The organism is Veillonella sp. VA141 (assembly GCF_003992175.1).
GTDB lineage: Bacteria > Bacillota > Negativicutes > Veillonellales > Veillonellaceae > F0422.
In genome coordinates this window covers 57,672-115,342 of record NZ_RQVM01000007.1, presented here as the reverse complement: position 1 = coordinate 115,342, position 57,671 = coordinate 57,672, and the positions used below count along the sequence as shown (strand labels likewise).

Sequence of the window (57,671 nt, the reverse complement as noted above, 5' to 3'; positions counted from 1 at the left end):
TTCGCGATGAATATCATCATATTTTAAAAGATGAACCAGAATGGTTAGCACGAGCTGAAAGATTGAGCTCAAAAATTTATGAGTTCACACAATTCATCGTTGACGTGTTAGGAGTAACTGATGTGGGTGCTCGCTTTAATGATAAAGTGACATACCATAAATCTTGCCACGTAACACGTTTGATGGGAATCAAAGAACAACCTATGAAACTGTTAGCAGGCATTCAAGGTTTAGAATACTTACCATTGCATCGTGCAGAACGTTGCTGTGGATTTGGTGGTACTTTCACAGTAAAAAATCCTGAAATTTCCGCTGTTATGACACGAGAAAAAGCATTAAATATTGCTGATTCTGGTGCTAACATTGTAGCAGGTTCCGACATGGCTTGCTTGATGAATATTGAAGGTATGTTAGATCGACTTTACAAAGAAGGCGAAATTGATCGCCATATCCGCGTAATGCATATTGCGGAATTATTGAATAGTCGATAGGAGGAGTCACCATGAGTAATATTATGTACGATAAACGCCCGTTTAAGACACGCGTTAATGATGTGTTTGCTAATGACTTCAAAGTAAAAGCCATTCAAACAGTACAGGATGTGTTCTATGAAAAACGTAAAGCTGTAGTAGATCAAGTAGCTGAATGGGAAGAGTTCCGTAATGAATCTGCTGATTTGCGTGACCATGTATTGGCTAATTTGGATTACTATTTAAACCAATTTGCGGAAAATGCTGAAAAAGCTGGTGCTCATGTGCACTTTGCAGCTGATGATAAAGAAGCAACAGCAATTTGTATGGAAGTACTTCGTGCAAAAGAAGCAAAAATGGTTGTTAAATCTAAAACTATGGTTTCTGAAGAAATCGGATTAAACCATGAATTAATTGAAGCAGGAATCGAAGTAAACGAAACTGACTTGGCAGAATTTATTTTGCAAACAGCAGACTTCGACCCTCCATCTCATATCGTAGTACCTGCATTGCATTTTGAACGTAACCGTATTCGTGATACATTTGCGAAAAAATTAGGTTATGAAGGTACTGAAAATCCAGAAGAAATGACTCGTTTCGTACGTCGCTATATTCGCGATCGTTTCTTGCGTGCTGACGTAGGTTTCACTGGTTGTAACTTCGGTGTAGCTGAAACAGGTACTATTACTATCGTATCTAACGAAGGTAATGGTCGTATGGCAAGCTCCATGCCTAAAACGCAAATTGCATTGATGGGTATGGAACGTTTGGTGCCTAACTTCGCATCTTTGGATGTGATGATGGAAATGTTGATTCGTTCCTCTGTAGGTGCTAAAATTTCCAACTACTTCTCCATGATCACAGGTCCTGCTCGTGAAGGGGAAGCAGACGGTCCAGAAGAATTACACATCATCATCATTGATAACCGTCGTTCTGGTATTTTAGGTGGCGATTTTGAAGAAATGTTACGTTGTATCCGTTGTGGTGCATGTATGAACATTTGCCCTGTATATCGTCATATTACAGGTCATGGTTATGGCTCTATCTATCCAGGTCCAATGGGTGCTGTATTAACTCCACTATTGGTTGGTTATGAAGAAGCTGGCGATCTTCCTTACGCGTCCACATTGTGCGGCGAATGTTGGGAACACTGCCCAGTTAAGATTCCATTGCATGAATTATTATTGAAACATCGTCAAGTGATTGCTGATAAATTACAAATGCGTCCAGCCCTTGAACGCAGTATCTTCCACACAGTGGCAGGTGTATTTGCGAACTCCTTCTTGTTCGATATGGGTACCAAAATGGGTGCTATCGGCATGAAATTAATGAGTAACAATGGACATATGGCAGATTGGACAAAAGTATTACCAGTAGTTGGTGGCTGGGTGAAAGCAAAAGACATGGGCTTACTCAAAATGAGTAAATTCCGTGATGAATATGCAAAACACGTAGCACAAAAGGGAAAGGAGAAATAAAATGGATCAAGCAAAAAAACAAGCCTTTTTAGGTCGCCTATCTCGTGCGTTAGGCCGTGACTCTATTCCTACATCTGTAACACCTTTTGATTTTTCAAAAGGTCCTCAAGAAACTATGTATTCTGAACTTAGCCATGAGCAAGTAGTACAGATGTTTAAAACAGAAGCAGAACGTTTAGGCACTAAACTTATCGAAGTAGAAGAGTCTCAACTAGCTCAAGCATTAGTGGATGAAATTGTTGTTCGTGGTGGCGGCAGTGTTGTGTATCCTAAATCTGCAGAAGTAGAAACATATGGATTAGAAGCTGCTTTCAAACAATTAGGAGAAGACCAAGCAACATTCTATCAATGGGATGCTACGAAAGGTCGTGAAGCGAACATCAATGTGGCGAAGGATTCTAATATTGGTATTACATTCCCAATCTTGGGGATTGCAGAAACAGCAACAGTAATCCAACCAAGTACAGAAGAATCTGGTCGTTCCCTAGGGTTATTGCCATTGACTCATATCTCTGTGTTACGTACTGAAAATATTCATCCACGTATGACACAAACGATGGCAGAATTAGCAAAGATCTATCGTAATGATCCAGCTAAGTTCCCTACCAATGTAGTTCATATCTCTGGTCCATCTAACACAGCAGATATCGAATTAGTTCGTGTAGTAGGTGTTCATGGTCCAATCAATGTAACATTCATCTTAGTTAAATAAGAGATATAGTTCATAAACAATTAGGATATAGGGTAGTTGATAGGTATATCAACTATCCTATATTTTTATTTTATAGGTTATTATTAAGTCTTGCTGGCAGCAAGTGTTTCTATACTAAATATGAAGTGTCCGTGTCATAATAGATAGTATATTTGACAAAAGACCTTTTTTTCGTATACTTAAAGATAATATATTTACAAGTTTAGTTTTATAGCTATCATAGAATGTAATTGTATGTGGATTAGCTATTATATACTGTACGTTAGTTATAGCAACATAGTTATAGGAAAGGAATAATGTATGTTATTAGCAGAAGAAAAAGTTGCCACAGCCACAGCGGCAGGCGCTGAAAAGGTAGCAGAGCATGTAGAGGAAAGTATTTCCTTTGTTAATCATGTGCAATCCTTATTACTGGAATATTTACCTAGTATTATTTTGGCCATCATCGTGTTGATTATAGGCCGCTATTTAGCTTTATTTGTAAGACGGTTGTCAGTGCAATTGATGAGTCGCACCGGTTATGATCAAACGGTGCGCAGCTTTGCGTCTCAAATTATTTACTACACTATTTTGTCCATAGTCGTGCTGTCAGCTTTGTCTTTAGTGGGATTTCCGACGAATAACTTCTTGGCAGCTTTTGGTGCCTTCGGTATCGCCATTGGCTTGGCATTACAAAATAATATGTCCAACTTAGCATCGGGATTGATTATCTTGGCGTTTAAACCGTTTAAAGCTGGGGATTTAATCTCTGTAAACGGTGTGGAAGGGTCTGTGAAAGCCATCCATCTCATTAACACTGCCATTGCAACGAAAGAAAATCGTATTGTATTTATCCCGAACTCGGCTATTACGTCCAATAACTTGATGAACAGCAACTATGAACTAACACGCTATATTACGTTTGTCTTTGGTATTAACTATAATGCGGATCATCATCGGGCCATTGAGATTATCAAAGAAATTCTTGCGAGCACAGGCAAGGTTCATAATATGGATACCTTAGAAATCGGTATCAAAGAATTTGGCGATAGTTCTGTGAACATTGTTGCCTATCCTTTAATTAACGCCAGTGATTTCAGAGAAGTCTATTATGGTGTTATGTCCGATGTGAAAGATCGTTTTGATGCAGAAGGCATCGATATTCCGTATCCTCAACGTGTGGTACATATGGCTAACTAATAGCCTAAGAGAATCCTATTCCGTACCCGCAAGATATAGGTGGGTACGGAATATCCAAGGGCAATGCGATTCCATGCCTATCATGTATAGTGCATATGGTAAATAATACACTAAGACGATGGCATACTTGTTTACGTCGATTCGTACTCAATGAAGAGGAGGCAATCCTATGAATGAAAATATATATGAGTCTATGAAAGCTGCTGTAGCAGAATTGGCTACGACAGCAAAACTGCAAGAAGGTAAACTACTGGTAGTAGGATGTTCCACTAGCGAAGTGAGAGGTGGTCATATTGGTAAGGATTCCTCTCTCTCTGTGGCATCAGATTTGTTTACAGCGTTGTCTGAAGTACAAGATGAATATGGCTTTGACATAGCAATTCAATGTTGTGAACATCTCAATCGGGCCTTGGTAATGGAACATCATGCCGCAGAGGCTAGAGGCTATGAAGAAGTAAATGCTGTGCCTACGCAACATGCAGGAGGCTCCATGGCAACTACAGCCTATGCAACTTGGTCGGATCCTGTGGTGGTAGAGCATGTAAAGGCTGATGCAGGCATCGACATTGGAGATACTTTTATTGGTATGCATCTAAAACATGTGGCAGTGCCTGTGCGATTAAGCGTAAAAGAAATTGGAGCAGCTCATGTAACAGCAGCTCGTGTGCGGCCTAAATTTGTAGGGGGAGATCGAGCGCAGTATAATGAAGCGTTAAAGTAAGAACTGTGAGGTAATTATGGAATTTTATACCTATGCTTATGTGGTGCAACGAGGAGAGTTTACATCTCTGTTGCAATACATTATGACATCTATTTTATTAGTAGCATTGCTAGTAGTAGGTGTAAAAGTTATGTATAATCGTTTTGATACTAAGTTCCGTGACTTGGGCATTATCATTGTATTGGGGCTTGTATTTTTATTAGGATTGCAAGTTAATGATTATACTCGTGATGCTAATAGTGCAGAAGAATCGATCTATATGGTACAATTCTTAAATAATTTAAGTGAACGTGCCGATGTACCTAAGGATAAGATTCGCGTTAATACATTGCGCGTGCAAGATCGTATGATAGTCAATATCGAGGAAGCCTATTTTGAGGTGACTTTTACTATGAATAAAGATGGCTATTCTTTGCGACCTGTGGAGATGATCAACAGTAATCCTAAGGTGGTAGATGTGAAGAAGGATGGGCAATAATATGTTAACAGGATATACATTAGTATTTATTAAGCTAGCCCTTGGTATTTTAGCTCTCATTTTACAAATGAACTTGATGGGTAAGGGAAACTTGGCGCCGAACTCGGCTTTAGATCAGGTACAAAACTATGTACTAGGTGGTATTATTGGTGCTGTTATCTACAGTGAAAGCATCGGCATCTTACAATTCTTCCTGGTATTGATTGCTTGGACGATTGTAGTTATGGGCTTACGTTTTCTTAGCGCTCATGTGCGATGGATTAAGACACTTATTGATGGACGACCTAGCATTGTCATTGATCGGGGGAAGATTCGTGTCGGTGAATGTTTGAAACGTGGTCTTCGAGGTAGTGATTTACAACTGAAACTTCGTAGCGCAGGAGTGACCCTCGTCAGTGATGTACGCCGTGCGGTACTAGAACAGAATGGTCAATTGACGCTAGTTATGAATGGTGACGATATCATTCGCTACCCTGTTATTGTAGATGGCGTAGTAGATCCAGATATTCTAGACCTAGCCGATAAAGACATGGCTTGGTTGGAAGAAGAAGTGCGAGATCAAGGATATTCCATTAGGGATATCTATGTAGGAGAATACTCCAAAGGAGATTTAATCCTGCACCCCTATGAAGGGCATCGAGTATAATCCCATTGTATGTTAGAATAGAATGGTGTATACTTGGAGCAGAAAGATATAAGAAGTTAGAGCATTCTTTCATAAACTCAAAAAAGGACGGTGGCAGCCGTCCTTTTTTCTTTCTATTTTCTATTCTTATAATACTTCAGAATTGCATATGTCAAAAAAATAACAATCAATCCTTGTAGAATAGGGACAAGAAAACTAGTACATATAAAGGGATACTTAAGAGATAATTATTAAATTAACTCTGTTATAATAATAGCATCTAATGTGTAGCACAATTTATGATGGATTAGGTATATACCCTTGAATAGGGATAGAAAAACATGTATAATAATAGGGTAATAGCATTGGAATATGACAGTTCTATGGGGCTTGTGCAAGGAGAGCCTGTGAACCATGTCAGGCCTTGATTGGAGCAGCATTAAGCGGTTACTCTCTTGTGCCACGAGGAAACCTATAGGGCTGTCAGATTCGAGTGCTATGGTAAAGCAGCTAGCTTAGCTGCTTTTTTTCATATCTTAAGGGAAAGGAGGGACTATGAGTTATTTAGCGTTATATAGACGATGGAGACCAAAACAGTTTACAGATGTTGTAGGTCAACATCATGTGTCGGATACATTACAACGAGCTATTCGTGAAGATAAAGTGGCCCATGCCTATTTATTTGCTGGTCCTAGAGGTACGGGCAAAACGAGTATGGCAAAAATATTTGCGCGCGCTATTAACTGTGAACAGGGACCTACAGATACACCTTGTGGTCAGTGTGAATCGTGCCAGCAAATGTTACAAGGACAAGCCTTGGATGTGATCGAAATTGATGCGGCTTCCAATCGAGGTATTGATGAAGTGCGTGCCTTGCGGGAACAGGTGAACTTCTTACCTGTAGTAGGTCATAAAAAAGTATTTATCATTGATGAAGCCCATATGCTTACCAATGAAGCATGGAATGCCTTGTTGAAAACGATCGAGGAACCGCCAAGCCATGTGATGTTCATTTTTGCCACAACAGAATCGGAGAAATTACCGGTTACTATTTTATCTCGTTGTCAGCGGTATACATTCCGCCGTATTACAGCAAAAGATATTACAGCCCATTTATTGCATGTGGCGAAGGAAAGCAATATCTCTCTTGACCCTGCGGCGGCACAAGTGATTGCAGTCCATGCAGATGGTGGGTTACGGGATGCCTTGAGTATTCTGGATCAATGTTCCGGTATGACCTCAGATATGATTACAGCTCCTTTAGTAGAATCTATGATTGGCTTAGTGAGCAAATCTTGGGTGCTAACTATGGTAGATATATTGAAATCCGGTAATGGAGCGGCTTTACTGCAAGCTGTAGATGAAGCGCTACAAATGGGGCGTGATGCTCGTCAAATTGTAACGGCCTTAGTAGAACATCTGCGAGCTATGATTGTGGCGAAAGTATTACCTGAGGCGGAAGAGCTATTAGCTTATGATACGCATAAAGAGCGATTATTGGCGCAGGCCAATGCGTTATCTATGGAGGAGATAGGACGCTATATCAATGTATTACAAACGGTGCAAAATAACGCAAAACAAGTAGATAACCCACGAGTGATTGTAGAAATGGGATTGCTTTCACTCTTGCAATTAGGTGGCGGTACCTACCAAACCTTGGAAGGTCGCATGACGACGATGGAACAATTTGTGAATCGTCAAGAAGATACATTGCTCCAAAAGTTGAATGAGTGGGCGGAACAACGACCTGTAGTTGCCAGCTCTGTGGTAGAACCTGCACTACCTGTGTCGGATATGGATGTATATGATGGAGTCTTGGAGGATATTCCTCATCCAGTAGAGGATGAGGTGTTGTTGCCACCTGTCTCACCAGTGAGAGCTAGAACTGTAAAAGCAACATCCCCGTTACCACCTCCTCGTGTAGCTAAAGTGGCCGATTCTATTGGTAAAAGCTCCTTGCCACCACCATTACCGAAGAAAGCATCTCCATCGGTAAAGCCTAAAACGGCGACATTTGACACGGCGCAAGAGCGAACCGTAGGGCAGGGGATGGTGAGTCCTCATGAATATAGCACGATTTTAGCAAACGTGATAAAATGGTTGAGAGGCAAGAACTATGGATTGCTAAATACGATCTATCAGCAAGGAACCTTGGTGTACTTAGATCAAGAGCAAGCTATCTTGGTGTTTCCTACGCCTATTGCAGGACCTATTCTGGTGCAACCGCAACATGTAGAATGTGGGAAGAAAGCGTTTCAACAAGTGATAGGACGGCCGATTGTGGTGAAAGCCATCGATAAGAAGGACCCTAAACTGCAGGTATACTTAGAGGCAGCAAAATCCTTTGGAGGGACTTTACAGCAAAGCGGACAGTCGCAGGTACAACCAACGGTACCGACTCCTGTGGTGAAAGGTACTAAAGAAACTGAAGGGATAGGACAACCAATTGTTGCGGCGCAAGGAACGATACCGGTGACAGCTGATGAGGAGATGCCAACTGTATCTGTAGAAACATCGAGGCCTGACAGTGGGAAACCCACTTATGTAGGGACAAACACCACTTCAAAGGTAGGTGCTGGTAGTGATCCGACCAATGTAGAGGGTATTATTGATGACTTTCTCACAGTCTATGAGAATCCAGAGGAAGTATTAAACCCCTACTATCAGGAAATGGGGAAAGGCATGCTTTCAGAAGAAGACATAGACGAGATACGGACATTGCCGAAATGGTCTTCAGCCGAGGCCAGTGATGAAGAAAAACAAGAAACTCTACTCTATGATGCTTTACAACACATGGAGGCTAGCGGGTATGATATTTATGTGAAAGAAGTAGACGATTTGTCTAAGTAATGAAGGAGGTTCACTATGTTTGGTGGCGGTAATATGCAAGGTATGTTGAAAAAAGTTCAAAAAATGCAAAAAGATATGGAAAAAGCACAAGAAGAAATTAAAAACACCGTGGTAGAAGCATCTATCGGTGGTGGTGCTGTATCTGTAACAATGAATGGAGAACAAGAAGTATTGTCCATTAAAATTGCTCCTGCTGCAGTAGATCCAGAAGATGTGGAAGCATTAGAAGATTTAATTTTAGCAGCTGTGAATGAAGCGAACCGTAAAGCAAAAGAAGTGGCAGAGAAAAAATTAGGGGCTGTCACAGGAAACTTGAAACTTCCTGGAATGCCAGGTATGTTCTAATATGACAAATCCTTTAGAACGATTAGTAGAAGAGTTGCGTCGCCTACCAGGTGTGGGGGCTAAATCGGCTAGACGATTAGCATACCATCTCATTGAGGCAGATGCAGAAGATGTACAACGCTTGGTAGAAACCATCCTTGCAGCGAAAGAAGCGACTCATAGATGTTCCCAATGCTTTAATTTATCAGCTCAAGATCCTTGTGAGTTTTGTGCTAGCTCTAAACGGGACAGATCGATGATTTGTGTGGTGGAAACATCCCGTGATGTCATCGCCATCGAACGCAGTGGTGACTATAAAGGGCTATACCATGTGTTGGAAGGGGCTTTGTCCCCTATTGATGGGGTAGGCGTAGAAGACATCCGCTTGAAAGAGCTCATGTTGCGCCTTCAAGATAATACAGTGCAAGAGGTTATCATCGCCACAGATCCTGATGTAGAAGGGGAAGCAACGGCTCTATATATTGCTCGATTATTGCAACCTACGGGGATTAAGGTCACTCGTATTGCCCGTGGTATTCCTGTAGGCGGGGATATTGAATACGCTGATGAGGTGACCTTGAGCGGTGCTGTATTACATCGTCAAGAAATGAGGTAATGATGGATTACGTATTACAAGCTGTAGTAGCTATTGTTGTAGCTTGGATGATTATTAAGGTAGCATGGTTTACCATCAAACGGGTAGCAACCAATGTCTTTTTAGGTATGATTACCTATGCAGTGATTACAGAAGTATTCCATATTCCCTTGGATATGAATATTATGTTGTGGGCACTAACAGCCGTGTTAGGGCCTATACCAGTGCTAGGATTAGCGTACTTTCATTGGTGAAATAAGGAGCAACTATGCAATCAAATACTGTGGTACTTAATGACATTCAACAACAAGTTGTACAGGAATTAGATAGAAATATTGTATTGCTAGCTTCTGCAGGAACGGGAAAAACAAATACATTGTCCTATCGGGTGGCACATATCTTGGAAACGGGACGTGCCACTGGGGATCAAATTTTGTGTTTAACATTTACGAATAAAGCGTGTCGTGAAATGAAAGAACGCATGATTGCGATTGTAGGACAAGAGGCACAAGCTGTGAAAGTATCTACGTTTCACAGCTTTTGTTATACCATTTTGCAAGAAGAAGCAAAATTACAAGAAGATTTGTTTAAAGAATTTCTCATCTTTGACGAAGAAGATGTAGAGGAATTGTTGAGTGAATGTTTGCCGAATCTTGTGAAAGCCTATAGTGAAGAGCAAGGTCTTATGGCACTCAAAATACATGCCAAAACGATTCGCGAGGTTATCAGCGAAGTGAAAGAGCATCGATCGAAGTATCAATATTATTCTGCTAATATACAAGAGGATTACGCACGGACAATCAAGCGTATGCAACGGGAACAGTCCGTTTGGTATAGCATCATGTCAGAAGATACTGCCGAATTTTTAGAAGAAAAAGGGCTACAAGTATTGATGGAATACGAATGGCGATTACGTTCGTTGAATGGGCTAGATTTTGCAGATTTAATTACGAGGGTACACCAAATCTTTCAGCGCCCTGAGGTAGCTAATCGTTGGCGTCAGCGCTATTCCTATATTGCAGTAGATGAAATGCAAGACACTAGCGAGTTAGAATATGAAGTGATGAACACCATGTGGAAGGGTAACCATATTTTGCTCTGTGGGGATTACTTTCAAACTATTTATGAATGGCGTGGTTCTAATCCGATTACATTAATCGATCGGTATCGCAGAGAGTATAATCCTATAGAATTAGTGTTTGATACAAACTATCGGTCTAATCAGATGCTGTTTAAGGGAGCCTTTTCCATGCTGAAAGATATGTTCCCTCAGCGGGTGCGAGAGTTGTATCAAAAAGAACCGAAAGCGATGGCCACACAGCAAGGTGAGCCTATTTCGATATATGCTGCTGCAGATGCTCAGGATGAGGCTAGGTATATATTTCAATCTATTCAACAGCTGAGAAGTGGCGAAGAAATGCCCCCTGTAGGAATTTTGGTGCGCACCAATAAACAAGCCGTACGATTAAGTGAACAATTTAAACGATGTAATCGACAATTGCCAGAAAAGATGCAACTAAAATTTATTTTGGCAGATGAATTAAAATTTTTCCGACGTTTAGAAATTAAGGATGTATTGGCATTTTTTAAATGCTTAGTGAACCCTTGGGATTTGATGAGTACAAAACGGATCATTCGAACCTTTGTCAAAGGAGTTGGTGATAGGCGCATAGAGGAATTAGAAAGCACAGCAGTGAGAAAAACTGGGTTGCGGATCACCGATTTTATGAGTACAAATATCTTTACACGAGAGCCTTATGAACAATTAGAAAAAGGGCTAGTGACTAAAGATATCATTGTATTTGATGTGGAAACGACAGGTGTAAATATACTGGAAGATCGCATTGTGCAGATGGCAGCTATCCGCATCGATGAAGAAGGCAATACCATTGATACCTTCGAACGATTTATCAATCCCGGCGTGCCTGTAGGGGATTCAGAATTAGTCCATGGCTTTAGTGATGCGCACTTACAAAAGGTTGGTGGTGATGCACGAACTGTACTGGAAGCATTCAGACAGTTTGCTGATGGGTTCATGATTGTCGGTCATAATGTGCAGTACGATATGAGCATATTAGAGCAAGAGTGTAGCCGACATGGTGTAGCTATGCCAAGGGTACAAGCCATCTATGATACCTTAGACATATATCGTCGGTTCTATCCGAATTTGCCGAACCACAAGCTAGAATTTTTAAGTGGATACTTTCCCATTGATCATCAGTCTACTCATAATGCCATGGATGATATTATAGCGACGGGTAAATTATTGGTGTATGCTATGAAAGAAAATATCCTGCCTACGAAAGTACAGCGTATGGCATTTATAAATAAATATAGAGATACATTTGCCAATATTGCTGCCTCTATGGATACTTTACGAAGTAAGTGGACTACGAGTAAATCTACAGAAATTCTTGCCTATATTATGAATGATATGGGCCTAGTGGAACACTATCAGAAGAAAGTAAAAGAAGATCCCACTGGGGAACGTAGATTAACTAGTATTCGCGAACTATACCGCATCATGAAAGAGTTAGAAGCGGAACATCCATACTATGTAGGCCGTGATGGTGTGAAAGAGATATTAGAAATGTCTGCTCTTCACTCGGGAGAGGGCATGTTCCGACGAAAAGGAGACAGTCGTATCCCCATCATTACGGTCCATCAAGCCAAAGGCAGTGAATTTGAGAATGTCTTTATTGCTAGTGCACATGATGGGGGACTTCCGTTCTACTTTGCGGTTAAAGATGGTAAATTAGAAGAAGAAAAACGTATTTTTTATGTAGCATTAACTCGTGCTAAGAAACACTTGACCATTACCTATGCAAAGGTGAATGCAAATGGGTATTGGCAACAACCAAGTCGATTCTTATCGTCCATTCCAGAAGAATTTATAAAGCGGTTGGGCTCATCATAAAGATATGGGAATTTGTAGGGAATAACTACCCCAATGTTTTCAATCTATGCTATAATAAAGTGTAAATAGTGTACGTTAGGCGCCTATTTACGAAGGTAATACTAATAATGGAAGAACTTTCAGAGCGATGACTTAATGTAGTCATTACGATAGAAAGTTCTATGATGTAATGGAGGCAATTCATATGGGAACCAATGTAGCAACAAGTATGGTAATTGGCACACAATGGGGCGATGAAGGTAAAGGTAAAATCGTTGATTATTTATCTGAACGCGCTGATGTGGTAGTACGTAGCCAAGGTGGTAATAATGCAGGTCATACAGTAGTCGTAGATGGTAAATCTTTCGCATTGCGTTTATTGCCTAGCGGTATTCTTTACGATGATAAAATGAATATCATTGGTACTGGTGTCGTTGTGGACCCTAAGGTATTGTTGGAAGAAATTGCAAACCTTGAAAAAGAAGGTAAAAGTGCAAAATCCTTATATATTTCTGACCGTGCTCACGTGATTTTACCGTATCATAATCGTTTAGATGAAGCGGAAGAATCTGTGAAAGGCGATGCTAAAATCGGTACTACAAAAAATGGTATCGGTCCATGCTATGCAGATAAAGTAAATCGTATTGGCATTCGCATTTGCGATTTAATGGATCCAGTTGTATTTGAGAAGAAACTTAAATTCAACGTAGAATTGAAAAATAAAATGTTAACAGCCGTATATGGTTTTGAGCCAGTTAACTTTGAAGAAATTTTAAAAGATTACTTAGGCTATGCAGAACAATTACGTCCATTTGTAAAAGATACAAACTTTGCCGTGATTGATGCTATCAAAGGTGGTAAAAAAGTATTGTTTGAAGGGGCCCAAGCAACGATGCTTGACCTTGATCATGGTACATATCCATTCGTAACTAGCTCTCATCCAGTGGCAGGCGGTGCGTCTGTGGGCGCTGGTGTAGGTCCTAACTACTTAAAAAATATCTTTGGCGTAGTAAAAGCATACTCTACTCGTGTGGGTGAAGGACCATTCCCATCTGAACTATTAGATGAAACTGGTGAATACCTTCGTCAAACAGGTCATGAGTTTGGTACGGTTACAGGCCGTTCCCGTCGTTGTGGTTGGTTAGATTTATCGGTTGTAACCTATGGCGCCGCATTGAACAGCTTGGATTATTTAGCCATCACTCGTCTTGATATTCTAGATGGATTAGATGAAGTGAAAATTTGCGTAGGTTACACACGCAATGGTGAGCCTGTACAAGGATTCCCTGCTAGCTTAGATGTATTAGCAGAATGTGAACCAGTATACGAAACATTCCCCGGTTGGAAAACAGATATTTCCGGTATCCGCAAGTATGAAGAATTGCCAGAAGCAGCACGTCGTTATGTAGAACGCATTGCAGAAGTAACTGGTGTACAAGTAGGTATTGTATCTGTAGGTCCTGGTCGTGATCAAACTATCGATCTAGTGAATGTATTTGCATAATATATGTGTTATAAAAAGACCCTGTATAGGGTCTTTTTTACGTTGTAGTGGAAATAAAGATTAGTTATGCAAAAAATGCAAGAATAGAAAAAATGATGGTTATCTTGATAAAAAATAATCATTGTAATATAAAGAAATTAAGAATAAAAAATTAATTAACAATTGTATTTGCGGATATTAGGTTAATAAATATTCGCAAAGTCTAAACTTTATTGAGATGTATTGTCAATAATTTGTATTATGATATAAATGGAAAGATGTTATATTTTGATATATAATGCTACTTTTGTATATCTAAATAAATGTGACTATAAATGCATTTTTTAAGATGGAATGTAAATAACATTCTATAGGATATAGTATATTAGCGGTTTAATAGGTTAAAATATAACAAATTGCTATAATAGAAATAGTTAATTAAGGTTGAATTAAATTGTCATTCGTTGTAAGATTAGTACGAAACGGCTACTGTATATTTTTATATCCATAGCTACCATGTCGACAATGGTTTTCAATAATTATATCTATTCATAGTATGCAATAGGAGGCTTTATTATGAATCACTTACACATTGCGTTCTCTCATGATGCATTACAAGATTTTGAGGATTCTATTACTCGTTTTGCAGTGACCTTAGATGAAACTGATTTTTCTGATGTAGCTGCGATTGTGATTACTGATACAGATCATGAAGAAGTACTAAGCAATCCATTGATTGAAGCTCTTCGTATTCCTGTATTCTTAGTGAAAAAAGATGCGAACTCCACCGTTAAACCTGAATTTGTAGGTAAGATTACTCGTGTAATCGATGCTAATGAAGTGAATTACGAATTATATGTAAAACAAATTGAAGCGGCAGCTAAAAAATATGAAGAAGATATGTTGCCTCCATTCTTCCGTGCGTTGGCAGATTATGTAGAAGACGGTAACTCTCAATTTGACTGTCCAGGTCATCAAGGAGGACAATTCTTTGCACGTCATCCAGCGGGTCGTGCATTCTATAATTTCTATGGTGAAAACGTATTCCGTAGTGACCTTTGCAATGCGGATGTTAAATTAGGGGATTTATTGATTCATGAAGGCCCAGCTTGTGATGCACAGCAACATGCAGCGCAAGTATATAATGCAGACAAAACATATTTTGTGTTAAATGGTACATCCTCTGCTAATAAAATGGTATTAAATGCACTATTAGCCCCTGGAGATATTGTTTTATATGATCGCAATAACCATAAATCTATCTCTCATGGTGCACTAGTACAAGCTGGTGCCACTCCTGTATACTTAGAAACGGCTCGCAACCCATTTGGTTCTATTGGCGGTATTTTGGAACATTGTTTCAATGAAGAATATATCCGTAAATTAGTAGCAGAACAAGATCCTGAAAAAGCAAAAGCAGAACGCCCTATTCGTTTAGCTGTAATTCAATTAGGTACATATGACGGAACTATCTATAATGCTCGTCAAGTAGTCGATAAAATTGGACATTTATGTGATTATATCTTGTTTGACTCTGCGTGGGTTGGTTATGAACAATTTATTCCAATGATGAAAGATTGCAGTCCATTATTATTAGAGCTAGGACCTAATGATCCTGGTATTTTGGTTACACAATCTGTTCATAAGCAACAAGCTGGATTCTCTCAAACATCTCAAGTACACAAAAAAGATTCTCACATCAAGGGGCAAGAGCGCTATGTAAATCATAAACGCTTGAACAACGCATTTATGATGCATGCTTCTACATCTCCATTCTATCCATTATTTGCAGCTCTTGACATTAATGCGAAAATGCATGAAGGAGAGGCTGGTAAATTATTGTGGAAAGATTGTGTAGAAACAGTCATCGATGCTCGTAAAGCAGTCCTTAAAAACTGTAAATACCTTCGTCCATTAGTACCACCAGTTGTAAACGGTAAAAAATGGGAAGATGGAAATACTGCTGAAATGGCACAAGATGTTAAATACTTTGCCTTCGAACCAGGTGCTAAATGGCACTCTTTTGAAGGATATGGTGAAGGACAATACTTCATTGATCCATGTAAATTCCAATTGACTACACCAGGTATTAATGTAGAAACTGGAGAATATGAAGACTTCGGTATCCATGCTAATATTTTAGCTAACTATCTTCGTGAACATGGTATCATCCCAGAAAAATGTGACTTGAACACAATTTTATTCTTGATGACTCCGGCAGAATCTAAAACGAAAATGGATGACTTGGTAGCGCAATTAGTTCGTTTCGAACAATTGATTGAACAAGATGCACCAATGCAAGATGTATTACCATCCATTTACTATAATAATATTGATAAATATAAAGGTTATACAATTCGTCGTCTATGTCAAGAAATGCATGATTTCTACAAAGATCGTAATGTAAGTGAACTTCAAAAGAAATTATTCTTACACGAATATTTACCTGAGTATGTGAAAACTCCTCAAGAAGCAAACTTTGACTTTGTACGTGGTCAAGGTGAACTTGTTCCGTTGGCAGAAGCTGTTGGTCGGATGGCATTAGAAGGTGCTCTTCCATATCCTCCAGGAGTGCTTTGTGTACAACCAGGTGAAAGATGGTCTGAAACTGCTAGAGACTACTTCTTAGCATTAGAAGAAGGTATCAATAAATTGCCAGGCTTCGCTCCTGAAATCCAAGGTGTATATATTACAACTCAAGAAGATGGAACTAAAAAAGCCTTTGGTTATGTATTGAAAAAAGAATTTGATAAATAATTATTTATAATGAGGTGAAGCTAGGAGCTTGCTCCTAGCTGGCCTTTCTAAGTGAGGTGCCTATGAGCAGCACAAGCGAAAATAAAATGAGTGTATTACAGCTTACTATTTTAACAGCTGTAAACATGATGGGATCTGGTATTATCATGCTTCCAACTAAGTTGGCACAAGTAGGATCCTTATCAATTGTATCGTGGTTAATTACAGCACTAGGTTCTATGGCTCTTGCATACGCCTTTGCGAAAGCAGGTATGTATAGCAGAAAAGGCGGCGGTATGGGTGGTTACTCTGAATATTCCTTCGGGAAAGCAGGTAATTTCATGGCAAACTATACGTATGGCGTATCACTTTTAATTGCTAACGTAGCGATTGCAATTTCTGCAGTAGGATATGGTGCAACATTTTTAGATGCGAACTTATCGCCCTTTACAACAGCGATGTGGACAATTGCTACATTGTGGTTAGCGACTGTTCTTAACTTTGGTGGTGCTAGTATCACTGGTCGTGTATCTAGCTTTACTGTATGGGGGGTTATCGGACCTGTATTTGTTATATCCACTGTAGGTTGGTACTTCTTCTCAGGCCATTTATATATGGAAAACTGGAATGTAAATAACTTACCGTTCAACGAAGCAGCAACTAACTCAATTGCTATGACATTATGGGCATTCTTAGGTTTGGAATCAGCAGCGGCTAACTCTGATGCAGTTGATAATCCTGAAAAAAATGTACCGATTGCCGTACTTGGTGGTACATTGGGAGCAGCAGTTATTTACGTGTTATCTACTAATATCATGTTTGGTCTTGTACCAGCAAATGATTTAGTAAATAGTTCTGCTCCGTTCGGCTTAGCATTCGCTAGTATGTTTACACCAACAGTAGGTAAAATTGTTATGGGCTTGATGGTTATGTCTTGCTTTGGCTCTCTGCTTGGTTGGCAGTTTACAATTGCTAACGTATTCAAACAATCTGCTGATGAAGGTTTATTCCCTAAATTATTTAGTAAAATCACATCAAAGGATGCTCCAGTTGTAGGCATGATTACGATTACAATTGTTCAATCTTTGTTATCTTTGATGACAATGTCTGAATCATTAAATCAACAATTTGAAGTATTAGTTAACCTTGCGGTTGTTACTAATATCATCCCTTACTTATTGTCTATGGCAGCTATTATTGTTATCTTAAAATCTGCAGGACGTGGTGGCAGCGAATTAAGTGGAACTACTTTTATTGCCTTTATCGGTTCCCTATATAGCTTATATGCTTTATATGCATCTGGCTTAGAAGCAATGACATATGGTTCTATCGTGACGTTCATAGGATGGACCTTGTACGGATTCATCTCTGATAAGTTTGATTTAGAAAAACAAGCTTAATCGTATACACAGGGGATACTATTATTAATTCTATAAAATAGTAATAGATATTTTCTTGGTGTGGAACATAAAAGACAAAATTACGTATATGATAATTATAAATGGTGTATCGTACTTGTATGATACACCGTTTTTATATATACTTGTATATGAATGCATAAAACTATTTCATAGCGTGTAGACTGTACAGAATGCCTATAGGCTATAAGATAGTTAATCAAAAGATATTTTATTAATATCCATAGTAGAATGAGTCTGAGGTTCACTAGATTAGATAGGAGTAATTATGTTAATACAAGATAAACATGCAGTAGAGCAACGATTGTTGATTCAATCGGCCATACTCATGTCATTTGTGGCCATTGGTGGCACTATGATGGGGGTCTTTAGCGGATCCAGTGCCATCTTATTAGATGGGGTCGTGTCCTTTATCGCCGTGATTATTAAGGTGATGATGATTATTACATCCCGATTAGTATCTAATGAAACAAGTAAACGCTTTCAGTTTGGCTATTGGCAGTTTGAACCCTTAGTGTTGATTGCAGAAGGTAGTTTTACCTTGCTCATTGTAAGTTATGCCTTTTTATCGGGACTGACGGATTTATTGGGTGGCGGTCGTGCTGTTCATGTGGGACCCGCTATTATTTATGCTACAATTTTTACCATTGCTGATACGTGCTATTATTTCTATGTGCATCAAATCAATAAAAAATTGCAATCTAATTTGGTAAAATTCGATAATATTAGCTGGTCCATTGATGCCATGTTAGAAGCAGGTATCTTAATTAGTTTTTTAGTGGCTTTTGGATTAGAACATTTTGGCTATGCAGAATGGGCGGTCTACGTGGATCCTATTGTGCTCATTGTTTTATCGTTACAAATGATGCCGTCTGCTTTAAAAATTATCATTCCATCGGTGAAACAAATTATGGGTGTAGCTCCCTTGAAATTACATAATCGAATCCAATTTATTATGGATTCTTTCATGGAAAAGTATAAATTTAAAGATTATGTCACTAGTGTACAAGCCTATGGGAATGTAAAAATGATTGAAATTGATATTTTAATTCCTAAGAATTTCCCAAAACAAACCATTGTGGAATTAGATGAAATTCGCAATGAAATTGACCTTGCCATTGGTGGTGACCCTGCAGAAAAATGGGTGACTATCACATTTACAGCTACGAAAAAGTGGATGGCAAAAGATTATTTATTAGATGAAGAAGATGAAGATTAATAATTATCTTCCGATGAGGAGACAACAGTGGATTATGTATTGACCATCATGGAGACCTATGGGTATGCAGCCATGTTTATTTGCATGGTGCTAGAAAATGCGAACATTCCGATTCCTAGTGAAATTATTTTAGGGTTCGCAGGGTATTTAGTATTTCAAGGAGTATTTGATCTGAATACGGCTATTATTGTAGGTGTTGTAGCGGGTATTGTGGGTTCTGTATTATCCTATTGGCTAGGGGAATATGGTGGTAGACCTGTATTGATGAAATATGGGAAATATATCTTATTTAGTGAAGATAAATTTGGTGCTGCAGAAAAATTGTTCAATCGCTATGGTGGTGCCGCTGTGTTTATTGGCCGTTTATTACCAGGGGTGCGTACATTTATTTCCTTCCCTGCAGGAGTGGCTAAATATCCGATGACCCCTTTTGTGATTTGGACTACTGTTGGTACCATTCCTTGGACAATCTTATTAGTTTGGCTAGGCATGAAGCTAGGGGAACATTGGAAAGACTTGATTGAGTATAATCATGAACTATTAATTGCTATGATTGTAGTCTTTGTAATAGTAGCTGTAGTATATGGTTTGAAATATTGGAAACGTCGTAAACAATAGGGAGATGCTTATGAAATTACATCGTGTAACCTATGTAGTATTTCTCTTTTTCTTAGGAGTTTATGTACTAGGGAACCATCTACTACCAGTGTCGGATCCAGTAGAGTCGAATTACGCTTTAACCGCAAAAGAGATGGTTCTTTCCGGAGATTGGTTGTCCCCACAAATTTATGGGCACTATTGGTTTGATAAACCAATTATGATTTATTGGCTATTAAGTTTGTCCTATTCTGTATTCGGCATGACAGATTTTGCAGCTCGTTTTCCATCAGGTCTTTTTGGGGCTTTATCAGTAGCCTTGGTTTACCAAGGAGTGCGCACCCTAACAGGGCAACGATTAGGCGCTTTGTTATCAGCATTCATATTAGGTACATCTCTCATCGTATGGACTATTGCCCATGGTATCATCACAGATATGGTGTTGTTATTTGCTACGGTAGGTACCTTTTATTACGCCTATCGTGGGCTACTAGTTAAGAATCCATGGCATATGGCAGTAGCCTATGGCTTTGCGGGTATTGCAGTATTGACAAAAGGCCCTGTAGGGCTGGTATTACCGGGATTGTTGTTCTTGATTTATACAGGAGTTAAACGATCTTGGTCCATGGTGAAAGCTTTATTTCCATGGCAAGGTATCCTCATACTCTTAGCTATAGTCTTGCCTTGGTATGGATATATGTACCATACTCATGGTATGGAATTTATCAATGGGTTTTTAGGACTTCATAATATAACGAGAGCGACCCAATCTGAACATCCCGAGGTAAATCATTGGTGGTATTATCTACCTATTTTCCTAGGGGGCTCTCTCCCTTGGACGGGGGCTATTCTATATGGTATGTATCGGGGTTGGAAAACAAGAACTGATGCCTATCTATTTACCATGATTATGGGATGGGGAACGATTGTATTTTATACAGCTATGGCGACAAAATATCCGACTTATGCCTTTATTTCGGTGATTCCTTTCAGCTTGTTAGGAGCTTTTGGGATTATTTCTTTGAAAGATGCCAGTCACCGTGCTTGGTGGTGGGTATTAGGACCAACTTTAATGTTATGGTGGGCTCTTGGGATTGGAACATTCTTTGCACCTTGGGGCTTTTGGTGGATTCTTCGAGCTGTTGTAGTAGGTCTTACCTTATTTCTAGGTGGATGTTATTGGTATCGGAAACGATTGATGATGCCTTTCACAGTGGGGATGGGTACCTTGGTAGTACTAGGTATTGTGCTTATGGAAGGGTTGGTACCATTCTTGGGCTTGCGTTCTTCTGTGACCTATCATGAACAGATACGCAGCTTTCATGGACCTGTGTATTATTATGGGGAATATGCGGCGTCAGTGCCGTATTATTTAGATGTGACACCCGTGCGAGTAGAGCCTAGTCCAGAACGATTGGCGAAGTATAATGTACAGCGCAGTGCGAAGTGGAACGGTAAGAATGTGATGCCTCAAATTGAGGAACAAGAGTTATTTAAACGCTTGCAATCTGGGGAACGGATGCTCATAATTACCAATAAAAATTATGGTAAAGAATTAGAGGAATCTTCAGTAGGTCAATATTTAGAACGTGATGAAAGTAGTTCTAAGGTAGTACTATTGCATTCCAAATAGTGAGGTATTTATGTCAGTAGAACGATTGATGCGACAATTAAAAGGATTTTCCAGTCCCCATGTGTATAATCCTTGGAATGATTTTGATGAACGCTATGATACTAATCAGAGAGCGAGCTCCATCCGGAGAAAACAGTTACAAGCCTATTTGGAGCAGCGATTAGATCGCGCCAAAATTTTTATCATTGCAGAAGCGGTGGGCTATCAAGGAGGACGGTTTACAGGGATTGCCATGACCTGTGAAAGAATGCTTTTAGGGCATCACCCTACAGTAGGACCCTCTATGGTGTTTACTGGATTAGAACCGAAACGAACTAGTAATCCAAAGAGCGAGTATATTATAAAACCGACACAAAAAGAAAAGGGCTTTAATGAGCCTACTGATTCTGTGGTGTGGAATGCTATGTTAGAAGCTAATATAGATCCTTATGAAGTGGTGTTGTGGAACATTTTTCCATTTCATCCCTTTAAAGGAATAGATGGCTTGACGAACCGGACTCCTACAAAGCAAGAATTAGGCTTAGGGTGGACCTATACGAAACAGCTCTTAGATTTGTTCCCTAGAGCACAGATCCTTGGAGTGGGTCAAAAAGCGAGTCTTACACTCAGTGACTATGGTATAGATGTACAAGCAACCTTGCGCCATCCAGCCAATGGAGGAGCGGGGCTGTATAAGCAGCAGTTTCGGGAATTTCTTGAGGAAAAGCTGAAAGCTTAATAGGTAATGCAAAAAGACGAAAAGCCGCAGCGCTTCTGAAAACTGCCCTACGCGAAAGTTTTCAGTAAGCACTACGGCTTTTCTTGCGGTGGATTAAAAAATAGAGGAAGGTTGATATTGCTCAACTTTCCTCTATTTTATTTGGAACTTATTTTTTTGTAGCTCCCTTTATGGAAATTCAGGAGGAGCTTTGTTATAAGGTCTTTTGTATTGGTAGTCTTTGTAATACTTGGATGACCTTGTCTAATTCTTCTTCTGTGTGTGCAGCGGTGACGGTTAAGCGCAATCGTCCAGTGTTGACAGGGACTGTGGGAGGGCGAATGCCACTGAGGATGATGCCTTCTCGTTCACATAGGCGACTGGCTTCTAATGTATCTTCGTTAGAGCCGATGATGATAGGAAATATCGGTGTATCATCGCTGCTAGGGATTCCTAGTGATTGCAAGGCGTTGTGCATATATTCTGTATTGCTTCGCAGTTTTTGATATACACTAGGTTCCTCTGCTAATACTTCTAGGGCGCCGATGCTAGCCCCAATGTCAGCAGGGGACAAAGCGGTGGCAAAGATGAAGGGACGACTGTGGTTAATGATATAGTCGATGATGGTTTGGCTACCGCAGACGTATCCTCCGATGGACCCTAAGGCTTTACTCATAGTGCCAGTGGTGATGATACGTGGGTTTTCACAGTGAAAGTGATGCGCTGTACCACGGCCTTCACCAATGACGCCAGTAGCATGAGCATCGTCTACAATAAGTAGGGCATCGTACCGTTCTGCAAGTTCAAATAGTTCAGGTAAGGGAGCTATATCCCCATCCATGCTGAACACTCCATCAGTAATGATAAAACGCATACCATAGTGCTTAGATTGGCTTAATAAGGATTCTAGGACTGCCACATCCTTGTGAGGGTAAACTTGTACTTTAGCGCCGCTGAGACGACATCCGTCGATGAGGCTAGCGTGATTCAATTCATCACTAAAAATAATATCTCCTTTATGAACTAGGGCAGAGATTGTTCCTAGATTTGCCATAAACCCAGCTGTGAAAGTGAGTGCCTTTTCACAGTCTTTCCACTGTGCGAGACGGTGCTCTAGTTCTTGAAATAAAGGGAAAGAACCAGAGGTAAGGCGAGCGCCACCAGAACCGGTGCCATATTGTTGAATGGCCTGTAAGGCTCGATCTTTCACGTGGGGATGATGGGTTAAGCCTAGGTAATTATTTGATGCCATCATTAGATAGGTGGAACCTTCATACATAACATGAGTAGCATCGATAGGAGTATAGGTGCGAGGAGAACGAAATTGTGATTCCTCTTGGCGCTTGACTAAGGCTTCGGAGTATCGATTAAACATGGTGAATCCCTTTCGTTGTGACCCACGTAGGAGTGGATGTAAAATACTGTATTACTTCTTCTATCGGTGCATCGTCAGTGATAAAGAAGGCGCGACCACCAATAGGACTACCATAGACTTTCATAGGGCTTAACCGATGGTAGGTAGTGCCATAGGACACATAGCCCGTCGTATACTCTGGATCATCGGACCAACATAGTTCACCTAGTACGTAAGGCGATGCGAGGACCTTGCTTGCTAGAATGAGAGCCTCTCTAGAATGGATGGAAGAACAACGATAATATTGCAAATGGTGGTGTATGTCTGCATCTGATTCGGCATCCATACGGGACACGCGTACTGTTTGGGGGTATACCTCACCAGTAGTAGCATTGACGAGCCAAGCACCACTTATAGTTTCTGTGTTTTGGCTGAGTTTGATAAAAGCCTTTTGAATCGCCTGTTCATGGATCTGTGCTTGTTGTAATAGTTGGGTAGCTACCCGATGAGAGTCCTCGATTGTTTCTGATTCTGTAGTAGCCACCATGAGAGCAGGGACTTTCACGATGGAGTCATCAGGAATCTCATCAATTTGTAAATTGATAAAATCTGGACGACCTTTGCTGTGTTGTAATGCTCGTTGTAAAAATTCTTCTGAAATGCGTGATAAGGATTCTAAAGAGACGAGACGTTCAGCTCCTGAAATATGAGAACCTCCTTGTTCATGAGGGCCTCCCTTAGCAGCGCGCATACGAATGCTATAGACCATGAGAGACTAACCTTGATGCGCTTTCAACGTAGTAGCCAAGCGTGGTAGACGTCGCAAGATACTGTAGAAGATAGGGCTTACAATGACTGTGAAAATCATGCCAGGTACTGCCATCACAAGCATAGGAATGACCATTTTGCCAAAGGATAAACCAATGGTGATACGGGCGATAGCAGACGCAATAGGACCAGAGATAAGAATAGACCACATGCGATTTTTGCCAATCCATAAAATGAGTCCTACGATGAGGCGGAATTGCATGGCAATGGCAACGTTTAATAAGTTTTGTGTGCCTAATACAAGACCAATCAAACTAGAAAGACAGCCGCAGATGATGTATTTGCGGAATCCGAAGGCAGCGCAAATTGCTACCGCTAAAGGAGCAGATAGTTGGAACTCTACACCGGGAATTAAGTTGGGAATTTTGATGCCTCCTAGAATTGTCATCATCGCCGTTAAGATAGCGATCTCTGCAATTGTGTGAATACTTACATTTTTCATTTTGTGACCTCCTATTGTAAACTTTCAAAAACCTTACTTCGTTTACATTATAAAACGCAATTGCATATAGTGCAATATTCAATTGCAAATTTTATGGATTAGGGAGAGGCGCCTTAGTTGCTTAGGGTGGATTTTCTATAGTATAATAAAGGTAATTATTTTGATCGGCTTATGAACCTTATGGGTTCCCAAATGTTTCACAGTAGAAGTATGTATAGAGGGTATATGCTTTGCTGTGTAGAAGAATGTGACATAGATAGTGAGAAAGGTTTCTCACAGTGTTTTGCTGTATGAATACGAACAGAAATAGATACTTATTTGTGCTTACATGCCGATACATGCTTAACCATCTGAGGGTGGGATTATATAGTCTTGGACTATGGTAGTATGTATAGACAGTACGACTATAGTCCTGTAGGAGGAAATTTTGAATATACAAGAAGAAAGAACAAATATAGCTGCACCGGTAGGTGAAGCTACGCAACAACGACCACGTTCTACAACACGTACACGCCGCACGACGGGTCAAAATCGTCGTACCACTGTGAAAGCTGAGGGGGAACGTACCAGTAGTCCGCGAGGCGATAATGGCGAGCGCCGTCAATCTAATCGTGGTCCGCGTAAACCACAACGTGCCAATACAACTGTGGAAAAACATGAACAAATAAATCGTTCCCATGCGCGAAAAGATAAATTGCAAATCATTCCATTAGGTGGCCTAGGTGAGATCGGTAAAAACATGACCATTTTCCAATATGGCGATGATATTGTCGTGTTAGATGCGGGATTAGCATTCCCAGAAAATGACATGTTAGGGGTAGATATTGTAATCCCTGATATGAGTTATTTAATCGAGCATAAAGATAAAGTACGTGCCGTGGTGATTACTCATGGTCATGAAGACCACATTGGGTCCTTGGCGTATTTATTGAAAGAAGTGAACGTACCTGTGTATGCTACGAACTTAGTATGTGGCTTGATTGAAGGTAAGTTAAAAGAACATCATGTAAAAGCTAAAAAATTACAAGTTGTAAAAGCTGGTGATGAATTTAAAATTGGCTGCTTCAAAGTGGGCTTTATCCAAACAAATCACTCTATTCCAGATGCATGTGCCATCTTTTTAGAAACTCCAGTAGGTACTGTGGTACATACGGGGGACTTCAAAGTGGATCAAACTCCTGTAGATGGGAAATTGATGGACGTTCACAAATTTGCAGAACTTGGTAACAAAGGCGTATTGGCGCTTATGTCCGACTCCACTAATGTGGAAAAGCCAGGGTTTACTCCATCTGAAAGTTCTGTAGGACCAGCGATTATGCGTGCTGTCGCAGAAGCTACCGGTCGTGTTATTTTAGCTACTTTTGCATCTAATGTGTCCCGATTGCAACAAGCTATTGATGCAGCGGTAGCCACAAAACGTAAAGTAGTGGTATTAGGTCGTTCCATGGTAAATGTTACAGAAATCGCTCAAGAGCGTGGTTATTTAACAGTGCCAGAAGGAACTATCATCGGTGATGATGAAATGAATCGCTATCGTGCTGATGAAATTATGATCTTAACAACGGGGTCTCAAGGGGAACCAATGGCAGGTCTATCTCGTATGTCTACAAACAATCACCGTACCGTAGAGATTACACCAAATGATACTGTTATCATCTCCGCTACACCAATTCCAGGTAACGAAGCGGCCGTAGGACGTACCATCGATAACTTATTGCGCCAAGGTGCTCATGTAGTATACGGCAAGGATCGTGGTATTCACGTATCTGGTCATGGTAGCCAAGAAGATTTAAAAACTATGTTGAATTTGGTGAGACCTAAATTCTTTATCCCAGTTCATGGTGAATACCGCATGTTGAAAAAACATGGTGAACTGGCTGTGTCCATGGGAATTGTAAAACCTAGCAATGTCTTGGTAGGTGATAATGGACAAATTTTTGAGTTTACTACTCGTACAGGTCGTTTAGCAGGTCGTGTGCCAGCTGGTAAAGTCTTTGTGGATGGATTAGGTGTAGGCGATGTAGGTAACATCGTTATCCGTGATCGTCAGCAATTAGCGCAAGAAGGTATGGTTGTGGTTGTTATGGCAATGGACCGTGCTTCTGGTACGATTGTAGCGGGACCAGATATGTTATCTCGTGGCTTTGTGTATGTTCGTGATGCAGAAGAATTATTAAGTGAAGCACAACGTCGTGTAGATGCAGCAGTAGAGAAGTGTGAAATGGATCATATCAAAGATTGGACAACGATCAAAACTGTGGTGCGTGACACATTAGGAAAATTCTTCTATGAAAAAACACGTCGTCGCCCAATGATTCTACCAATCATTCAAGACGTATAGAGAATATGATATAATAGACATATGACGAAAGTCATATGTCTATTTATTGTATTGGCATAGAACTATGTTGAACCTTTGGGGAGAGACATAGTATGGGGTTAGTATATGAATCAAACAAGTACAAAGTCCGTCGTAGAGTCTGGTATCTTAACGGCATTGATGATTGTCTTTGCCATGATAGGTCTCAGTGTACCTATGCTTGGATTTTTTGGATCTATTTTTGTGCCTATGACGATTGCCATTGTAGGTGTACGTCATGGCTTTCGTTGGAGCCTATTATCTGTTGTATCAGCGATTATAGCCATTGCCTTTTTATTAGGACCTTTGACGGCCATAGTAGAAGGGGGAGTCTTTGGTGTGATTGGTATTTTAATCGGTTATGGATTAAGCAAGCACTGGTCGATTTCTAAATTGTTGATGATTCCTGCTGTGGTATTAATGCTAGCAGTAGTAGTTCAGTTTTGGGCATCTGCTTTGGTGATGCAGGTAAGTCCTACAGAAATGTGGTCATCTTTGGAAGAACAAATTACAGTATCCATGCAAGATATGTATGTGCAGCAGGGGCTTTCAGAGGAACAAGTGACAACGGCGATGACCGCCTTACAAGATCAAATTGAAATCATGAAAAAAGTATTGATTGCAGGTTTATTTTGCTCTGGTGTGGCTATTTCTTATATTATCAATCGTCTCACGTATATTGTGCTCAATCGTATCGGTACTTACCATATTCCTGAAATGCCTACTATTAAAGGTTGGCGTGTACCAGATTGGGCATTACATATCTTTTTAGTGGGGGTCATTTCTTATTTTGTGAAACAATATATTCCGCTCCTTGAATATGTAGGCTATAATTTGATGTACTTAGGTGGTATAATGCTATTTATACGAGGCATATCTTGTGCTTGGCGTATTAGTAAAAGTTATCATCCACCGAAGTTTGTACCATGGATTGTACTAGGTTTATTTATTATGATGTCACAGTCCGCCGCTATATTAGGAGCTCTAGATGTGTTCTTGCACCTAGAGGAACGATGGGGCAGACGAAGTGAGTGAAATTAGAGGAGGTAGTATGGATATACAAACTGAATACAGTTCTATTGAAATTACTGCTGCCGTTCTCATTCTTATCTTATTAGGTATTATTTTCTATTTGAATTGGCAACTAGCCATGTTGGCTTGTATAGTGGTAATCGCTGCGTATTTGTACGTGGGACGTACCATTCGAAGAGGACGACATTTTAGAAAAGCTCAATTTGACTGTATGGCGAAAGGAATTACGCAGGCCTCTACCTTTGCGCTACAAAACTTGCCAGTAGGTATTGTCATCATCGATGAACATAATGTTATTTGCTGGAGTAATAGCGTATTTAGAGATTGGTTGCCCAGTGATTCTGATAAAACAATGAAATTAAGTGGATTTATTCCTACCTTGCGGATTGATAAATATTGGGGCAAGTCTGGGTTCTTTCACGAGGAAATCGATGGAAAGTATTATCGCGTGCTTTACAAAACCTTGGTAGCACCAAAGTCTAACTATTCTGATGTAAAAAGTGATGAATTAGAGTCTTATATGGCATTTTACTTTGATGATATTACAGATATTGAAGCAGAAAAACATAAGGCTATTTCTATGCTGCCAGCTCTTGGTTTCATTGCTATGGATAATATTGAAGATTTGCGTTCTGGCTTAAGCGATATTGAATATACACAATTGTGGTCCGATATGAACCGATTGATTGTGACAGAAATCGATCAACATGATGGTTTTATTCGCAATGCTACAGAAGATACGTATACCTTTAGTATTAGTAAGGCTGCCATGTTGCATATGATGGAATCGAAGTTTAGTTTATTAGATAAAATTCGTGCTTTAACTACATCGAAACATATCCCTCCAACCATCAGTATGGGTATTGCTTTGACAGAAGATACTGTGAAAGTACAAGGAGAAAAGGCAAAAGCTGCCTTAGAGATTGCTTTAGGACGTGGTGGTGACCAAGTTTGCGTATACCATGGTGAAGAAGTCAAGTTTTTTGGTGGAAAATCATCAGGAAATGAAAAGAATACTCGTGTCCGTGCTAGGGTCGTATCTCATGCATTGCATGAAATTATGTTGGATTCTGATCGTGTGCTTGTGATGGGTCATGATCGGGAAGATTATGATAGTATTGGTGCTTCTGTAGGCGTAGCAGCGATGGCAAGAGCCCTTAAGAAACCCGTGCATATTGCCTTGAGTTCACATCCTACAGCAGTTCGTAAATTAGTGGAAGTATTGGTAGAACATCCAGATTTTCAAGGTCTAATTATTGATGAAGAAGAAGCAGCTCAGTTTGTAACAGATAATACAGTTGTGATTGTGACAGATGTGCATCGTTCTGAGATGGTGGCAGCTCCATCAGCTTTGAAAAAGGCAAATCGTCGTGTTGTCATCGACCATCATAGAAGGGGTTCAGACTTTATTGAGTCTCCATTATTGACCTATTTGGAACCATCTACATCATCTACTAGTGAACTGGTAACAGAGTTAATTCAATATTTCCCAGAACATGTAGAGATTAAGCATATTGAAGCTAGTGGTTTATATGCAGGTATTGTAGTAGATACAAAAAACTTTGTGGTCCAAACAGGGGCACGTACCTTTGAAGCAGCCTCTTTCTTGCGCCGATCAGGTGCAGATGTATCCTTAGTACGTCATTTATTTATGGATAGCTTTGAAGGTATGCGTATACGTTCTGCTATGCTAGCTTCTGCAGAAGAAATAGAAAATATGGCTTTTACAGAGGCACCACAAGATGCGAAGAATGCAACAGTGATAGCAGCTCAAACAGGTGACAAATTAATCACGCTAGAGGGTATTGAAGCTAGTTTTGTATTTTATGTATTGCCAGATGGTGGCATTGGAGTCAGTGCTAGGTCACAAGGCAAGTTAAATGTACAGTTAATTATGGAATCTGTCGGTGGCGGAGGTCATCGTACCGTGGCGGGCGCTCAGATTTACAATATGTCTATGAAAGAGGCACGCCAATGGGTGACTGAAGTAGCCGTATCCCATATGACAGAATTACAAAGAGAAACGAAGGAGGACTTACCATGAAAGTAATTTTATTAGAAGATGTTAAAAAAGTTGGTAAACGTGGCGAAATCATAGAAGTTTCTGAAGCTTATGGTCGCAATGTGCTTATTAAAAAAGGTGTTGGACTTGAAGGAACTCCTCAAAATTTGAACAATGCGAAACAAAAATTGGGGGCTCAAGCTCATAAAAAACAAGTGGACTCTGATGAAGCTACAGTATTGGCTAGCCAATTGTCGAAAGTATCTATTACAATCCCTGTAAAAATGGGAGATGGTGGCCGTGTGTTCGGTTCTGTAACAGGTAAAGATATTTCTGATGCATTGCAAGCGCAAGTAAAAGTTGATGTAGATAAAAAGAAAATTGACTTAAAAGAGCCAATCAAAACATTGGGTACTCATGAAGTGTTAATTCGAGTGCATCCAGAAATTACAGCTAAGATTACTGTAGAAGTAGTTGCAGGTTAATAGAAAGAGGGGCTAGGCCCCTCTTTTTTGTATAAAATATGTAATTGTATATAGGGAGAGTATGTATGTCAGGACGGATACCACCGCATAGTATAGAAGCAGAACGAGCCGTACTAGGAGCTATTTTGCTCAATAAAGATGCCTTTGATGCAGTTAGCTCTATTGTAAAAGCAGAAGATTTTTACAGTGATAATCATCGTGTAATTTATGAAGCGATTGCTAGTATTGTAGGAAAAAATCAGCGAGCAGACTATGTTTTATTATCTGAAGAATTAAAAAAATCCCAAAAATTAGAGGCTGTAGGAGGTATTTTATACCTTACAAATCTTACAACAGATATTGTAGATGTATACAATGTAGAAGATCATGCAAAAATTGTGAGAGATAAAGCCCATTTGCGTAAACTTATTCATGTAGCGAATGCAGTGGAATCTATGGCCTATCGTGAAGAAGAAGAGACAGAAGATATCGTCAATCGAGCAGAACAAATGGTATTAGATGTAAGCGGCACCACCAAAGGAGAATCCTCGTTTAGTTCTATGCGAGATGTGGTGTATGAAACGATTGATCGTATCAATGAATTACAACGGCATAAAGGGATATTGACTGGCGTATCTACGGGATTTAAAGATTTAGATAACTTGACTAGTGGATTGCAAAAATCGGATTTAATTTTAGTAGCAGCCCGCCCTTCTATGGGTAAAACAGCATTTACATTGAACATTGCTCAAAATGTAGCTATGAAATCGAAGAAAAATGTAGCCTTTTTCTCTCTAGAAATGTCTAAGACACAGCTTGTAGCCCGTGTGTTGGCAGCTGTGGCAGGTATTAACTCTGGACGAATCCGGAATGGTCAATTGAGTCAAGAAGATTGGGGAAAAGCAATTAGTGCCTTGAATGATTTAGCAGAAGCTCCCTTATATATTGATGATACTTCAGGTTTGACGCCACAGTTAATGAAGAAAAAATTGCGCCGTTTAATTCAAGAGCATGGTGAATTAGGACTTGTGGTGGTGGACTATATTCAGCTCATGGAAAATGGCGGTAAAAAAATAGCGGATAATCGCCAACAAGAAGTATCTGCCATTTCTCGACAATTAAAAATTATGGCACGAGAATTTAATGTGCCATTGATTGCCTTGTCACAGTTAAGTCGTGGTGTGGAAAGCCGAGCCGATAAAACGCCGATGTTAAGTGATTTGCGTGAATCTGGCTCTCTAGAACAAGATGCGGATATCGTTGCTTTCTTGAATCGTGAAAACTATCAAGATACAGAAGATACTAGTGATGGTGTAGAAACACAAGTTATCATCCGTAAGCATCGTAATGGTGAGTTAGGGATTGTAAAACTATGGTTTGAAGGGGCATATACACGGTTTAGAGATCTGGCGTATCGTGAAGATGACCCTGGTATATAGAAGTAGGAGGGAGAGCTAATGAAAGAGACTTGGAAACGTATGCTGTGTGCAGCAGTGTTGACTATGGGTATTACATCTACAGGAATACTCACAGTAGAAGCTCATGGATTGTGGGAGGCTCTTGGTAAAAGTGTATTAGGAGGCATTTCTGTGCATCAACATTTGAGTGACCTAGACAATACAGAAAAAGGGCAACAAGAAATGTTGGAAAAAACAAAAGACCGTACAGGCGTCTATGATAATTACGCCTATCAAATGCGGGCGAAGCGTATTGTGGATGAACTTTCAAAATCACCTCATGTGAAACGCAGTTATGTGGTGTACGTTAACCCAGATGAAGATTTCAATGCATTTATGACCTTTGGTCGAGTTATGTCTATTAACAAAGGCACTATGGATTTACTAGATGATGATGCTTTAGCGGCAGTAATTGGTCACGAGTTAAGCCACGGTGAGCATAAAGATTTAGTAAATGGAGCCAAAAAAAGTAGTATTTTATCTACCGTTATTGGAGCGGCTACCTTTAATTCAGGAGATTTAGGCCAAATTGCGGCTGGACTTACGGGAAAATATTTAGATAGCCAAGTATTTACGATGTCCCAAGAAAAAAATGCTGATGAATTAGGATTCATGATATTGTCGGATTCCTCCTTCAATGTAGGTGGGGCAGCTCTTGCCATGGAAGTGATTAAAAATAAATACGGCGATACGTATCGTGAGGGATTTGGTAAAATTTTAAATCCTAATGATCATCCCAAAACATCGCAACGAGTATTGGATAATTTACAACGCTTATATGCATACTCTGGAAATCATGTAAAAGTAGAACAACAAACCGTAATGATCAATGGAAAACCTGTGTATGAAGGTACTCCAAAAGGTAATTATACGGCACCTATGCGAGCTTATTTAGTAGCTGGTAAACTAGCTAGATTATATCACGATAATACTATTGGTGGTGCTCGTGTAGATGGCTCTACAGTGGCTATTGGTTCTACTAATATTGTGACTATGCCAACCTATGAGGCAGCCTTTGAAATAGCAAAACAAATGAATGCAGCTATTAGTGATGAGTCTGGTGTAGTAGCAGATAATAATAAGAAAGACAAAAAGAACAAAAAAGACAAAAAAGATAAAAAAGATAAGAAATAAAGAGTACATAAAACTAACCGTTATAGTAGACTATACAATGGGTCATTATTATCGATAGATATCGATAGAGAAAAACGATAAATATAGATGCTCTTTTATGGAATTCGATATAGATGTGAATATATATGAACTTATGAGGAAGAACATAAGTGAAGCATAACTAAAAGTAATGATTGCTTTAACCTTATAAAATAGCTGTTTTTAGGTTATTTTTTAAAGGAATTAATTAAATTGTCTCTTAACTATGCATATATGATAAGAGTAAAACGCCTATAACAAGGGGATTTCTATTCCATGTGGTGTACATGTGTGCTATAATTTACGTATCAAGAGTAGTGACAATCTGTTGAGGAGTACTACAAGATGTCACAATTTATTTTATGGTTAGGGAAAGAGGTTTTAAAGATGGGAAATTTTGTTTACATCCAAGAAGAAAAACTTAACGCATTCTGTCAAGACGCATTTGAAGGATTTGGCTTCAGCCCTGAAGAAGCTAGCATCATTAAAGACGTATTGATGATGTCCGACATGTACGGTATTCAATCCCATGGTATGCAACGTGTAGTTCGTTATCATAAAGGTATTGAAAAAGGTCTTATCGATATTAAAGCAAAACCAGAAGTAGTATTCGAAACTCCAGTATCTGCAGTTATCGAAGGCCATGACGCAATGGGTCAATTAGTTGGTCATTTCGCTATGGAATTAGCAATTAAAAAAGCTAAAGAATCCGGTATCGGTATCGTATCTGCTCGTAACTCTAACCACTATGGTATCGCTGGTTACTATGCTGATCTTGCTTTAAAAGAAGGCTTAATTGGTTTCTCTTGCACTAACTCCGAAGCAATCATGGTTCCTACATTTGCTCGTAAAGCAATGCTTGGTTCCAACCCAATCGCTTTCACAATGCCAGCTGAACCATACAACTTCTTCTTCGACGCATCTACTACAGTAGTAACTCGTGGTAAATTAGAAATGTACAACAAATTGGGTAAAGAATTACCTAACGGTTGGGCATTAAATAAAGACGGTAAAGCATCTCAAGATGCTGGCGAAGTATTGGGCAACATCTCCGACCACGTTGGTGGCGGTATCATGCCTTTAGGTGGCAATACTGAACAATTAGGTTCCCATAAAGGTTATGGTTACGGTATGCTTTGCGAAATCTTCGCATCTATCTTCTCTCAAGGTGGTACATCCAATAAATGTATGACTGGTGGCCGTTCCAATATTTGTCATGGTTTCATGGCTATTAACCCAGCTATCTTCGGTAACCCAGAAGATGTTAAAAAACACTTCTCCACATTCTTACAAGAACTTCGTGAAGCTCCTAAAGCTGAAGGTGCTGAACGCATCTACACTCATGGTGAAAAAGAAGCAGAAGCTATCGAAGTTTGCCGTAAAGAAGGTGTGCCAGTTATCGACAAAACTGTGGCAGAATTGTTCGACGTATGTAACTTGTTGAAATTGGATCCTAAAAAATACTTCGGCGACTATGAACCACCTAAAGCAGTTGCTTCCAACTACTAATTTGCAGTTCAATAGCTGACAATTACAAATCTTTATCGATGCAGAATCAGTAGTTTTGTATCCCTAAGGAATACTTCTTAGAGACTGGTAACAGTCAACATCTTTGAACATATGAGAGAGGGAATCTGTGGATTTCCTCTCTTTTTGTTTATACCACACTGTGGCGTATGCTAGAATTGAATTACAGTGATTCACACTATAGAAAGGGATTGTTAATATGGATATATTTTTAGCAGTCTTGCCGATCCTATGGCTTATCGTAGCATTGGCAGTATTAAAAATGCCTGCATGGAAAGCATGTTTGGCAGCAGCAATTGGTACATATATTTTAGCTGTATTCTACTATGGAGAAAATGCATATATTATGTACACAGGAGCTATGGAAGGTGTAGCTCTTGCAGTTTGGCCAATTCTTTTGGTTATTACAGCAGCAATTTTTACATATCAATTAGTAGTTCATACAAAAGCTATGGAAACTATTAAAGTTATGTTATCTTCCGTAACTAGTGATATGCGTATCTTAGCCGTATTGTTAGCATGGGGCTTTGGTGCTTTCATGGAAGGTATGGCAGGTTTTGGTACAGCCGTTGCGATTCCAGCAGCGATGATGGTAGCAGTAGGATTTGATCCATTGAAATCCATCTTGGCTTGTTTAGTAGCAAACTCCGTACCAACTACATTTGGCTCTATAGCGATTCCAACAACAACATTGGCATCTTTGACTGGTCTACAACCAGCTGAATTGGGTACATTCATTGCAGTGCAATTATTCTTCTTAAACGTAATTACTCCATTCTTCATCGTAGGCATCATTGCGGGCGGTGTGAAAGCAATTAAAGGTGTATTTGTACAAACTTTATTAGCTGGTTTAGCATTGGCGATTCCTGAATTATTGATTAGCATGTATGCAGGTGGTCCTGAGTTAGCCGTTATGGGTTCTTCTATTGTAATCATGGGTGTCATCATTGCTATCGCAAAATTAATGTCTGTTAATGATCCAGAATACAAAATTGAAACTGGCGCTGCACGTACAGTATCTGCTAAAGAAGGTTTAATTGCAGCATCTCCATTCATTTTGATTTTCATCTTGTTAATTGGTACATCTAAATTGGTGCCAGCTGTATATAATGCTTTGATGGTATTTAAAACATCTGTACCTATCCATGCTGGTGTAAATGCAAAACCTTACACATTCGTTTGGATTGCGACTCCTGGTATCATGATTTTCATTTCCGCTTTAATTGGTGGTTTTATCCAAAAAGCAGGTCTTGGAACTCAAAAACAAGTATTAACTAATACTTTCAAAACTTTGAAATTAACGTATGTAACAATCATTTCTGTAGTAGTAACTGCAAAATTGATGACATACTCTGGTATGACTGGCATGATTGCGAATGCATTAGTAGCTGCTACCGGTAGTATGTACCCTGCATTTGCTCCTGTAATTGGTGCATTGGGTGCCTTCTTGACAGGTTCTGGTACAAATGCGAACGTATTGTTCGGACCATTGCAAACAGCAGCGGCTCATCAATTGACACCTGGTCATGATACATTAGCATTGTGGTTGGCAGCAACTAACTCTGGTTCCGCTGGTGTTGGTAAAATGTTCTCCCCACAAAGTATTGCGATTGCCATCGGTGCCGTAGGTCCTGCTCTTAACACATTCATCGAAGAACACAAAATCGATGCACAAAAAGCTGACCAATTACGTCATTCCATCGATGCAAGTTCCATCATGGTTCATGTAGCTAAATACTTCTTGTTATACTTAGTTATTTCTGGTATTTTTGCTTACTTCGGTCAAGAATTCTTCCCACAATTGGAAGGTATCTTAACAATGGTTAAGCACTAATTACTATCTAGCATACTAAAACAGATAAAGAGACAACATTTTGGTGTTGTCTCTTTTTGTATTTATAGCGTTTATATAATTTGAAATAGTTTTTACGATGATATATCAATATGGGGGCTCTTTGTCAAATGTGGGAATACATGTATGCAACAGGGGATAAAACTTCATCTAATATTCATTGTAACTTCATGGTCGGCTCATTCTTTTTTCATAATTGGTTCATATTCATAGGATATGATATAAACAAGTTAGAAATAACGAATATTCCTTAATTAAAAACCAAGACACGATGCATCGGGCACGTGAAGGAGGAGATTATGAAAAAAATGTTTCGTTTAGGAGCTGCTGTGATGGCTCTAGGTGCAGGACTTATGATGGCAAGTGGTGTAGCAAATGCTGCGAACACAAGTATGATGAAAAATATGCCAGCAGATCAAATGGCTAAAATTAATTCTTGGAATGGTGTAGGTAGCGTGGTGCCTAGCGTATTACCATTGAGTGATGTAGATTATAAAGGGGTAGTTACAAAATTTAAATCCTTATATCCGGATGCACAAATTGTAGGTATTTCTTATGATGGAAAACATAACCCAACTTACGAAGTAGATGGTATCGTGGATGGTTTAAAAATTGAAATGCATATCCGTGAAAATGGAGATATTTTAAATACAGAAGTAAAACCTTTGAAACAAGGTAAACATATGAAACAACAGGGTTCCATGATGTATGGTCAAGCTATGAAAGGCAACCATAGTATGTCTAAAGCTTTTGATGTAAATGATATCATTATGCCAGAAGTGGCAGAAACAAAAGCTCAGGAAAAAGTGGGCGGCACATTTGAAGCAATGGATTGGTCTGTAGAAAAAGAGCATGGACGTCTAGTCTATGAATTAGATATGATCGATGGCAGTGGTAAAGAAGCTGAAGTCAAAGTAGATGCAATGACTGGCGAAATTATCAATGTAAAAGCAAAAACTAGCAAGTACTAATTCTAGTGAAATTCTCCTTATAATTCCCTTACTTTAAATACAAATAATACACAAATATACTCCCTTACTATATAACTACAACCCTTTGAGAATACATATGCCACTAGCTCTATTGTAGAGCTAGTGGCATTGTATTTTTATAAGAAAGCAGATCTATTCATTGTGTAATAACTTGCTTAATTTGCGAATTCATATAATATTCATGCAATTTTCATGTAATATTCATTCAAAATTCATTATACATTCATATGTAGGCGGTATCATACCAATATAGAGATGCATAGATATATGCAAGAAGTATTAGCTTATTATGTTTGCGAGAGAGGTAATTATGAATTTAAAAACATGTGTAAAAGCAACAGTATTAACAATTGGATTAGCAGGAATAGTAACAGCTGGTATAGTTAATGCAGAAGATATCACAAATCCTACGACGGAAAATCCTATGGCTACGGAAGCTACCATAAATGATACAAACACGAATCAGAATAGTATTTTACCAGGTGATAGCCATACGACTTCTAGTGTTAAAAGTGAAAAACGTATTGATTACAAAGGAGCTACAAGTGCGTTCTTAACAGCCTATCCTAATGCTAATATTACAGCGGTATCCTATACTATGAAGTATATGCCTATGTATGAAGTAGAAGGGTTTGTGGATGGACAGAAGATATCTGTGAATATAACGGAGTCTGGGGAAATTATCAAACGAAAAGTGAAGACAATACAAGATGGCGATTCCTTAGAGCACATGGCTAAAGAGGGGTGGAAGCAACTTAAGAGTTTTGTGCAAGGAAAGGGGTTTTTAACGGCAGAAGAACGATTGATGAGTAAATCCTTTGATGTTAATAACGTTATCACTCCTGACCAGGCGAAAAGTGCGGTAGAAAAGGCTCTGGGAAGTGAGTTTAAGGTAGCTAGTTGGGAGCTAGAAAAAGATAAAGACTTGCTTGTGTATGATTTAGATATGGTAGATAATACAGGTAAGAAGGTTGAAGTTACAGTAAATGCTACGAATGGCGAGATTATTCGTACAGACATGAAGAAACATAAACACTAATTAAAATAGAGGAAAGCTGATTAAGTATCAACTTTCCTCTATTTTTAATACGTTAAAGGTGTGTTTTTTTGATAAGGAAAAAGCGAGGGGTTTCTTTATTTAGAAAAAAGAAACGCCACTAGTGTTCCACACGTAACTGCGCTCCTTAGGAGGAATAGCATTTTAAAATGATCGTTTGCCTAGACTAGGGTGTTTACACGGTTTTAATGTATATCGATCGATGATACGGCATGCTTCGTCTAGGGTTAGGTCTTCTTTTGTAGGCCCTTGTTCGAATATGCATCGAGGGTCGCTGGAGCCAACTTCTCCGGCTGGTAGGTATAGGTATTCTGAGTTATGAGGGTCACCAAAGATGTACCCTGCTTGTAAGTGTTCTTTGTGGATACGGCTCATGGTATCTCCTTCATTATAAAATTAGCAGCATCTGCTGAGACTAAGTGTAATTGTGTATGCCCCCAATGAGAGGGTACTTTTTGGAAGGATGCTTTGTCGTGTAAATGACCAAATACACAATGATCTACATGGTACTGTTCTAGTAGGTCCGTAAATCCATTGGCATGATTTTCTAAGGTGGGTGGATAGTGCAGTAACAGTATGCGTGTTATCTGAGAAGGGTCATCACCACTTTCAGTAATAGCCGTCTCCATAGCATCTAGAGCTGCTTTAGTACGTATTAATTCCCGTTCATAGATATGACGGTCATTTTCTTCTTTAAAGAAAGGATCTTGAGGATACATGTATCCTTTGGTACCACCAAAGGCAATACCATTTTGGTACAGACCTCTTCCTTGTAAGAAGGTGATACGTCCTTCCATAAGAGTATTCATTTTTTGCAGGCTTGTCCACCAATAATCGTGATTGCCACGAATCATAAACTTTTTCCCAGGCAGGGTTGCAATGGTATCTAGATCTACCTTTGCATCACTAAGGCGCATAGCCCAAGACATATCACCTACTAAAAAGACTAGGTCATCAGGCTCTATATGTTCTCGCCAGTGTGCTTGGATACGTTCCCAGTGGTTATCCCAGTGTGGACCGAAGATGGTCATAGGTTTTGTTGGTGGTTGCCCAGATAGGTGTAAATCGCCAATGGCAAAAACTTTCATTAAACCTCCAAAGAATTGTGTAAATATGACTGTATATGACGGATGACCTCTAAGGCGCGTGTTTCATGACACACTTGTGGAATTCCATAACCGATAAAAAGCGGTGATGTTATATAGCGTGGCACAATTTTTAGATAGTGATAACCGTCATTTATATCATAGAAAAATAGATTATAAGATTTTACATATTTAGAAAAGCCTTCTAATACATAGCGTAAGGTACGTTGTAAATACTTGGCTAATATGGATGTATCTAATTGGGGATCAAACCGCATATTAAATTCAAAGAATCCATGGATAGGTCGATTGGATAAGGTTATGCGAAGACCATCCTCTTCATAGATGGTCCATCCTTCAAAATGTTCTCTGTGAATATCTTCACGGTAATCATAGTCCTCTAGGCCAATGATTTGGCTGTGAGGGTGATAAATAGAGCCTCCAGACATGGGGCCGTAATTTTTAAAGAATAAGACAGAGGTAAAACGAGGGTCGGATTTTACTTCCCCCCATTTTATTCGCCCAAACTCTAAAATATGGACCGCATCTAAAAAGGGTAATTTAGAATATTCTGTATGCACATGAGGCGGAGTTTCGATGATAACTGTAGGCCATGTGTGTTCTAATACAGGGTATTTATTCATGAGCCAAATGATGGACCCAGATGTATCTAGTATATCGGTTAATTGCGAGGGTTCGCAAAATGGGCAGTGCCCGTCGCGATTGTGCATGCTGTTGGGCTTTGTTTGTCCCAGAGCAATATCAAAAATTAATGGTTCTTTCATAGTTCACCTCACTATTACTATAGTATCATAGGGGGCGAGGTTTATGAAAGTGTGAAACATGATATAATAAAAAAAGAATAGGAGGAACTATGAGACCTACAACATTATGTTTTCCAAAACGGGAGAATTTATTTTTATTAGGACGTAAAAAACGCGGCTTTGGAGCCGGCTATTATAATGGATTTGGTGGTAAAATTGAGGATGGTGAAAGTTTCCGTGCTTGCGCCGTGCGAGAAGTCTTCGAAGAAGTATCCTTACTGGTGAAAGAAGAGGACCTACAGGCAGTGGCGCTATTGGACTTTCAGTTTCCTTACTCACCGGAGTTGAGCCATATTAGTTATGTATATATGGTAGAACAATTTCAAGGCATTCCTTTGGAATCAGAAGAGATGGAGCCTCATTGGTTTACGTTGGAGAACACTCCCTTTGACCATATGTGGGCTGGTGATGAAGAGTGGATTCCACGGGTTTGGCGTGGCGAGAAGTTGAAAGGTATCATTACTTTCAAAGAAGATAATAGTACGATAGAATCCATGCAATTTATAACTGTAGAAAAGGTGCTAGAAAGCGACGATGTAGACCGTATGACGGCTTGGATATATGAGGGCATGAAGTGAAACAAGTAGAACAGCAAAGCCAAGTGGCATGGACGAGACATTTATTAGATTGGTATGATGTGCATAAGCGTGATTTGCCTTGGCGTGAAAGTAAAGACCCCTATCGGATTTGGGTGTCGGAAGTGATGTCTCAACAAACTCGAATTGAGGCCATGCGTCCTTATTTTGAAAACTGGGTAATACAATTTCCAACGCTTGAAAGTTTAGCTAGTGCCGAAGAAGATACGGTGGTTCGGGCATGGCAAGGTTTGGGGTATTATTCTAGGGCTCGTAATTTGCATCAAGGTGTGAAAGAAGTGGTAGAAACCTATGGGGGACAAGTACCGAGATCGCGGAAGGAAATGGAATCTTTAAAAGGCGTAGGCTCCTATACAGCTGGGGCAGTGCTCTCCATTGCGTATAACCTTCGTGAACCTGCTGTCGATGGGAATGTACTTCGTGTCTATGCTCGCCTATACAATATCCATGAAGATATTTTAGGGGTCGTAGGGAAAAAAGTGATTACTTCCTTGGTAGAGGATACTATGCCCTACGATCGACCAGGCGACTTCAACGAAGCCCTTATGGACTTTGGGGCATCTATTTGCATTCCTAAAACACCTCGTTGTGAGGCCTGTCCGTTAGTACAGGATTGTGCAGCAAAAGCAGTAGGAACAGAGCAACAGTTACCTATACGGATTAAGAAAACAAAGGTACAATCTGTCCAATTATACGTAGGGATTATTTCTACAGTAGATGGGTACTACCTATTGCATCGAAGACCCAAAGAAGGATTGCTGCAGAATATGTGGGAGTTTCCCAGCGTAGAAGGTGGCACAGCAGAGAGTCGCAAAGTAGAATTAATTGAGGGGTTACAATCCATTGGGGTTACCGTCACTATGGAACGACCTATGGCAAAGGAAGTAACCCATATTTTTAGCCATCGCAAATGGACGATGAAAGGCTACCGAGGAGAAGCTACAGAGGTGGCAATAGATTCGTCGAATACAATTATGCTAGAAGGTGATGAAGCGGTGCAACAAGCTGTAGCAGAAGGTCAGATTATTCCTCTGAAGGAGGATTGGATTCTCTGTCGTAAAGAGGCCTTTCACGTCTTACCTTGGGCAGGGCCTCATGGCAAGTTCATTGATCTTTGTTAATCTATACCGAGGAGTGATATAGATGAGAATATATATATTGATGGGAATCTTAGTACTTGGAATGGCTCTTTTTGGAACTATGACAGGATACTGGGTAACCTTATTTAGAAATAGTTCGAAACGAAAGGGCCTAATCTATGGTGGTGTACTGGGGTTAGCCCTTGCAGTAGGAACGATTGTCCTACAACGCCTTATGTACAGCATCCATGGTGGTATGATGATGGATCTAGTACGCCCGGTCCTAATCGGACTGAATGGATTAGTCGTAGCACTGTTCAGCACCTTTGCAGTATTGACGATCTTCGGTGTATTCTACGGACTTATGCGTTTAGGGGCTCGCTCTGACAGCGGAGATAGCCATATCGACGAATCACGGAGGAATTTCTTTAAACGTACTGCTGTGGTGGTACCTGCTGTAGTAGGTGTCACAGGATCAGTAGCGGCCTTTCAAGGGAATGGTGAACTGCAACTACGCAAGATACAGTTGGCTTTGAAAGATAGACCAGAGGTGTTGAAAGGATATAAAATTGGGCAACTTAGCGATGTTCATATAGGCCCTTTCATCGGCATGGACAAACTGAAAGAAATGGTAGATGCCATTGCTAGTGAACACCCGAATCGACTGGTTATCACTGGAGATTTAATCGATGATTTGGGGTATCTTGATGAAGTGGCAGATTATCTAGATAGCCGTGTACAAGATTTTCCTGATGGCATTGATTATATTTTAGGGAATCACGAATACCGCGTCGATGTAGAGCGTGTGTGGAAGCGGTTCCACCAAACGAAGATGCACATGTATCGTAACAGTCATCAACAGATATTAGGTGGACCTCGCCCTGTGTATTTAGTGGGCATGGATTACCACTTTAAAGACGATGTGCAAGAGGAAAATGTGCGCTTGTTGGACAAAGCCATGAAAGGTATGCCCGACAATGCATATCCTATCTTGTTGGCGCACCATCCGAACTATATCCCTGAAGCATTCCGTAGACATATCCCATTAACCTTATCTGGACATACCCATGGAGGACAGATTAATCTATGGGGCGTGAACCTAGTGCCGGTGTATAAGCCGTATTGGAAAGGACTCTACGAAGAACAAGGATTATTTGCCTATGTAAGCCGAGGGTCGGGACATTGGTTCCCTGTGCGGTTGAACTGTGCTAGAGAAGTGACCGTGTTTACTGTTTTATAAAGATCTGGATATCTTATTTATGTTGTAAAATTGATTAGTTAATATTTTGCAATACGTAAAATTTTGTTATACTATAGATGTTACCTCCCCAATACTGGTGACAGGAAGGGGGTGCACCGATGGATTTGTTAATCAACGTAACAGTCTCTGTTGTGGCAGGGGTAATTAGTTATTATCTTTGCAAATGGCTAGACAAGAGATTTAAAGGTAACTAGCCTCATATAGAGGTCGCTCTCTATAAAAAGCAGAACCCCCACAGCTGGAACTGTGGGGGTTCGTTGTCCCGATGGACTTAATCAACGTTTATATCCATAGTATATCACACCTATAGAAGCTTGTCATCTATATGATAGGAATTTAGGTGCAATAAAAAAGTTGAAAATAATATATTTACATCCAAATAAACAATACCCATTATCATAAATATAAATGATAATAAAGGTAATAGCTAATTCTTTCGATCTTTGAAAGATATAATTAAAAATTTATATTGAGAAATAGTATCAGTTGTGATATAGTATAGCTAAGTAAGACTCATGGAATTTTTAATTTAGGGATAGTACGGGACATCCCACATGTTTAGTAAGGGAGGAAAGACCATGAAAGAATTTAAATTATGGCGGTTGTTCATTGTGTTTGCCGTTTGTATTATGGCTATTGCAGGCTGTGGAAAGCAAGCGGATACGGTACAAGATAGTAAGCCATTACAAGTGGTAACTACTACAACAATGATTACAGATTTAGTACAAAAAATTGGTGGTGACCATGTAACAGTACAAGGATTGATGGGGGCTGGGGTAGACCCACATTTATACCAAGCTAGTGCAGGTGATGTATCTACTTTACAAAAAGGCGATATAATCTTCTTGAATGGTATCCATTTAGAAGGTAAAATGGGCCAAGTATTCCAAGAATTAAAAAAATCCAACAAAACAGTAGTGGAAGTGTCTAAAGATATGGATCCATCCACATTGTTAGCTTTTGAAGAAGAAGGTCCAGATGCAAAAGACCCTCATATTTGGTTCGATGTACAAAACTGGAAATTAGCAGCCAAAGTAGTAAAAGACACATTAGTAGCAAAAGATCCAAAACATGAAAAAGACTATGTGGCTAATTACGAAGCATACATGAAAGAATTAGATGCAGCCGATCAATATATTAAGGATAGAACGAAAGAAATTCCTGAACAATCTCGTGTATTAGTCACTGCTCATGATGCATTCCATTACTTTGCTCGTGCTTATGGCTTTGAAGTAAAAGGCTTGCAAGGTGTGAGCACAGCTACAGAAGCGGGCACAAAAGATATGAACGACTTAGTACAATTTATTGTAGACCACAAAATCAAAGCTATCTTCGTAGAATCTTCTGTTCCTCATAAAACAATCGAAGCTGTACAAGAAGCATGTAAAGCTAAAGGTTGGGACGTAGCTATCGGCGGTGAATTATACTCCGACTCCTTAGGTTCTCCTAACACAGAAGGCGGCACTTACATTGGCATGGTCAAAGCCAACATCGATACCATTGTAGGCGCTCTTAAATGATGAGTGACAGCAAGTGTATTTTGGAAGTGAATCATCTTTCAGTAGCCTATGATGATACGGTGGTGCTGAAAGATGTATCCTTTCAGATTGAACAAGGAACGATGACGGCCATAGTTGGTCCTAATGGTGCCGGCAAATCAACCTTGGTGAAAGCCATGTTAGGACTTGTGCCATTAGTAGAAGGAACGATTGAGTTAACATTAGATGCTAAAACAGTTTCTGCTTATGGAGGCGTGAAAACGAATAGTATTTATAACCATATTGCCTACGTACCACAAACCTCAGCAGTAGATTGGGATTATCCCATTACGGTGTTTGAGGTGGTATTGATGGGCACCTACCGTAGACTAGGTTGGTTTACACGCCCAGGGAAACGTGAACGAGATGAGGCGACAAAAGCCTTGCAAACGGTAGGCATGTTAGACTATGCACAGCGGTCTATCTCACAATTGTCAGGAGGACAGCAACAGCGTGTATTTCTAGCTCGTGCCTTGGTGGAAAATCAAGATGTGTATATACTAGATGAGCCTTTCAAGGGTATCGATAAGACGACAGAGGCGGTACTCGTAAAGATTATGAAAGACATGCAAGCAGCAGGAAAAACATTGCTAATCGTACATCATAATTTGCAAACTTTGGAAGCTTATTTTGATCAAGTTCTCTGCGTGAATCGTAGATTGGTGGGCATGGGGCCGGTTCGAGATATAGTGGGATCCCCTATCCTAGATGAGACATATTCATACTAGGAGGCACCATGGAATTATTACAACAATATACATTTCAAATCGTAGCACTGGGGACGGTGATGTTAGGCTTGGTATGTGGCGTCATAGGAACCTTTGCAGTATTGCGTCAAGAAAGCTTACTAGGTGATGGCGTAGCCCATTCCACACTACCTGGGGTAGTGGCAGGATTTCTTCTAACAGGTGTGAAAGACACCACAGTGCTATTACTAGGTGCGATTTGCACGGCCTGTTTGTCAGAATGGATTATGTATAAAACATCCCAAAAAGGAGTTCGTTTTGATGCAGCCTTAGCTACGATTTTAGCAACCTTCTTTGGATTTGGTACAGTGTTATTAACGCGAGTACAGTCTATGGAAAATGCTGGACAGGCAGGTCTGAATACGTTTATCTTTGGACAAGCTGTAACCATGATGCAAAGTGACATTTGGGTGATGGCCATTTGTGGAACCTGCATTGTAGGTGGGGTTATTGTACTTTGGAAAGAATTGAGTCTTACCGTATTTGACCCTATTGAGGCGCAGTTGATGGGTATCCCTGTGTCAAAGGTACGATTTTTTTATCGAGCGGCGCTCGTAGTGACTATTGTGATAGGCATACGGACGGTAGGTGTTATTTTAATTAGCTCCTTGCTGATTGGTCCAGCCATGATTGGTCGCCAGTGGACTCATTCCTTGCGGACCTTGGTAATTATTGCTGCCATTAGTGGTAGTGTAGTCGCCTTTATGGGAACTTTTGTGAGCGCCTTATGGGGCAATCTTCCTACGGGCCCTATTATCATCATTGTCATGACTGGTATGATTTTATTAAGTTTAGTATTGGCTAATGGTAAACGCCTCATGAGGAGGTGTTTTGGATGAGTCATATCTTAGAAATTTGGGGTATCGCCACAGTGACAGGTATCAGCTGTAGCCTTATAGGTACATTCTTGGTGTTGCGTCGTTTATCTATGATGGTGGATGCCATTACGCATACTGTTTTTTTAGGCATTGTATTAGCCTTTTTGGTGACAAAAGATTTGAACTCGCCTTGGCTTATCATTGGTGCTACCGCTATGGGGGTAGGGACGGTGTATGCCGTAGAGTGGATGCAACGGCGTCGTTATATTAGACCAGATGCAGCTATCGGTATTGTGTTTCCCTTCTTATTTGCCTTAGCCATTGTGTTAGTTACCTTATTTGGTAAACACATACATCTCGATGTAGATACGGCGATTTTAGGCGATTTAGCCTTTGCCACATTTCAACGCTTCACCGTAGATGCCTATGACTTAGGACCTATGTTGTTATGGATTGCCATTCTGGTATGCCTTATCAATGCGGTATGTATTGCGCTGTTTAAGAAAGAATTAATCCTTACCACCTTTGATCCTGTGTGTGCTAAGATATATCAAGCGATGCCTATGGCAGTGTCCTATGGACTGATGACGTTAACCTCTTTAACTACAGTGGCATCCTTCCAAACAGTAGGAGCTATCTTGGTAACGGGTTGTATGATTGGGCCACCAGCGACAGCATTTATGCTAGCTCGTTCTGTGAAAGCAATGATTTTGATCAGTGCGTGTATATCTACTATAGCGGCAACCATTGGAGTGGCATTAGCCTTCCTGTGGGATGTATCCATTGGTGGTATGATTGCCACAGTCATCGGATGTATCTATGGACTGGTGTGGATTTATAAATATGGTAGAAAAAATGCATAATGGTAGCATTGTATAGGCTAGCATGATATAGATAAACAAGGACTGAAGTAAAATGATGCATTAGAATTTACTTCAGTCCTTTGTTATTTGTGTATTTCTTTAGCGGAATAAAAAGGCTGAAACCAAATGGTTACAGCCTCTTTTGTGATATGTGTAGTGTTTTATTTATTCATGTTTTCGATTGCTTCTGCTTCTGCTTTGTTGAATTTAGAAGCAATAACGATGCGAATTAAGCAAAGTGCAACGAAGATGTATGCTGCAAAGCCTAGCCATTCAGCTGTATCACCATAGGATTTTGCTTCAGTGAAAGCCAATTGAAGTGGAGCTTCGCTACCACCTGTACTTACGGAGAAGGCGATGATACCAGCGATGATAACGCCGATGATACTTTCACCAACGATCAAGCCAGAAGCGAACAATACGCCACGGCGGTTAGATTGTTCTACGTCAGCATCTGCATAAGCACCAGCACGTTCTTTCGCACGTTTTGTAATATAACGATTTACGAAGTAACCGATGATGGCACCCATTACAAGAGGCATTTCCAAAGTTGGAGGTAAGTAGATACCCATACCAATTGCAAGTGGTGGTAATGTTAAGGATTTTGTTGTAGATTTTAAAATTAAGTTTACAACGATAGCTACGATACCTACTACGATGCCGTAGAAAATGTATGTCCAATCCATATTAGCATTGAAGATACCTTCTGCGATTTGACGCATCAAAGTAGCTTGTGGAGCAGATAATGCTTGAGCAGGATCCATTCCTTCACGAGGCATAGCGCCTGTAAAACCATATGCATGGTATAACAAGTCAAGTACTGGAGCAATCGCTACGGCACCAGCTAAGGAACCAATTAATAGAGCTACCTGTTGTTTCCAAGGTGTAGCACCCACTAATTGACCAGTTTTCAAGTCTTGTAAGTTATCGTTGGAAATGGCTGCAATGGAGATAACCACGGATGTCATGAAGATCGCCAAGGCAGTGGAGAATTTTACGCCTTCTGGAGTAGATAATAAGTCATTGGCAGAACCGATGGCAAATACTACTAGAGAAGATACGATGATACCGATGATACCGATACCAGAGATTGGACTTGCAGAAGTACCAATCAAACCAGCCATGTAACCACAAGCAGCAGCTACGAAGAAGCCGATTAACAATGCCACTACGATACCTGCAATTACTAATGTCCAAGCAAGACCTGCAGACATTGGAAGAGCAGACACGAAAGAGTAGAAGCAAATGATTAAGCCAATAATAATTAATGCAAATACAACGCCAATAGTAGATGGTTTCATATCTGTATCCATACGGTGTGTGTCACGATATTCAGCGCTTGCCGTCATGGACTTAATAGATAATTTAATACCTTCAATAATTGGTTTGATCAATGTTAGCAATGTCCAAATCGCTGCCACACCGATAGTACCAGCACCGATAAAGCGGACTTTTGTTTTCCAAACTGTGCTAGAGAATTTGATAGCTTCCAAATTATCTGGGTTTGGTAGATGATTTGTTAAGTATGGTACGAAACCACCCCAAGCAATAATCATACCGATTAAGATAGCGATACCACTAGCAATACCAATTAGGAAGCCTGCGCCTAATAAAGCAGAGGAGAAACCGAAAGGAATTTGTGTAGCACCAGCACCTACAGGGAACCAGAATGATTTAGATTCGCCTAAGACACGTAAACCTTGTGTAACAAAACTGATGATACCAGCCAATGCGCCACCAGATACGATTTCTTTCATACCACCAGATTGTTTTACTGTTTCACCAGGAACACTGGAGCCTACTTTCAAGATTTCAGCAGCGGCACGACCTTCTGGATATGGTAAGTCGCTGTTCATAACCATAGCGCGGCGTAATGGAATGGTAAATAATACCCCAAGACAGCCACCGCAGGCGGATAATAACAATGTTTGCAATAAGTCAAAGTTTTGCCAATAACCAATCATCAATAGACCTGGCAATACGAAAATGACTGCAGATAAGGTACCAGCAGCAGATGCTTGCGTTTGTACCATGTTGTTTTCAAGAACATTGGAATCCTTGAAGAAGCGTAAGATTGCCATAGATATTACGGCAGCCGGAATGGAGGATGAGAACGTCAAACCTACTTTTAGCCCTAAGTATACGTTAGATGCAGTAAAGATTAATGTAATAATCGCACCTAGTAACATACCTCTGACTGTTAATTCCGGTAAGCTAATATCATGACTCATAAAATCATGCTTCATAGTTATACCTCCTTAAAATACACTACTATCTCATCCATTGTATCAGTATTCTCATAGACTTTCAATAAAAAATATAGTAAATATTGTATACATACGTCTTTTTGAGAGAATATAGTTAAAATATTCATATAAGGTTCATCTAGTTAGTGTATATATAAAGAAATAATTATTCCTATATCATAAGGAGACAGACTATGAAAAGAAAGATATTTGGCGCTCTATTCATGGCCGCTTGTTTACCGATGGCGTTACAGGCAGCAGATGTTATGGTGGTGAAAGAAACACCGATTGCTGTAGGTGAACGTATCTCTACAACAGCATCGCCAGAAACCAATCGCATCATCCGTGAGGAAACGATGAAAGCTAGACAAGATAAAAAACAAATCATAGCACCAGCGGCAAAAGCGTTTACAGATCGTTTGCAAGTAACAGTCAAACCAGAGACAGTGAAAGAAAATCATATGGATTTGACATACCCACGAGTGCAATCTGTAAGTCCTTACGTGACGAAAGCAATAAATAAGACGATTACAGAGTATGTAGAAAAGCTTCGTAAGCAAGTCCAAAAGATGAATGAAAAAGCAGTAGATGGAGAAAAACAAAATCTGTATATGAGTTATGATGTTAAAGCAGATGGGAATGGTATTTTTTCTGTCACTATCACATCCTATACAATAGAAGACAATGCGTCTCATGGGGTAAACGTGGAAAAGGGATTTACTTTTAATACCACCACAGGCCGTACGCTGTCCTTAAATGACTTTGGTGGGCTTCCACAAGAGAAGATTACAGCAGGAATACAACAATTACCGAAAGATGGTAAAAAAGCTATCTATGCAGATGCCACAGTAGGCAAGCCAAATAGTTTCTTTGCCCGTGAAAATCATGAGATTGTATTGATTTATGACCAAGGGACTATTGCCCCTATGTCTAGTGGTAGCATTTATGTGCCAGTAGGAAACTTAGGGAAATAAGTTAAAAATCATAAGACCACGCTGCAACTGTTAAGTAGTCATGCCTAGTGGTATCAAATATAGAAAGTATATGTACAGCTAGAGATTGTAAAAAATAACTAGGAAATGAAATAGAGGAAAGTTGATAGGTTTTGTTCAACTTTCCTCTATTTTTATTTAGTGATTCTCTTGTTTCTTCGGAGCGTCAAGTCTCTTATAATAGGCTTTATCGATATCTGCATAGGAGATAATCCCTTGTTGTGCCATTAAGGTTAATACTGTCCGTTGTCGTTGTTTTGTAGCATCTATGTTGCTTACTGGGTTAAAGTAGGACGGCGCTTGTGGAATGCCTGCGAGCACAGCAGCTTGACTTAAGTTAAGGTCCTTTGGTTCTGTCTTAAAGTATCCTTCAGAGGCTGCTTTAATACCATAGTAATCGGTACCATAATAAATGGTGTTAAGATACATAGTGATGATTTCATCTTTGCTGTAATAATGCTCCATCAAATAGGCAAGAAATACTTCTTCCACCTTACGAGACATGATACGCTTGGAGGATAAGAATAAATTTTTTACTAATTGTTGGGTAATGGTACTGCCACCTTCTACGGTTTGCCCAGCTATGGTATTCGTATATAAGGCGCGACCAATGCTAAAAAAATCTACCGCTCCATGCTCATAAAAACGTTTATCTTCCGTAGCCACTAAAGCTTGTTTTACTATAGGGCTAATGTCTTCGCTGCGAACGCGATGCTCTAGTGGCACCCGTTTATCCATGGCCTCCTCTACAGCTTCTTTAAAATGAAAGAGACGTTTGATGCGGTCGATTCTGGAAAGTTGATCTTCCCCTTGTTCAATGGTTTGTTCTTTTATCGTATGCGCTACATGTTGCGTAGTCGTTTTAGCATCCTCTGGGGTATACCCAGCGAACCAATATAAACCACCAGCAGCAATGGCAAGCACAAGAATGAGTTTAAAAAGTGTTTTCATGGGTTCATCATATCACATCTAGGGTGTATCAACAATAGGACTTATAGAATCTTATAATAAAGTGGATTGTCCTTGTTATATACACATAAGATATTTGTAATGTAACAGAGTAGTGATAACGTTGAGATTGTTAGAGTTATAGTATTTTTATTAAAAAACAATAGACATTATGATTTAGCCCTTAGCAATTATGAAATGATAGGTTATAGGGAATGGCTATGGAATATCAATATATAGATTAAAAATGTATATAAAAGAATTTTTATAAAAAATACTTGCATTATTATGCAAGTAGTTGTATAATACGTTCATAAGATAGAAACAGGTACTGCATAGCAGTCATTTACACAAAGAAAGAGGTTTATTATGAGCAACATTAACAAAGTAGTATTAGCCTACTCCGGCGGTTTAGACACATCTGTTATTATTCCTTGGTTAAAAGAAAACTATGGCGCAGAAGTCATTGCAGTATGCGTAAACTTAGGCCAACCAGAAGATTATGACGCAGTAGAGAAAAAAGCTATCAAATCTGGTGCTACAAAAGCATACATTATTGATGCGCAAGAAGAATTTGTATCTGACTACATTTGGCCAGTGGTCAAAGCAGGTGCTGTATACGAAGGCAAATACCTATTAGGTACTTCTTTTGCAAGACCATTGATTGCTAAAAAATTAGTAGAAATTGCTGCACAAGAAGGTGCTGATGCCATCGCTCATGGTGCGACAGGTAAAGGGAACGACCAAGTTCGTTTTGAATTGACTATCAAAGCACTTTCACCGAATACAAAAATCATTGCACCATGGCGTGAATGGGAATTGAAATCTCGGGAAGATTGCATGGAATATGCAGCGAAACACGATATTCCAGTAGTGGCTACTAAAAAACACCCATACTCCATGGACCAAAACGTATGGCATTTATCCCATGAAGGTGGCGATTTAGAAGATCCTAAGAATGCACCTAAAAATGATGTATATTTAGTTAGCAAATCTCCAGAAGAAGCTCCAGATGTACCAACTATGGTGACCATCGACTTCAAAGAAGGTGTTCCAGTGGCAGTGAATGGTCAAGCCATGTCTCCACTTACCATCTTACAAACTTTAAATGAAATCGGCGCAGCTAATGGTATCGGCATCGTGGATATTGTAGAAAATCGGTTAGTAGGCATGAAATCTCGTGGTGTCTATGAAAATCCTGGTGGAGCTATCATCATGTATGCGCACAGAGAATTAGAATATCTTTGCCTAGACAGAGCCACATACCATTATAAAGAATTGGTGGCGAACAAATATGGAGAACTTGTGTATGATGGCATGTGGTTTGCCCCATTGATGAGCGCTTTACAAGCTTTCGTGGATAGCACACAACAAACAGTAACCGGTCAAGTTACATTGAAATTGTACAAAGGCAATATTATCAGCGCAGGATCTACGTCTCCATATTCCTTGTATAACCAAGAATTTGTAACATTTGAAGAAGATGATGTATATAACCAAGCTGATGCAGAAGGGTTCATCAACTTATTCGGATTGCCTTTAACAATCAATGCATTAATGAAAGAGAAAGCAGGTTTAAAATAATGGCGAAACTTTGGGGCGGACGGTTTACCAAAGGGACGGATAAGGCAGTAGAGGACTTCACGTCCTCTATTTCCTTTGATTCCCGCATGTATAAAGAAGATGTGGCAGGCAGTATTGCCCATGCTACAATGCTAGCAGAGCAACAGATCATTTCTCAGGAAGATAAAAATGCCATCGTAGCAGGCTTACAAGCTATTGAACAACAAATTGATGCAGGAGATTTCGAATTTTCTGTGGCATTAGAAGACATCCATATGAATATAGAAAAACGCTTAACCGATGCCATCGGTGAAGCGGGAGGACGCCTGCATACAGGGCGTAGCCGTAATGACCAAGTAGCAGTGGATTTGCATATGTATATTCGTAAAGCTGTGGTACACATGGGTGAGGAACTTGTGAATTTGCAACAAGCTTTCTTAGAAGTGGCAGAGAAGTATAAAGAGGTGATTATCCCTGGATATACCCATTTACAACGGGCGCAACCGGTGTTATTTAGTCACCACATGATGGCGTACTTCTCCATGATCAGTCGTGACTTTGATAATTTACTGTTAATCTTTAAACATGCTAATGTGATGCCATTAGGGGCAGGGGCTTTGGCAGGTACGACCTATCCTATCGATCAAAATATGACGAAGGAATTGTTGCATTTCGATGCCATCTATGAAAATAGTATGGATGCTGTCAGCGACCGTGACTATGTATTAGAGTTCCTCAGCTTTGGGGCAAAAGTGATGATGCATTTAAGTCGGTTAAGCGAAGAATTAATCCTATGGTCTAGCACAGAGTTTGGGTTCATCGAATTAGACGATGCCCATTGCACTGGTTCCAGCATTATGCCACAAAAGAAAAATCCAGACGTATGTGAACTCGTACGTGGTAAAACAGGTCGTATCTACGGTCATTTGATGGGACTTCTTACAACCATGAAAGGCCTGCCAATGACGTACAACAAGGATATGCAAGAAGATAAAGAAGGAGTCTTCGACACGATCGATACCTTGCATTTTGCTATCTCTATTACAGCTGACATGTTACGCCATATGAAAGTTAATGGAGACCATACAAAAGCAGTGTTGGACGATGATTTCTCCAATGCTACGGATATGGCGGACTACTTGGCGAAAAAAGGGGTACCGTTCCGTGAAGCTCATGCCATTGTAGGGGCAGCGGTACAACATTGCATTGAAAAAGGTTGTGTGTTGTTAGATTTGTCAGTGGAAGATTTCAAAGCTATTTCACACCACTTTGAAGCAGATATCTTGGATGCCATTACCATCGAAGCTTGCGTAGCAGGTCGTAGTAACTACAGCGGTACAGCGCCAGAGTGCGTAGCACGTCAAATGCAGATTGGACAAACAATCGTGGCAGAAGAAGTGGCACAAATCCAACAATGGAAAGAAAAAATTCATTTACAATAAATAGGTTTGTAGCAATATTCATATTGTATTCTCTTATTCGTATAAAAGTGGCATCTGTAAATGGTATATGGGGCGATTCTGGTTTAGCAAGACTATCGCAACTATGAAAAAAAGCAACGGCAAATCCGTTGCTTTTTTTTGAGATAAGTTCAATATCATTAATCCTTATCTTCTTCATTTTCTTTTAGAAGATCTTTTTGTGAATTTTTTTCAGAGAGTTTTTGATCGATATACTTATTAATATTTTCATAAAATTCTTTGGTCGTTTCACTATCCAATTTTGTCGAATTATGAATTTGATTCACTTGATTGACTTTTAAATGAACAGATTGAATACCGTAAGAGGCTTGTTTTTGGCGGAACGTTTCTAATTGTTCTTCTGAAAGCGGATTGCCAACAATCGTCAAGACCAATTCATTTTTGCTTGACTTGTAGACTTGACTAATGACCGTATGATTGGTGAACTCTTTTCCTACAAACTGCTTGATTCCTTCTTTTCGTGCCTGATCTATCGTTAGCGTGACTGCTGAATAGGTGGCAGGAAGAATTAATAATACAATCAAGGATATCAACCCAATTCTCATTTTAATATTTAGTTCTTTAAATGAGCGTAAGGGCGATTTTCTCATCAAAATTCTTGTTCCAACAATATTGGTTAGCATGATAAAGACACAGTTAATTAAGAAAAGATAGAGAGCGCCATATATAAATTGTACATTTCCATTAGCTAAACCATAGCCTGCAGTACAGATAGGTGGCATCAGAGCTGTTGCAATGGCTACTCCTGGCACGATATTGTTCGCTTCTTTTTTTCTTGAACCAATTACACCTGCTATCCCACCTGCAATAGCAATGAGAACATCCCAAATAGTTGGAGAGGTTCGAGCAATCAACTCGCTACTTGCATAAGATATGGGAGAAATCCAGAAATACAGAGCTGAGACAAGCAAACTGACCACTACTTGAGTCAATAAAACATTTAAAGATTGTTTGATCAAACGGGTATCAAAAATAGCTAAGCCGAATCCCAGTCCAACAATCGGTGTCATAAGAGGGGAAATCAGCATGGCTCCAATAATAACAGCTGTTGAATTCATATTTAAACCTATAGAGGCAATAAAAATCGCGCACATCAAAATTACTGTATCGCTTAATCGAACATGAAGATCATCATATAATTTATCACGGTATTCACGTGCTGAATAGTTTCCTGTCATTGGTTACTCCTTTTATTTCATATAATCTTGTTTCCGCATGGGTGGTGGTAGAGCCTTCTGTCTAATCTTCTGTGTTTTAATTCTTACCGGTTATTCTATTGAAAGTTATCCATTATGTATCGCTCAGCCTAGCCTTAACATTATACCAAAATTTTATAGTATTTCTTTAAAGAAATCTATTAATTTAACAGATAGAAAAAGTAAGAAATTTTGCTTCATTTTCCAACAAAGATTTGCCACTGTCACCTAAAATATTGGGAAAGTAAATATCGAAAATATATGATAAAATGTAAGCGAATTCAAACAAAACGGTAATTTAGTGAATGCTGATTGCCGTTTTTCCATATGTTTAAGGAGGTAACAATATGCTTAAGGCAAAAATTTTTTATATATTTTTATTTTTGATCGTTGTCGAAACTATAGGCTTGTTGTTGTTGAAAAGAGGTCTAGAAATGGGCTATTTTGGCACAGAAGCTATTATCCTCGCAGTTTTTTCATTTGCTTTTTACAACCTATGTTCATTCGGTTGGGTCTACTTTACAATAAAAAACAATAAAAAATAAATAGAACAAATTGGAGGCTAACACCTCCGATTTTTTTGTATGCAGACCCCGAATTTTCGTTTTTTCATGCAAAAATAGCGCATTTTAGGTGCTGAGATGATGATCCTGGAGCTTTTTCAGATACTTTTGTGATGTATCTATCACTTGAAACGCCTACAGCGCCAAGGACTTTGGGCACTTTTTAGATACTTTCCTAAAGGAGTACATTTTTCCGAAAAAGTACAATTTTTCGGAAAGTTGTATGTTGTACCAAAATTGTCTCTACCACAACATATAGAAAAATAAGTGAAATGGATAGGGAATATCCCTTTTTATTTTGCTTTAAATCAGATTTTTGGATGGAATAGTAGATGATAAGACAAAATATCTTTGAACATACAAAAAGACAAACGCCAAAAATGACGTCTGTCTACGTTCTGAGGTAGCCTTTAGGCTCCCTTTTTTCTTAGAAAATACCGATGAGTAATTGCATGCCAAGACTAGTCAGGATGATAGCAATCCAGCAAAGGGCTCCAAGAAAAATGGATTTTCCACTGGATTTGATCATAGCAATGAGGTTGGTTTTGAGACCAATAGCACTCATAGCCATGATGATGAGGAATTTGGAGAGTTGTTTGAGAGGTGAAAAGAAGCTATTGCTGACACCGAAAGATGTGAGAAGAGTAGTTAGCAGAGAAGCTAGGATAAAGTAGAGAATGAAAACGGGGAAGATTTTTTTAAGCTTTACTCCTTGGTTGTTTCCTTGTTGACGGCTTTGCCAATAGGAGAGGAAGAGAGTAATAGGGATAATAGCTAGAGTACGGGTCAGTTTGACAATAGTGGCAGACTCGAGAGTATTGCTTTGGTAAAGACTATCCCAAGCGCTAGCTGCGGCTGTTACAGAGGACGTATCGTTGACTGCAGTACCCGCAAAGAGAGCAAAACCTTCGTTGGAAAGATGGAGCCAAGAACCTAGAGTTGGAAAGATAAGAGCTGCCAAGACATTGAAGAAAAAGATAACAGAAATGGATTGGGCCACTTCTTTTTCCTTGGCATGAATAACAGGAGCAGTCGCTGCAATGGCAGAACCGCCACAGATAGAAGAGCCTACACCAACTAGGATAGCTAGCTTTCTATCAAGGTTAAAAAATCGTTGGAAAAAGAAAGCTATAATCAGAGCAATTGAAATAGTTGAGAGGATGACAGGAAGGGAAGATTTTCCAACCTCGAAAACTTGAGAGATATTGAGTCCAAATCCCAGTAAGATAACAGCGTACTGAAG

Annotated in this window: 50 protein-coding genes and 1 other RNA gene (2 of these 51 cut by a window edge); 41 read left to right on the top strand and 10 right to left on the bottom strand. The window is 39.6% G+C overall.

Going from position 1 to position 57,671, the window contains the following annotated elements; all coding sequences use genetic code 11:
* The 20 genes from EO112_RS08090 to EO112_RS07995 all read left to right on the top strand — a co-directional run.
* A protein-coding gene (locus tag EO112_RS08090) for a (Fe-S)-binding protein (protein WP_009353202.1) crosses the window boundary here: on the top strand, positions 1-491 show its 3' portion. Its footprint begins 247 nt before the window's first position; 491 of the gene's 738 nt are visible here — the last part of the coding sequence; its start codon lies beyond the left edge, outside the window; it ends in the stop codon at positions 489-491.
* An 11-nt stretch (positions 492-502) separates the two neighbouring features.
* On the top strand, positions 503-1,948 hold the full coding sequence (locus EO112_RS08085; RefSeq protein WP_127163850.1) for a LutB/LldF family L-lactate oxidation iron-sulfur protein: 1,446 nt from the start codon (positions 503-505) through the stop codon (positions 1,946-1,948).
* 1 nt (position 1,949) lies between these two features.
* Positions 1,950-2,660: a lactate utilization protein C gene (locus EO112_RS08080; RefSeq protein ID WP_127163848.1), complete on the top strand. Its 711-nt coding sequence runs from the start codon at positions 1,950-1,952 to the stop codon at positions 2,658-2,660.
* A 300-nt stretch (positions 2,661-2,960) separates the two neighbouring features.
* Positions 2,961-3,839 (top strand): mechanosensitive ion channel family protein, encoded by an 879-nt coding sequence (locus EO112_RS08075; RefSeq protein WP_127163846.1) that lies wholly within the window; start codon positions 2,961-2,963, stop codon positions 3,837-3,839.
* A 169-nt stretch (positions 3,840-4,008) separates the two neighbouring features.
* Positions 4,009-4,560, top strand: a complete 552-nt coding sequence (locus tag EO112_RS08070) for a TIGR01440 family protein (RefSeq protein ID WP_062403516.1) — start codon at positions 4,009-4,011, stop codon at positions 4,558-4,560.
* A 16-nt stretch (positions 4,561-4,576) separates the two neighbouring features.
* Entirely contained in the window at positions 4,577-5,038 is a 462-nt protein-coding gene (locus tag EO112_RS08065; RefSeq protein ID WP_127163844.1) for a DUF3290 family protein, read from the top strand.
* 1 nt (position 5,039) lies between these two features.
* Positions 5,040-5,684, top strand: a complete 645-nt coding sequence (locus tag EO112_RS08060; RefSeq protein ID WP_009353216.1) for a DUF421 domain-containing protein — start codon at positions 5,040-5,042, stop codon at positions 5,682-5,684.
* Between the two features lie 338 nt (positions 5,685-6,022).
* Positions 6,023-6,163: signal recognition particle sRNA large type (gene ffs, locus EO112_RS08055), an RNA gene on the top strand.
* 55 nt (positions 6,164-6,218) lie between these two features.
* Positions 6,219-8,513, top strand: coding sequence for a DNA polymerase III subunit gamma/tau (gene dnaX, locus EO112_RS08050; RefSeq protein ID WP_127011046.1), 2,295 nt, complete (start codon positions 6,219-6,221; stop codon positions 8,511-8,513).
* Positions 8,514-8,528: 15 nt separating this feature from the next.
* Complete coding sequence (locus EO112_RS08045; protein WP_009353175.1) at positions 8,529-8,858, top strand: YbaB/EbfC family nucleoid-associated protein; 330 nt, start codon at positions 8,529-8,531, stop codon at positions 8,856-8,858.
* Position 8,859: 1 nt separating this feature from the next.
* Entirely contained in the window at positions 8,860-9,453 is a 594-nt protein-coding gene (gene recR, locus EO112_RS08040) for a recombination mediator RecR (protein WP_009353178.1), read from the top strand.
* Positions 9,454-9,455: 2 nt separating this feature from the next.
* Positions 9,456-9,686 carry a hypothetical protein gene (locus EO112_RS08035; RefSeq protein WP_009353191.1) on the top strand — a complete coding sequence of 77 codons (231 nt, stop codon included), beginning with the start codon at positions 9,456-9,458 and terminating at the stop codon, positions 9,684-9,686.
* A 14-nt stretch (positions 9,687-9,700) separates the two neighbouring features.
* A complete protein-coding gene (locus EO112_RS08030) occupies positions 9,701-12,349 on the top strand; it encodes a 3'-5' exonuclease (protein ID WP_127069092.1) in 2,649 nt (882 codons plus the stop codon).
* A gap of 184 nt (positions 12,350-12,533) precedes the next feature.
* A complete protein-coding gene (locus EO112_RS08025; RefSeq protein ID WP_127069093.1) occupies positions 12,534-13,832 on the top strand; it encodes an adenylosuccinate synthase in 1,299 nt (432 codons plus the stop codon).
* Positions 13,833-14,387: 555 nt separating this feature from the next.
* On the top strand, positions 14,388-16,568 hold the full coding sequence (gene speF, locus EO112_RS08020) for an ornithine decarboxylase SpeF (RefSeq protein ID WP_127163842.1): 2,181 nt from the start codon (positions 14,388-14,390) through the stop codon (positions 16,566-16,568).
* Between the two features lie 62 nt (positions 16,569-16,630).
* Positions 16,631-17,947 (top strand): putrescine-ornithine antiporter, encoded by a 1,317-nt coding sequence (gene potE / locus EO112_RS08015; RefSeq protein ID WP_127069095.1) that lies wholly within the window; start codon positions 16,631-16,633, stop codon positions 17,945-17,947.
* Between the two features lie 286 nt (positions 17,948-18,233).
* The gene (locus tag EO112_RS08010; RefSeq protein WP_240629367.1) at positions 18,234-19,184 is read left to right on the top strand and encodes a cation diffusion facilitator family transporter; all 951 of its coding nucleotides are present in this window, start codon (positions 18,234-18,236) and stop codon (positions 19,182-19,184) included.
* Between the two features lie 48 nt (positions 19,185-19,232).
* Positions 19,233-19,802, top strand: coding sequence for a DedA family protein (locus EO112_RS08005; protein WP_370106798.1), 570 nt, complete (start codon positions 19,233-19,235; stop codon positions 19,800-19,802).
* 10 nt (positions 19,803-19,812) lie between these two features.
* Positions 19,813-21,414 (top strand): glycosyltransferase family 39 protein, encoded by a 1,602-nt coding sequence (locus EO112_RS08000; RefSeq protein WP_127163838.1) that lies wholly within the window; start codon positions 19,813-19,815, stop codon positions 21,412-21,414.
* 10 nt (positions 21,415-21,424) lie between these two features.
* Entirely contained in the window at positions 21,425-22,132 is a 708-nt protein-coding gene (locus EO112_RS07995) for a uracil-DNA glycosylase (protein WP_127163836.1), read from the top strand.
* Between the two features lie 193 nt (positions 22,133-22,325).
* Here EO112_RS07995 and bioF read toward each other — a convergent pair whose 3' ends face one another.
* The 3 genes from bioF to EO112_RS07980 are packed head-to-tail and all read right to left on the bottom strand — an operon-like array spanning position 22,326 to position 24,735.
* A complete protein-coding gene (bioF, locus tag EO112_RS07990) occupies positions 22,326-23,486 on the bottom strand; it encodes an 8-amino-7-oxononanoate synthase (protein ID WP_127163834.1) in 1,161 nt (386 codons plus the stop codon).
* Entirely contained in the window at positions 23,479-24,234 is a 756-nt protein-coding gene (locus EO112_RS07985) for a 6-carboxyhexanoate--CoA ligase (RefSeq protein ID WP_127163832.1), read from the bottom strand. Before EO112_RS07985 ends, bioF begins: the two co-directional genes overlap by 8 nt.
* Before the next feature lie 6 nt (positions 24,235-24,240).
* Positions 24,241-24,735, bottom strand: coding sequence for a hypothetical protein (locus EO112_RS07980; RefSeq protein WP_127069102.1), 495 nt, complete (start codon positions 24,733-24,735; stop codon positions 24,241-24,243).
* 427 nt (positions 24,736-25,162) lie between these two features.
* Here EO112_RS07980 and EO112_RS07975 point away from each other — a divergent pair, with 427 nt between their 5' ends.
* The 10 genes from EO112_RS07975 (at position 25,163) to EO112_RS07930 (ending at position 38,611) form a co-directional block, all read left to right on the top strand.
* Positions 25,163-27,076, top strand: a complete 1,914-nt coding sequence (locus tag EO112_RS07975) for a ribonuclease J (RefSeq protein ID WP_127163830.1) — start codon at positions 25,163-25,165, stop codon at positions 27,074-27,076.
* A gap of 105 nt (positions 27,077-27,181) precedes the next feature.
* Positions 27,182-28,129: a YybS family protein gene (locus EO112_RS07970; RefSeq protein WP_127163828.1), complete on the top strand. Its 948-nt coding sequence runs from the start codon at positions 27,182-27,184 to the stop codon at positions 28,127-28,129.
* 16 nt (positions 28,130-28,145) lie between these two features.
* Positions 28,146-30,170 carry a DHH family phosphoesterase gene (locus tag EO112_RS07965; protein ID WP_127163826.1) on the top strand — a complete coding sequence of 675 codons (2,025 nt, stop codon included), beginning with the start codon at positions 28,146-28,148 and terminating at the stop codon, positions 30,168-30,170.
* Positions 30,167-30,613 carry a 50S ribosomal protein L9 gene (gene rplI, locus EO112_RS07960; protein ID WP_009353218.1) on the top strand — a complete coding sequence of 149 codons (447 nt, stop codon included), beginning with the start codon at positions 30,167-30,169 and terminating at the stop codon, positions 30,611-30,613. The genes EO112_RS07965 and rplI overlap by 4 nt, the downstream gene beginning before the upstream one ends.
* A 65-nt stretch (positions 30,614-30,678) precedes the next feature.
* Positions 30,679-32,031, top strand: a complete 1,353-nt coding sequence (gene dnaB / locus EO112_RS07955) for a replicative DNA helicase (RefSeq protein ID WP_062403557.1) — start codon at positions 30,679-30,681, stop codon at positions 32,029-32,031.
* Positions 32,032-32,049: 18 nt separating this feature from the next.
* Positions 32,050-33,183, top strand: a complete 1,134-nt coding sequence (locus tag EO112_RS07950) for a M48 family metalloprotease (protein WP_127163823.1) — start codon at positions 32,050-32,052, stop codon at positions 33,181-33,183.
* 405 nt (positions 33,184-33,588) lie between these two features.
* Positions 33,589-34,710 (top strand): Ldh family oxidoreductase, encoded by a 1,122-nt coding sequence (locus tag EO112_RS07945; RefSeq protein ID WP_127011035.1) that lies wholly within the window; start codon positions 33,589-33,591, stop codon positions 34,708-34,710.
* A 217-nt stretch (positions 34,711-34,927) separates the two neighbouring features.
* A complete protein-coding gene (locus tag EO112_RS07940) occupies positions 34,928-36,562 on the top strand; it encodes an L-lactate permease (protein ID WP_370106775.1) in 1,635 nt (544 codons plus the stop codon).
* A 317-nt stretch (positions 36,563-36,879) separates the two neighbouring features.
* Positions 36,880-37,551 carry a PepSY domain-containing protein gene (locus EO112_RS07935; RefSeq protein ID WP_127061740.1) on the top strand — a complete coding sequence of 224 codons (672 nt, stop codon included), beginning with the start codon at positions 36,880-36,882 and terminating at the stop codon, positions 37,549-37,551.
* Positions 37,552-37,882: 331 nt separating this feature from the next.
* Positions 37,883-38,611, top strand: coding sequence for a PepSY domain-containing protein (locus tag EO112_RS07930; protein ID WP_164723978.1), 729 nt, complete (start codon positions 37,883-37,885; stop codon positions 38,609-38,611).
* 162 nt (positions 38,612-38,773) lie between these two features.
* Here the strand turns inward: EO112_RS07930 and EO112_RS07925 are convergent, their stop codons facing one another.
* From EO112_RS07925 to EO112_RS07915, 3 genes are read right to left on the bottom strand one after another with little or no spacing between them, the layout of a single operon-like run.
* On the bottom strand, positions 38,774-39,004 hold the full coding sequence (locus EO112_RS07925) for a hypothetical protein (RefSeq protein ID WP_126937765.1): 231 nt from the start codon (positions 39,002-39,004) through the stop codon (positions 38,774-38,776).
* Positions 39,001-39,717, bottom strand: a complete 717-nt coding sequence (locus EO112_RS07920; protein ID WP_127163817.1) for a metallophosphoesterase — start codon at positions 39,715-39,717, stop codon at positions 39,001-39,003. The genes EO112_RS07925 and EO112_RS07920 overlap by 4 nt, the downstream gene beginning before the upstream one ends.
* Complete coding sequence (locus EO112_RS07915) at positions 39,717-40,499, bottom strand: DUF4931 domain-containing protein (RefSeq protein WP_127163814.1); 783 nt, start codon at positions 40,497-40,499, stop codon at positions 39,717-39,719. Before EO112_RS07915 ends, EO112_RS07920 begins: the two co-directional genes overlap by 1 nt.
* Positions 40,500-40,588: 89 nt before the next feature.
* Between EO112_RS07915 and EO112_RS07910 the strand changes: the two genes are divergently transcribed.
* The 7 genes from EO112_RS07910 to EO112_RS07880 all read left to right on the top strand — a co-directional run bounded on the left by EO112_RS07910 (position 40,589) and on the right by EO112_RS07880 (position 47,439).
* Positions 40,589-41,116 carry an 8-oxo-dGTP diphosphatase gene (locus EO112_RS07910; protein WP_062403579.1) on the top strand — a complete coding sequence of 176 codons (528 nt, stop codon included), beginning with the start codon at positions 40,589-40,591 and terminating at the stop codon, positions 41,114-41,116.
* Positions 41,113-42,255: an A/G-specific adenine glycosylase gene (mutY, locus tag EO112_RS07905; RefSeq protein ID WP_062403581.1), complete on the top strand. Its 1,143-nt coding sequence runs from the start codon at positions 41,113-41,115 to the stop codon at positions 42,253-42,255. Before EO112_RS07910 ends, mutY begins: the two co-directional genes overlap by 4 nt.
* Before the next feature lie 22 nt (positions 42,256-42,277).
* The gene (locus EO112_RS07900; RefSeq protein ID WP_072270779.1) at positions 42,278-43,453 is read left to right on the top strand and encodes a metallophosphoesterase; all 1,176 of its coding nucleotides are present in this window, start codon (positions 42,278-42,280) and stop codon (positions 43,451-43,453) included.
* A 599-nt stretch (positions 43,454-44,052) separates the two neighbouring features.
* On the top strand, positions 44,053-44,994 hold the full coding sequence (locus tag EO112_RS07895) for a metal ABC transporter solute-binding protein, Zn/Mn family (protein ID WP_062403587.1): 942 nt from the start codon (positions 44,053-44,055) through the stop codon (positions 44,992-44,994).
* A gap of 26 nt (positions 44,995-45,020) precedes the next feature.
* Entirely contained in the window at positions 45,021-45,740 is a 720-nt protein-coding gene (locus EO112_RS07890) for a metal ABC transporter ATP-binding protein (RefSeq protein WP_370106796.1), read from the top strand.
* Between the two features lie 8 nt (positions 45,741-45,748).
* On the top strand, positions 45,749-46,597 hold the full coding sequence (locus EO112_RS07885; protein WP_062403593.1) for a metal ABC transporter permease: 849 nt from the start codon (positions 45,749-45,751) through the stop codon (positions 46,595-46,597).
* Positions 46,594-47,439 (top strand): metal ABC transporter permease, encoded by an 846-nt coding sequence (locus EO112_RS07880; RefSeq protein WP_127163810.1) that lies wholly within the window; start codon positions 46,594-46,596, stop codon positions 47,437-47,439. Before EO112_RS07885 ends, EO112_RS07880 begins: the two co-directional genes overlap by 4 nt.
* Positions 47,440-47,600: 161 nt before the next feature.
* Here EO112_RS07880 and EO112_RS07875 read toward each other — a convergent pair whose 3' ends face one another.
* Complete coding sequence (locus EO112_RS07875; RefSeq protein ID WP_062403600.1) at positions 47,601-49,685, bottom strand: OPT family oligopeptide transporter; 2,085 nt, start codon at positions 49,683-49,685, stop codon at positions 47,601-47,603.
* Positions 49,686-49,879: 194 nt separating this feature from the next.
* Between EO112_RS07875 and EO112_RS07870 the strand changes: the two genes are divergently transcribed.
* Positions 49,880-50,659, top strand: coding sequence for a PdaC/SigV domain-containing protein (locus tag EO112_RS07870; protein WP_127163808.1), 780 nt, complete (start codon positions 49,880-49,882; stop codon positions 50,657-50,659).
* A 156-nt stretch (positions 50,660-50,815) separates the two neighbouring features.
* Here the strand turns inward: EO112_RS07870 and EO112_RS07865 are convergent, their stop codons facing one another.
* Positions 50,816-51,628, bottom strand: a complete 813-nt coding sequence (locus tag EO112_RS07865; RefSeq protein WP_009353221.1) for a transglycosylase domain-containing protein — start codon at positions 51,626-51,628, stop codon at positions 50,816-50,818.
* A 366-nt stretch (positions 51,629-51,994) separates the two neighbouring features.
* Here EO112_RS07865 and EO112_RS07860 point away from each other — a divergent pair, with 366 nt between their 5' ends.
* Together EO112_RS07860 and argH are read left to right on the top strand one after the other, a co-directional pair.
* A complete protein-coding gene (locus EO112_RS07860; RefSeq protein WP_009353173.1) occupies positions 51,995-53,209 on the top strand; it encodes an argininosuccinate synthase in 1,215 nt (404 codons plus the stop codon).
* Positions 53,209-54,630, top strand: a complete 1,422-nt coding sequence (gene argH / locus EO112_RS07855; RefSeq protein WP_127163806.1) for an argininosuccinate lyase — start codon at positions 53,209-53,211, stop codon at positions 54,628-54,630. Before EO112_RS07860 ends, argH begins: the two co-directional genes overlap by 1 nt.
* Positions 54,631-54,788: 158 nt before the next feature.
* Here argH and EO112_RS07850 read toward each other — a convergent pair whose 3' ends face one another.
* Positions 54,789-55,847 (bottom strand): TIGR00341 family protein, encoded by a 1,059-nt coding sequence (locus EO112_RS07850; RefSeq protein ID WP_127163804.1) that lies wholly within the window; start codon positions 55,845-55,847, stop codon positions 54,789-54,791.
* Positions 55,848-56,212: 365 nt separating this feature from the next.
* Between EO112_RS07850 and EO112_RS07845 the strand changes: the two genes are divergently transcribed.
* Positions 56,213-56,410, top strand: coding sequence for a hypothetical protein (locus EO112_RS07845; protein WP_062403614.1), 198 nt, complete (start codon positions 56,213-56,215; stop codon positions 56,408-56,410).
* Positions 56,411-56,855: 445 nt separating this feature from the next.
* Here EO112_RS07845 and EO112_RS07840 read toward each other — a convergent pair whose 3' ends face one another.
* Positions 56,856-57,671: the 3' portion of a YeiH family protein gene (locus EO112_RS07840; RefSeq protein ID WP_126940806.1), read on the bottom strand. Its footprint extends 195 nt past the window's final position; only the last 816 of its 1,011 coding nucleotides appear in the window; its start codon lies off the right edge, out of view — the gene reads right to left on this strand; it ends in the stop codon at positions 56,856-56,858.

Coding starts and splice junctions, on each gene's coding strand:
- EO112_RS07885 (WP_062403593.1), top strand. CDS start 45,749: ATGGAATTATTACAACAATATACATTTCAAATCGTAGCACTGGGGACG.
- EO112_RS08030 (WP_127069092.1), top strand. CDS start 9,701: ATGCAATCAAATACTGTGGTACTTAATGACATTCAACAACAAGTTGTA.
- EO112_RS07965 (WP_127163826.1), top strand. CDS start 28,146: ATGGATATACAAACTGAATACAGTTCTATTGAAATTACTGCTGCCGTT.
- EO112_RS07875 (WP_062403600.1), bottom strand. CDS start 49,685: ATGAAGCATGATTTTATGAGTCATGATATTAGCTTACCGGAATTAACA.
- EO112_RS07845 (WP_062403614.1), top strand. CDS start 56,213: ATGCTTAAGGCAAAAATTTTTTATATATTTTTATTTTTGATCGTTGTC.
- EO112_RS07980 (WP_127069102.1), bottom strand. CDS start 24,735: ATGAAAAATGTAAGTATTCACACAATTGCAGAGATCGCTATCTTAACG.
- EO112_RS08035 (WP_009353191.1), top strand. CDS start 9,456: ATGGATTACGTATTACAAGCTGTAGTAGCTATTGTTGTAGCTTGGATG.
- EO112_RS07915 (WP_127163814.1), bottom strand. CDS start 40,499: ATGAAAGAACCATTAATTTTTGATATTGCTCTGGGACAAACAAAGCCC.
- speF (WP_127163842.1), top strand. CDS start 14,388: ATGAATCACTTACACATTGCGTTCTCTCATGATGCATTACAAGATTTT.
- EO112_RS07950 (WP_127163823.1), top strand. CDS start 32,050: ATGAAAGAGACTTGGAAACGTATGCTGTGTGCAGCAGTGTTGACTATG.
- EO112_RS08085 (WP_127163850.1), top strand. CDS start 503: ATGAGTAATATTATGTACGATAAACGCCCGTTTAAGACACGCGTTAAT.
- EO112_RS07920 (WP_127163817.1), bottom strand. CDS start 39,717: ATGAAAGTTTTTGCCATTGGCGATTTACACCTATCTGGGCAACCACCA.
- rplI (WP_009353218.1), top strand. CDS start 30,167: ATGAAAGTAATTTTATTAGAAGATGTTAAAAAAGTTGGTAAACGTGGC.
- argH (WP_127163806.1), top strand. CDS start 53,209: ATGGCGAAACTTTGGGGCGGACGGTTTACCAAAGGGACGGATAAGGCA.
- EO112_RS08045 (WP_009353175.1), top strand. CDS start 8,529: ATGTTTGGTGGCGGTAATATGCAAGGTATGTTGAAAAAAGTTCAAAAA.
- EO112_RS08005 (WP_370106798.1), top strand. CDS start 19,233: ATGGAGACCTATGGGTATGCAGCCATGTTTATTTGCATGGTGCTAGAA.
- EO112_RS07925 (WP_126937765.1), bottom strand. CDS start 39,004: ATGAGCCGTATCCACAAAGAACACTTACAAGCAGGGTACATCTTTGGT.
- EO112_RS08075 (WP_127163846.1), top strand. CDS start 2,961: ATGTTATTAGCAGAAGAAAAAGTTGCCACAGCCACAGCGGCAGGCGCT.
- dnaB (WP_062403557.1), top strand. CDS start 30,679: ATGTCAGGACGGATACCACCGCATAGTATAGAAGCAGAACGAGCCGTA.
- EO112_RS07870 (WP_127163808.1), top strand. CDS start 49,880: ATGAAAAGAAAGATATTTGGCGCTCTATTCATGGCCGCTTGTTTACCG.
- EO112_RS07940 (WP_370106775.1), top strand. CDS start 34,928: ATGGATATATTTTTAGCAGTCTTGCCGATCCTATGGCTTATCGTAGCA.
- EO112_RS07985 (WP_127163832.1), bottom strand. CDS start 24,234: ATGGTCTATAGCATTCGTATGCGCGCTGCTAAGGGAGGCCCTCATGAA.
- EO112_RS07865 (WP_009353221.1), bottom strand. CDS start 51,628: ATGAAAACACTTTTTAAACTCATTCTTGTGCTTGCCATTGCTGCTGGT.
- bioF (WP_127163834.1), bottom strand. CDS start 23,486: ATGTTTAATCGATACTCCGAAGCCTTAGTCAAGCGCCAAGAGGAATCA.
- EO112_RS08025 (WP_127069093.1), top strand. CDS start 12,534: ATGGGAACCAATGTAGCAACAAGTATGGTAATTGGCACACAATGGGGC.
- dnaX (WP_127011046.1), top strand. CDS start 6,219: ATGAGTTATTTAGCGTTATATAGACGATGGAGACCAAAACAGTTTACA.
- EO112_RS07945 (WP_127011035.1), top strand. CDS start 33,589: ATGGGAAATTTTGTTTACATCCAAGAAGAAAAACTTAACGCATTCTGT.
- recR (WP_009353178.1), top strand. CDS start 8,860: ATGACAAATCCTTTAGAACGATTAGTAGAAGAGTTGCGTCGCCTACCA.
- EO112_RS07860 (WP_009353173.1), top strand. CDS start 51,995: ATGAGCAACATTAACAAAGTAGTATTAGCCTACTCCGGCGGTTTAGAC.
- EO112_RS07935 (WP_127061740.1), top strand. CDS start 36,880: ATGAAAAAAATGTTTCGTTTAGGAGCTGCTGTGATGGCTCTAGGTGCA.
- EO112_RS08060 (WP_009353216.1), top strand. CDS start 5,040: ATGTTAACAGGATATACATTAGTATTTATTAAGCTAGCCCTTGGTATT.
- EO112_RS07930 (WP_164723978.1), top strand. CDS start 37,883: ATGAATTTAAAAACATGTGTAAAAGCAACAGTATTAACAATTGGATTA.
- EO112_RS07900 (WP_072270779.1), top strand. CDS start 42,278: ATGAGAATATATATATTGATGGGAATCTTAGTACTTGGAATGGCTCTT.
- EO112_RS08000 (WP_127163838.1), top strand. CDS start 19,813: ATGAAATTACATCGTGTAACCTATGTAGTATTTCTCTTTTTCTTAGGA.
- EO112_RS07970 (WP_127163828.1), top strand. CDS start 27,182: ATGAATCAAACAAGTACAAAGTCCGTCGTAGAGTCTGGTATCTTAACG.
- EO112_RS07895 (WP_062403587.1), top strand. CDS start 44,053: ATGAAAGAATTTAAATTATGGCGGTTGTTCATTGTGTTTGCCGTTTGT.
- EO112_RS08080 (WP_127163848.1), top strand. CDS start 1,950: ATGGATCAAGCAAAAAAACAAGCCTTTTTAGGTCGCCTATCTCGTGCG.
- EO112_RS07910 (WP_062403579.1), top strand. CDS start 40,589: ATGAGACCTACAACATTATGTTTTCCAAAACGGGAGAATTTATTTTTA.
- EO112_RS07995 (WP_127163836.1), top strand. CDS start 21,425: ATGTCAGTAGAACGATTGATGCGACAATTAAAAGGATTTTCCAGTCCC.
- EO112_RS08010 (WP_240629367.1), top strand. CDS start 18,234: ATGTTAATACAAGATAAACATGCAGTAGAGCAACGATTGTTGATTCAA.
- EO112_RS07880 (WP_127163810.1), top strand. CDS start 46,594: ATGAGTCATATCTTAGAAATTTGGGGTATCGCCACAGTGACAGGTATC.
- potE (WP_127069095.1), top strand. CDS start 16,631: ATGAGCAGCACAAGCGAAAATAAAATGAGTGTATTACAGCTTACTATT.
- EO112_RS08070 (WP_062403516.1), top strand. CDS start 4,009: ATGAATGAAAATATATATGAGTCTATGAAAGCTGCTGTAGCAGAATTG.
- EO112_RS07850 (WP_127163804.1), bottom strand. CDS start 55,847: ATGACAGGAAACTATTCAGCACGTGAATACCGTGATAAATTATATGAT.
- EO112_RS08065 (WP_127163844.1), top strand. CDS start 4,577: ATGGAATTTTATACCTATGCTTATGTGGTGCAACGAGGAGAGTTTACA.